Here is a 57,260-nt window from a genome sequence, read left to right as displayed (position 1 = left end):
TCCGCCTCCCGCGTGCGCTCCGGGTGCGCGAACCGCGCGCCGAGCACCCGGCCGTCGATGACGGTGGCGCCGTTGGCCGCGAAGACCATGTCGGGCAGGTCGGGTCGGGGTTCGAGCAGGGAGACGGTGTGACCGAGAGCGCGGTAGCGGTCGCGGAGCACCTCCCACTGCGCGAGAGCCAGCGGCAGATCGACGGGTTTCGACGGATCCATCCACGGGTTGATCGAGTACGTCACTCTGAAATGCGCCGGTGGGCACATCAGATAGCGGCGGGGCGAGGCGTCACGAGGCAACGAGGGCTCCTCACGAACGATGGGTCGCACGGGGTGTGTGCGGTGAGTCCATGGTCCGCCCCAGAGGGGCGTTCGCACAGTGATCCGATCGGGTGGTTCACCCGGCGCCGCCGAATGGCCATCGGCCCGTCATCCGCGCCGTACGCGCCAGAACGACTTAGAGCGAGACGATGCGTCTCGCCTCGCTGGTAGGCTGCCGAAATGGCTGAAAGCAAGGCACCGGACTCCACCCGCCGCAGCGAGAAGTCACGCCGCGCGATCTACGCCGCCGCCCTGTCCCTCGTCGGGGAGGCCGGTTACGCGAAGACGACGATCGAGGGCATCGCGGCCCGCGCGGGCGTCGGCAAGCAGACGATCTACCGCTGGTGGCCGTCCAAGGCCGCCGTACTCCTCGAAGCCTTCCTCGACCTCGGCGAACAGGCCGCCCAGGCGGCGGGCGGTGGCGACAGCGCGTACGAGATCCCGGACACCGGCGATCTCGCGGCGGACCTCAAGCTGGTGCTGCGCGCCACGGTCGACGAGCTGAACGACCCGACGTTCGAGGCGCCGACCCGCGCGCTGGCCGCCGAGGGCATCGTGGACGCGAAGATCGGCGCCGAGTACGCGGAGAAGCTGCTGGAGCCGCAGGCCGCGCTCTATGTACGGAGGCTGCGGGCCGCGCAGGAGGCGGGGACCGTACGGGACGACATCGACCCGCGTACCGCGATGGAGCTGCTGACCGGCCCGATCGTGCACCGCTGGCTGCTGCGGACGCTGCCGCTCACGCACGCGTACGCGGACTCGCTGGTCGACTACGCGCTGAACGGGCTGGCTCCACGGCCGCCGGGTTCATGAGGTTCCTCCGGTCCGTCCGGCCGCCGCGTACGGCACTCAGTGCCGTACCCGGATCCGGAACCCGGTCCGGCCCGATTCCCGGCCGGCGAATGTGTCGAACACCACCGGTGCCCATCGCCCGCATCGGTAGCTCATTTCCTGATATAGCCCGTGATGAGGCCCAGTGATCGGCATCCGCCTCCCCACCCCGGTTGAGGAGTGCGGCCCCCCGAAGCGCAGGATGGTGCGAACATGGAAGAGTCCGAGAGGGCCGATGCATGAGGTGAGGGGATAGATGGGCGACGATTTCGGCCGCTACCGCGGCACTGAGGGCAGGGTTTCCCAGTGGCTGCGCCGACTCGCCAGAAAGTCCGACGACGGCCGGGCCGCCGCTCCGGACGCCGACGCGCGCCTGGCACTGCTCCTCGCCGTTGCCGCCGCCGGTATGCCCGTCTCGCCCGCCGCGCATCCCATCGGCTACCGATGTTCGTGCGAACGCATCGGCTGTCCCACCCCCGCCAGACACCCCGTCTCCTTCGCGTGGCAGACGCAGTCCACCACCGACGAGGCACAGATCGAACGCTGGGCCACGAACCAGCCCGAAGCCAACTTCATCACGGCGACCGGCATGGTCCACGACGTCCTCGACGTCCCGCTGGAGGCCGGCAGCAGGGCGCTGGAGCGGCTGCTCGGCGCGGGCATCGACGTCGGTCCGGTGGCCGACTCCGGCGGCGACCGGATGCTCTTCTTCACCGCCACCCGCGGCACGCCCGAGGACGAGGACGAGTGGTGGCCCTGTGAACTGGACTGCCATCCCGAGACGATGGACGAGCACCCGGGCTTCCGCTGGCACTGCCGGGGCAGTTACGTCCTCGTACCGCCGGCGAGACTGCCCGGCGAGCTGTCGATGACCTGGCTGCGCGGCCCCGAGCACCCGCTGCCCGACCCGCTGACGCTGCTGGAGTCGCTGACCGACGCGTGCGCGCGGTACGCGGGCGAGAACCACGAGCTGGACCCGCACCCGGTGGCCTGGCCGCTCGGCCGCTGACCTCCGGCGCGGCTGCCACGTCCGTCCCTGTCTGTCACGTCCGTCCCTGTCTGCGAGGGGTGTTCAGGAGCCTTCGGCCCCGATCACCCCTTGCAGTCTGCTCACCACGTTCACGTGGTCCGCGTCGGCGCCCTTCGGCTTCAGCAGCGCCGCCTGGCTCGACACCCACTCCTTGGTGAGGGTGTCCTCCACCTCACCGGTCATCAGCGCCTTCACGTCGGCGCTCACCTTCGGGGTGTAGCCGGGGGCGGCCGTCTGCCGGTCGAAGTACTTGATCGCGAAGAAGACGAGCGCGCCGCCGTCCTTCGTGGCGAGCCCGAGAGGCGCGAAGTCCCCGTCGTCCAGGGGCTGATCGCTGTACTGGATGGTGAGACCGGGCAGCTTGGCGTTCTTCGCGCGGATGTCCCGCCACTCGTCGGTGTGCGGTCCCCGTGCGAAGTGCTCCGGCTCGCCGTCCTTCAGATACGAGGCGTACTCGGTGCTCACGTCACCGGGGGCCACCGCCGTCGACTTGCTGTCCGCCGGGGCCGGTACGGCGTAGCCGTCCTTGTCGGTCTTGAACTCGGGGATCTCGTCCGGCGTGAGGATCGCGAGATAGGCGACCTCCCACAACTGGTCGGCGCCGCCCCGCACGAAGACCAGGACCCAGCGGTTGTCGCCGGGGCCGTCGTCCCGGTCGCGGTTGCTGTCGGTGTCGGCGACGAACCAGCGCGGCCAGCCCGCCTTCTTGGGGATGAGGTACTTCGCGTCGGTCAACTCCAGCGGCTGGTGGCGGTCGTTGCCGTCCGGGTTCGTGATGCTCCTGGCCTTGAGCCCGGCCTGGTTGATCGCACCGAGCGCACCGGTGACCCGGCCGGCGTCCAGCCCGGGGTCGTACGCCTTGTCCGCCTTGTTGTACGCCTCGGTGAAATCCGCCAGGGCCTGGGCCGCTTCGGACTTCTTCGCGCCCGGCAGTACCGCCAGTTCACCGTGGACCGTCATACACCCACTCGCGAGCAGCGACATCACCGTCGCCGCCGCCAGCCCCGCCGCTGCCCGAATCGGCCTTCTCATCGGTCGCCTTCTGCTCCGTGACCCCCACTGACCGTCCGAACCCTACCGGTCCGCCTCGGGATCACGAGCGGGGTCCCGGTGCGCGGGTGCGGGAAGACCTCGACGGGCTGTCGGTAGACACGGCTGAGCAGTTCGCCGTCGAACACGTCGGCGGGCGGGCCGTCCGCCACGACCCGTCCCTCGTGCAGGACGGCGGCCCGGTCGGCGTGCGCGGCGGCCAGTCCGAGATCGTGCAGGACGACGACGACGGCGTCACCGGCCGCCGCGCGGGCCCGGCAGACGCGCAGCACCAACTCCTGGTGGCGCAGGTCGAGTGCGGCGGTCGGCTCGTCGAGGAGGAGCAGCGGGGCGCGTTGGGCGAGTACCCGGGCGAGCGCGACGCGGGCGCGTTCGCCGCCGGAGAGGGCGGAGAAGGGGCGGCGGGCGAATTCGGTGACCTCGGTCGCCGCCATCGCGTCGGCCACGGCCGCCTCGTCGTCGTCCGCCGCGGCCGTGCCGGCCCAGGGGGCGCGGCCCATCGTCACGACCTCCTCCACCGGGAACGGGAAGGAGAGTGTGGCGGCCTGCGGCAACACGGCCCGGCGCAGGGCGAGTTTGGGCGCCGACCAGTTGTGGGCGGGGCGGCCACCGATCCGTACCCCGCCGCCGGTGTCGGCGGCGTCCAGGTCGGCGGCGAGCGCGGCGAGGAGCGTCGACTTGCCCGCCCCGTTGGGCCCGACGAGCGCCAGGACCTCACCGGCGCGCACGACGAGGTCCACACCGCCGTCGGGGCCGCCGAGGACGTCGCGCCGCCCGAGCCGTACGCGCAGGTTCCGTGCCTCGGCGACGACGTCCCCGGGGGCGAACGGCGCGGGCAACTCCCGGCCCCGGCCCCGTCCGGCGAACATGTCACGGAGCACGGCGTGTGCCGTGGCCTTCACGATCGTGCCGGCCCTCATGCCCAACCCCCTTGCCTGCGCCGCGTCCTGCGCAGCAACCAGAAGAAGAACGGACTGCCGAAGAGTGCCGTCAGGACACCGAGGGGCAGTTCGGCCGGGGCCGCCACCGTGCGCGCCGCGAGGTCGCCCGCGACCAGGACCAGCGCGCCTCCCAGCGCGCTGCCCGGCACCAGGAAGCGGTGGCCGGGACCGTTCGCCATCCGCAGCAGATGCGGGACCAGCAGTCCGACGAAGGTGATGATGCCCGCCACCGCGACGGCGGCGGCCGTCAGCAGCGCGACGACCAGGACGAGGACGACACGGAGTCGTTCGACATCCACGCCCAGATGTCCGGCCGGCCGCTCGCCGAGCGCGAGGAGGTCCAACTTCCTTGCGTAGAAGGGCGCGACGGCCAGCCCGAGGAGCGCGCACGGCAGGACGGCGAGCACCTTGGGCCAGGTCGCCTGGGCGAGCGAGCCGAGCTGCCAGAAGGTGATCTGGCTGATCTGCGCGTTGTCGGCGAAGAAGATGGACAGCCCGATGAGCGCGCCCGCGAAGGCGTTCACCGCGATGCCGGTGAGGATGAGCGTGACCACCTCCGTACGGCCGCCGGAGCGGGACATCGCGTACACCAGCAGCACCGTCAGCAGCCCGGAGACGAACGCGCAGACGGTGACGGTCCAGTTGCCGAGGAAGCTGAGGCCGAGCGCGATCGACGCGACGGCGCCGACCGCCGCGCCCGCCGAGATGCCGATGACCCCGGGCTCGGCGAGCGGATTGCCGAACACGCCCTGCATCAGGGCGCCCGCACAGCCCAGCGAGGCGCCGACGAGCAACGCGAGGACGACGCGCGGCAGTCGGACGTTCCAGAGCACGCTCTCGGGGACGCGTTCGAGCGCGGCGCCGCCGAGGCCGATCCGATGCCGGACGGAGGAGAGGACGTCGCCGAGCGGGATGTCGTACGCGCCGAGCCCGGCGGAGAGCAGACAGAGCAGGAGCAGTACGCCGAGCAGCCCGGCGGTCAACAGCCAGGTGGTGCTTCGTCGTTGAGGTTCCTTGCGCGGGGCGTCCTCGGACGGGGACGTGTCCGGCGGCGAAGCCGGTGCGGTGGGTGCGGTGGGTGTGGTCGGCACGGTGGGTGTGGATGTCATCTCACTCGCCGTCCGGGTAGAGCTGCTCGACCAGGGACGCGAGCACCTGGTCCGTACGGGGCCCGTAGTTGAGCAGCACGCCGTCGTCCACGGAGACGAATCGGCGGTCGAGCCCGGCGGGTGTCTCGGCGACGCCGGGGATCTTCACCAGTCCGTCGGGACCGCCCACGGAGTCAAGTCCCTTGGTCATCAGGAGAATTGCGTCGGGAGCCGCCTTCGCCAGCGCCTCGCTGGTGATCGCGGTGAAGTCCTTGTCGAGGCCCGACTCCTTGCCCGCGTCGACGGCGCCGGCGGCCTCCAGCAGCGAACTCGCCCCGGAGTCACGGCCGCCGAGCAGATAGACCGACGCCGAGCCGCGCAGATAGAGGAAGGCGACGCGCGGCTTCTCGCCGTCGGCGGGGGCCGGGATCCGCTTCTGTACGGCGGCGATCCGTTCGGCCGTACGCGTACTCAGCTCGTCGCCCGCCGCGTCGACGCCCAGGGCGTGCGCGACGGTCGTGATGCGCTTGCCGACGTCGTCCAGGCTCTTGGCCGGTTCGACCACGAGGAGGGGGATCCCGGCGTCGCGTATCTGGTCGACGGCCTCCGCCGGTCCGGTGGTGGTCTCGGCGATGACGAGTGTCGGCCGGAGGGACAGGACGCTCTCGGCCGAGACGTCGTGCGCGCGGGTCACCACGGGCAGTTTCGCCGCCTGTTCGAAGGTGGCGGTGATGTCGCGGGCCACGACGTTCTTGCCGAGGCCGAGGGTGAAGACGATCTCGTTGAGCGATCCGGTGAGGGGGACGAGCCGGTCGGTGGAGGTGACGGTGACCTTCGTGCCGTCGGCGGAGTCCACGGTGACCGGCAGTTCCGGCTCGGGGACGGTGGCCAGCGGCTCGACCCGGTCGGCGGTGGCCGTCGAACCGGAGCCCTTCGCCCTGCTGCTGCCGGTGTCGTTGCCGCCGCAGCCGGTGGCGAGCAGGGCGAGGGTCAGCACCGAGATGACCGCGCCCGCCAGTCGTTGAGTGCGCACGGAGTGCACCGTCCCGTCGTTGTGTGGAGCCCCGCCGGAGTTCGGTCGGAGGTCCGTCGAGGTGCCCCGGACGGAAGGGTTCCGAACCGGGCTGGAGATAGCTTAGGTTAGCCTTACCTTTCTTACCAGGTCCGGGTGTGACTCAACCGGGCTCTCTTCGGCGTGCCCGTGGCCGCCGACTTCTCCGACGTGGGAGTGATCTTCTGATGCTGTCGTCCAGACCGGTGCGCGCCCTCGCCGTCGCGCTGCTCGCCGCACTCCTCGGGGCGCTGCTCCCGACGGCCACGGCCCACGCGGCGAACCGCACCGTGCAGGGCGGCCGGCTCGACTGGGGGATCAAGTCCTCCTTCCAGAGCTATGTCACCGGCCCCATAGCGGGCGGCAGTTGGAGCCTCAACGGGGGCGCGGCCACCGTGGGCGGCAGCCAGTTCCGGTTCCACTCCGCCTCGGGGACGTACGACCCCGACAGCGGCGCGCTGCGCGCCGGATTCAGCGGCGGCGTCCGGTTCGTCGGCCACACCAGGTCCGACGGATCGCACGAGTTGGATCTCACCATCAGCCGTCCCACGGTCCGTATCTCCGGCGGCGGGGGCACCCTGTACGCCGACATGGCCAGCAAGGCCAAGGGGAGCGGCAAGGTCACCACGTCGTCCCAGGTCCCGCTCGCCACGCTCGATCTCGGCGGGATCGACATGAGGGGCGGCGGCAGCCCGGTCGCCCTCAGCAACGTCCCCTCGACGCTCACCGCCCAGGGCGCCACCGCCTTCGCCGGGTACTACACCGCCGGGACACCGCTCGACCCGATCAGCCTGTCCGTGGACGTGGCCGCCGCGAAGAACCCGGCGACGAAGCCCGAGCGGAAACCGGCCGACAAGGACACGGACGCGGGCGCGGGCGCCGACAAGGCCGAGAGCGAGCAGGCCGAGGGCGCTCTGCGGGACGCGGCCGTCGACTGGGGCGTACGCCGTACCTTCCGTGAGTACGTCACCGGCTCCATCGCCGAGGGCCGCTGGACGCTCGCCGACGGGGCACAGGGCGGCGGCGCACTCTTCCGCTTCCCCGAAGGGAAGGGCACGTACGACGCGAAGAAGCAGACACTCGACGCCGAATTCGCGGGCAGCGTCCACTTCACCGGAACCCAACTGGACCTGACACTCAGCGAGATCAGCGTTCAGGTGAAGGGCGGAAAGGGCACCCTGGCCGCCGATGTCGCGAGCGAGGGCCAGGCGCCGCGCAAGGCCGTCGCCCTGGTCACCTTCGCCGCCGGGGACTTCGCACCGAAGAACGGCCTCGCCGCGCTCACCGAGGCGCCCGCGACGCTCACCGAGGGCGGTGCCAAGGCCTTCGGCTCCCTGTACAAGGCGGGCACGCTGATGGACCCCGTCTCGCTCGCCGTCGCCGTCGACAAGAAGGCGAAGCTGCCCGCGCTGCCCGATCTGGGCAGCGACGCGGCGGCGTCCGCCGAGCCGAAGTCCGGTGCGGCGGCCGGCGAACCCACCAAGCCGGCGGGGGTGGACGATGCCGCGTCCGCCTCCGCCTCCTCTTCCTCCGACGCCCTTACGTACGCGGGCATCGGCGCGGGCGTGCTGCTCGCCGCCGCCCTCGCGGTGTACGTCGGCGTCCGACGCCGTAGCTCGACGGCGACAGCGACCGCTGCCCCGGCGGCGACGACCGACACCCGCACCGACGGGACCTGACTTTCCTTCCCCCTCCCCACCCCCCCGCTCCTTCCGCGCTTTCCATCCACCGAGGAGACCCCCGAACATGCCAGCCACCCGACGTCCCATAGCCCTTGCCGCAGCAGTCGCCACCGTCGTGGCCATCGGCGCGACCGCGCTCGCCGTCCCGGCGTTCGCCTCCGGCGGCGCCCTCGCCGCTCCCGGAGCACCGGCCGCCCCGCAGCTCGAACTGAAGGACGGCACCCTGGAGTGGGGCTTCAAGGAGTCCTTCCGTAAGTACCTGCTCTCACCTGTCGCCGGTGGGAAGATCACGGCCGCCGACGGTGCCACCCAGGCCACCGGCAACGGCGTGTTCACCTTCACCGACGGCAAGGGCACCTACGACACGGGCACGCACGCCACCGCCACCACCTTCAAAGGAAGCGTGCATTTCGAGGGCCACCACGGCGTCCTCGACATCAAGTTGAGCGATGTGAAGGTCAACACCGGCCGTACGGCGGGGGAGATCACCGCCGACGTCACCAGCGTGACCGAGGGCAGGACCGAGACCAGCGACGACGTCTCGATCGCGGATCTCGACCTGACGGCGGTCACGCCGGGGCAGGGCGAGAACGGCGCGATGGTCTTCAAGGACATACCCGCCAAGCTGACGGCGGCGGGCTCCGAGGCGTTCGCTGGCTTCTACGCCGCGGGCGCGGCGCTGGACCCGGCGACGCTCTCCGTGACGGCGGGCAAGGCCCCCACGGACGAGCCGACCGATGAGCCGACCGATGAGCCGACCGATGAGCCGACGGACGAACCCACGGATGAGCCCACCGACGAACCGACGGACGAGCCCACCGACGAGCCCAGCACCCCGGCCGTCGTGGACGGGCCGATCATCGACGGCAATCTCGACTGGGGCGTGAAGAAGAGCTTCCGTACGTATGTGACCGGCCCCATCGCCAAGGGCAAGGTCGAACTCGCGGCGGGCGCCGCCCAGTCGGGCGAGGCGTACCGCTTCCCGAAGGCCACCGGCTCCTTCGACGCCGACGCGCAGACCCTCACCGCCGAGTTCGAGGGATCGGTCCGCTTCCTGGGACATGAGGAGGCCGGCTCGTACGTACTCGACCTCAAGCTCAGCGGTCTGGAGGCCGAGGTCGAGAACGGCGAGGGCACCCTCGTCGCAGATGTCAGCACCAAGGACCGGACGACCCACGAGGTCTCCACCTTCGAGGACCTGACCATCGCCACGCTCGACCTGCCCGCCGGTGAGCTGAAGGCCAAGGACGGCGTCGTCGCGCTGAACGCCGTGCCCGCCACGCTCACCGCGGACGGCACGAAGGCGTTCGGCGGCATGTACGAGGCGGGCGAGGCGCTCGACGCCGTCACCGCCGCCGTCTCCCTCACGGAGGACGGCCAACTTCCGGGAGGCTCGGGCGGTACGGGTGGTACGGGCGACAGCGCCGGTGGTACGGGCGGCTCGGCCGGCGGCAGCGCCGGCGGTTCGACGGGCGGCGCCGGCACCACGGGCGGTACCGGCGGTACGGCCGGCGGCGGTTCCGTCGGCGGCTCCGCGGGTGGCTCCGCCGGTACGGCCGGCGGTTCCGCGGGCGGCACGGGAAACCTCGCGAGCACCGGCGCCGAGCTGCCGACCGGCGCGCTGATGGGCGCGGCGGGCGCGCTCGCCGTCGCGGGCGGGGCCGCCGTCCACCTCGCCCGGCGCCGTGACCCGGCCACCGGCGAGGTCTGACGGGCGAGGTCCGACAGGTGAGTTGAGCCCGCCGGACGCCGACAACGGGGCAGGGCCGTACCGCAGGGGAATCGCGGTACGGCCCTGCCCCGTCCGGCACACCTCGTACGTGATGTTTCAATGCCTCCGTGACTGACATGGGTAGCGGCGGCATCGAGATACTGCGCGTCTTCTGCGGGGGCGACGGGCGGCACGGCAACGCGCTCGGAGTCGTACGGGAGGGCCGCGACTACCCCGACGAGGCGTCACGGCAGGCGCTCGCCGCCGAACTCGGCTTCAGCGAGACCGTGTTCGTGGACGACCCCGAGCGCGGCTACGTGGACATCTACACCCCGGGCCTGCGGCTGCCGTTTGCCGGACACCCGCTCGTCGGGGCCGCGTGGCTGCTCGACCTGGAGGTGGTCAACCCACCCGTCGGCGAGGTGTGGGTACGCCAGGACGGCGAGTTCACCTGGATCACGGCGCGCCCCGAATGGGCTCCGCCGCGCACCCTGTGCCGCTACGGGACTGTCGCGGAGGTCGACGCGCTCCCCGCCCCGCCGCCGGGCGAGGGCTGGCTCTACGCGTGGGCGTGGCAGGACGAGTCGGCCGGCCGGATCAGGGCGCGGGCCTTCCCGCGCCGTGACGACGGCATCGTGGAGGACGAGGCGACGGGCGCGGCGGCCCTGCTGCTCACCGCCGAGCTGGGGCGGGCGCTGAACATCACGCAGGGCCGGGGGTCGCAGATCCTCACTGCCCCCGGCCCTGACGGCTCGATCGAGATCGGCGGGCGCGTCCGCCTGCTCCCGCCCCGCTGAACGCGGTCCACCCACCCCGCTCCCTGATCCGGCCTGATCGACAAGACACCCCCTACGCGCTGAGGGGGAACTCGCCTTCCAGCTCGTGGAACACGGCCCCGTTGAAGTCGAACGCCCGGTGGCACTCCTCGATGATGCGCTGCTTCTCCAGGTCGTCCGCCGGCACCGCGTCCAGCAGCTCGCGGTAGGCGCGCTTGAACGCCGCCGGGTTGGCGATCTCCTCGAAGACGTAGAAGCGGACGCCGTCGCCCTTGCGCGCGAAGCCCCAGGTCTTCTCGGCCATGTCGCGGACGACCTGGCCGCCGGAGAGGTCCCCGAGATAGCGCGTGTAGTGGTGGGCCACATAGCCGCCGGGCCAGGTGCGGGCGCACTCGGTGATCCGCGCGGCGTACGCGGCGGTGGCGGGCAGCGGCTCAAGGCCCTCGCGCCAGTCGGCACCGCGCAGATGCGTCAGGTCGCGCTCCAGGGCGTCGATGCGCATCAGCTCGGGCCGGACGAAGGGGCCGGCGACCGGATCACCTTCGACCGTCCCGGCGGCGTCCTCCAGCGCCCGGTACACGAACCAGAGCTGTTCGGTGTAGCGCGTGTACGCCTCCACTCCGAACCGCTGCCCCAGCAGGTCGCTCATGAAGGTCGAGGTGTTCACCTCGGTGTGCTTCTCGTGCGAGGCGACACGGATCAGCGTGGAGAAGGGGGTGGCGGTGGCGGTTGCGTCCAAGGCGGGCCTCCGGGGGCCGAGGGGGACGGAAAACCAGACCGAGATCCGGCGCGGCAGCACAGGCGCTTGCCTTCGCCGATCCTCCTACTTAGGGGACCCTAAGTCAACTGGTTCCCGACGTCCTGTCGGTAAAAGAGGTACCCGTTGATCGCGCGGGCGACACCCGGCGATCGGGTCAGGTCAGGGCAGGGTCAGGATCTCCGCACCGGCGTCCGTCACCACGAGCGTGTGCTCGAACTGGGCGCTCCGCCTGCGATCCTTCGTCACGACGGTCCAGCCGTCGTCCCACATGTCGTGCTCGTGGGTGCCGAGCGTGAGCATCGGCTCGATCGTGAAGGTCATGCCGGGCCGCATGACGGTCGTCGCGTGCGGGCTGTCGTAGTGCGGGATGATCAGCCCGGAGTGGAAGGACGAGTTGATGCCGTGCCCGGTGAAGTCACGGACCACGCCGTAACCGAAGCGCTTGGCGTACGACTCGATGACGCGGCCGATGACATTGATCTGCCGGCCGGGCCGGACGGCCTTGATGGCCCGGTTCAGGGACTCACGGGTCCGCTCGACCAGGAGCCGCGACTCCTCGTCGACGTCACCGCAGTAGTAGGTGGCGTTGTTGTCGCCGTGCACGCCGTTGATGTAGGCGGTGACGTCGAGATTCACGATGTCGCCGTCGCGCAGCACGGTGGAGTCCGGGATGCCGTGGCAGATGACCTCGTTGACCGAGGTGCAGAGCGACTTCGGGAACTCGCGGTAGCCGAGGGTGGAGGGGTACGCCCCGTGGTCGACCATGAACTCGTGCGCGACCCGGTCGAGTTCGTCGGTCGTGACGCCGGGCGCGATGTGCTTCGCGGCCTCCTCCATCGCCTGCGCGGCGATCCGGCCGGCGATCCGCATCAGCTCGACGGTCTCGTCGGTCTGCACCTCCGGCCCGGTGTACGGGGTCGGCAGAGGCTTCCCGACGTACTCGGGGCGCCGGATCTTTCCGGGAACGGAACGGACGGGAGAGAGCTCCCCGGGTACGAGCAGTGACTGGCCAGACATAGCAGCGAGTCTAACCAGCGTTGAGAAGCCGCCGGTGGGGCAGCATGGCGTTCAGAGGAAGGAGCCGACGATGGCCCTGTTCAAGAAGCGCACGGTGGGCAAGCCGGGCGAGTGGTACTACTGCCTCCAGCACAAGCGGGTCGAGGAGGGCCCCGACTGTCCGGCCAAGGACCGCTTCGGCCCGTACGCCTCCAGGCAGGAGGCGGAGAACGCGATGGAGACGGCGGCGGAACGCAACCAGGAGTGGGAGACGGACCCTCGCTGGCACGACAAACCGACCGACCCACCCGCGAGCTGACCTTCCCGAGCCGGCCCGTCCGGCGTTTGAGGACGGCCCCCGGCCCCGAGGGCGGGTCCCTGCCAAGCGCCTGGGCCGCGAGGCCGGGCCCGCGCCCGCAGCCGTCAGGCCACCGCCCCGGGCGCGGGGGCCTCGGCGGCAGGCGCTTCGGCATCGGCAGCGGCCTCGGCCGCCAGCTCCGCCTCCTGCTGCGCCTTCCGCCGCAACGCGTCCTCGTCCGTGTCCGAGTCGTACGTCATCAGCTTCGGCAGCACCGCGGCCAGGAGCCCCACCGCCACCACGCACGCCACCCCGCCGCTCCAGACAGCCGGGCGGGTGCCCGTCCAGCCGGCCACCGTGCCCGCGCGGACCTGGCCGAGCTGCGGGCCCACGCTGTACGACAGCACCTCCAGGCCCGCCAGCCTGCCCCGCAGCTCCTCGGGGATCGTCTGGTTCCAGATGGTCGAGCGGCCCAGCCCGCTGAGCATGTCGCCGGCGCCCGCCAGCATCAGGCAGAACAGCACCAGCCAGATGTTCGGCATCCATCCGGCCAGGGTCATCGCCAGGCCCCAGCCGCCCGCGCCCAGCACCACCATCAAGCCGTGCCGCCGGACCTTCGACGCCCAGCCGCTGGTCAGGCTGATCAGTACGGAGCCGAGCGGAATCGCCCCGTACATCAGGCCGAGCGCCCACTCCGCGTCCAGGTCCTCCGCCAGGAACGGGAAGATCGCGAGCGGGAAGGCGAAGAACATCGCGCTCAGGTCGATCGCGTACGTGCCCAGCAGCACCGGCTTGCTCCACGCGTACCGCGCGCCCTCGGCGATCCCGCGCAGCGACGGCTTCGCCGCCTCCTTGGAAGGCGGTGCCGGCCGCAGCCGCAGACACATCAGTACGGAGGCGACGAACCCGGTCACGGTCAGCGCGTACGCCGTCGCCGTTCCCGAGAACGCGACCACGACACCGGCCGTCGCGGGGCCGGCGACCGCCGCGGTCTGCCAGCGCAGCGCGTTGAGCGCGGCAGCCGCCGTCAGCTGGGCGTGCGGCACGATCCGGGCTATCAGGGAGTCCAGCGCGGGCCGTTGGATGCCCGCGAGCGCGGAGACGCCCGCGGCCACGACGTACAGCGGCCAGAGCGCCGGGCTCGGCAGCAGCGCGTTGATCAGCAGGACGACCGCGAGCAGCCCGAGGCCCGCCTCGGAGAGCAGGATCAGTTTGCGGCGGTCGACCGCGTCGGCGAGCGCCCCGCCGTACAGCCCGAAGACGATCAGCGGGACCAGCTCGACGGCGCCCATCGCGCCGACCGCGAGCGGCGAGTTCGTGAGGTCCTTGATCTGCAACGGCAGCGCGATCATGGCCATGGAGCTGCCGAAATACGTCACCAGGCCCTGGATCCACAGGAGTCGGAACTCACGCAGTGTGCGCAGCGGGGTGAGGTCCGGCAGGATCGCGGAAAGCTTTTTGGTCACGAGAGGCCATGCTGCGTCGTGACGGTCACGACGGGCAAGTCCATTACCAGCGGGCGGGCGGCGGCGAGGTCAACTGGTCGGCGAGCCGCGACAGCCGGTCCCGGAGGCGCAGCCTGCCGCGCGTCGACGGCAGGCTGTTCTCGCCGGCCGCCGCGCTGACCAGGTGCTGGACCATGTCTAGGTCGATTCCCGACGCCCCGTCCGAGGCGATCTCCGGCGCCGGCGGGGCGACCGTGAGCGCGTCGTGCGCCAGACCGACCACCTCCGGGTCCCCGCTGCCCAGCGACAGCACCGTCGCCCCGGCCCGCCGCGCGTCGTGCACCCGCTCCAACAGCCCGCCGTCCGGCCGCTCCGGGGCCACCAGCAGCAAAGTCTCACCCCGTCCCGCGCCCGCCAGCCTGCCGAGCCCGACGGCCAGATGCGCGGGGTCGCCGGGCCGTACCCGGTGCCGTACGAGCAGCGGGGCCAGCTCCGGGCGGCCGGACCACGCCGCCTCGTCCACGAGATGCGCGGCCAGGTGCCACGGCTCGTACGCCCGCGTCCCGACCAGCAGCAGGCCGCCGCCGTGCGGCACGACGGAGGACCGCAGGGACGCGGCGAACCGGCGGGTCGCCGCCGGCCATCGCGTACCGGCCAGGACTTCACGGAGCAGGGCGACGCGTACGGCATCCATGGGCCGGGATCCTGCCGCAGCGCCGCGCCCCGCGCCGGGGGTCCGCGCGGCGTCACCCGAACGGGCCACTCCGGCCGTGCGGAGGCCGTGCGGACCCCCGGCGCGGGGGGCCGGGCGGAGGCCGTGAGGGCCGTGCCGGGTGGCTCCCGCACCGACAAGTACTGTCGAGGCCATGACCTCTACTGACAGTGGCAGCACGCCGAAGCCTCCCGCCAAGGACCCCTGGGAGCTTCCCGACGTCTCGGACCTGACCGTCGGAGTTCTCGGCGGCACCGGCGACCAGGGACGCGGGCTCGCCTACCGGCTGGCGCGCGCCGGGCAGAAAATGATCATCGGCTCCCGCGCCCCCGAGCGCGCCGAGGCGGCGGCGGCCGAACTCGGCTTCGGTATCGAGGGCGCCGACAACGCCGAGTGCGCGCGCCGCAGCGACATCGTCATCGTCGCCGTGCCGTGGGACGGCCACGCCAAGACGCTGGAATCGCTCAAGGACGAACTCGCGGGCAAGCTCGTCGTCGACTGCGTCATTCCGCTCGGTTTCGACAAGAAGGGCGCCTACGCGCTGAAGCCGGCGGAGGGCAGTGCCACCGAGCAGGCCGCCGCCCTGCTGCCCGACTCCCGTGTCACCGCCGCCTTCCACCATCTGTCCGCCGTGCTGCTCCAGGACCCGGCGGTCGAGCGGATCGACACCGATGTGATGGTGCTGGGCGAGGTACGGGCCGACACCGACATCGTGCAGGCGCTCGCGGCCCGTATCCCCGGTATGCGCGGGGTGTTCGCGGGCCGGCTGCGCAACGCGTACCAGGTGGAGGCGCTGGTGGCGAACCTGATCTCGGTCAACCGCCGTTACAAGGCGCACGCGGGCCTGCGCGTCACCGACATCTGACGGGGCCGGGGCATGGGGGACACTGGACGGGTCTTCGCAGGGCGCCGTACGCGCGTCCCTCCCACCCCCGGACCAGGAGCCGACCCCATGCCCCGCCTCGCTCTCTACGCCCTCGTCGTCTGCCTGCTGTCCGTCGTGGCGGCCGTGCTGTCCTTCACGCGGGGGAGCGGCTGGCTCGGCGTCGTCTGGGTGCTGCTGGCCGGGCTGTCGTCGAACATGGCGTGGTACTACCGGCGCCGGGCCAAGGCGGCGCAGGGCGCTAGCTGACGAACGACTGGCACAGCTCGTCGCGGGTCGTCCAGAAGCGGTAGAAGCTCTGACCGCAGTACGTTTCGAGATCGCTGATGCCGAGCCCACCGAGGATCGCGTCGATCCCGTCGAAGAAGGCGCGGTTCACCTCGGGGATGAACAGGATGCCGAAGACGGCGATCAGTCCGAACGGCGCGAACGGCTCCACCTGCGCGCGGAACTTGTGCGACAGCCACGGCTCGATCACGCCGTAGCCGTCAAGTCCCGGCACCGGAAGGAAGTTGAGGATCGCGGCCGTCACCTGGAGCAGCGCGAGGAACGCCAGCGCGAAGCGGAAGACCAACGGCACGCCGTCGAGCAGACCCAGCCAGAACGGCGCCGTGCAGACGACGGCGAACAGCAGGTTCGTCAGCGGGCCGGCCGCCGAGATCAGGCTGTGCCGCCACCGGCCCCGGATCCGGGCGCGCTCGATGAAGACCGCGCCACCGGGCAGACCGATGCCGCCCATGATGACGAAGAGCACGGGGAGCACGATGCTCAGCAACGCGTGCGTGTACTTGAGGGGGTTGAGCGTCAGGTAGCCCTTGGCGCCGATGGAGATGTCGCCGCTGTGCAGGGCGGTGCGGGCGTGCGCGTACTCGTGCAGACAGAGCGAGACGATCCACGCGGACGTGACGAAGAGGAAGACGGCGATACGGGCGTCCGCCGCGAAGTCGGTCCACACGGCCCACCCGGTGGCCGCCATGACGGCGGCGATCCCGAGGAAGACGGGACTGATCCGCCGGTCGCGACGGGAGGGTGCGGTGGTCATTCGCGGCTCCTGAAGGCCTGGAGGGGTACGGGCGGGTACGGGCGGCGGGGCGTGCCCGACCGTACAGGCGACACGCCGGGAACGTCTCGCGCGGGGGGATGGGTTCCGTGGAGGCTGGGAGTACGGAAGGGGGGAACCGGCACATGTGGTCCACGGGCTTGGGGGAGCGGGCGGCCGACCGGATGGTCGTACCGGACAATGGTGGGGTGCGCTACCGGCTTCTCGGCCCCACACGGGCACTGCGCGCCGACGGCACCCCGTACGCCGTCGGCGGGTCAAGGCTGCGCGCGCTGCTGACCGTGCTGGCGATGCGGCCCGGCCGGACCGTCCAGGCGGCGACGCTCGTCGACGCGGTCTGGGACGGCGACGTACCCGCGGACGCGGCGGGCGCGCTGCAGGCCCTGGTGAGCCGGCTCCGCCGGGTGCTCGGGGCCGGGACCGTCGTCTCGGACAGTGGCGGGTACCGGCTGTGCGCCGACCCGGACGACGTGGACCTGTACCGCTTCGAGCGGCTCACGGCGGAGGGGACCAAGGCCCTGGACGCCGGCAGCCCCGGGCGGGCCGCCGACCTGCTGGACGAGGCCCTGGGGCTGTGGCACGGCCCCGCGCTGTCCGACCTGCCCGACCACCGGGCCGAGTCGGCGCGCTGGGAGTCCCGCCGGCTGGGCGCCCGCCGCGCCCGCCTCACGGCGGCGCTGGCACTCGGCCACGCCGAGGCGGCACTGCCCGAACTGACGGCGCTCTGCGACGAGCACCCGATCGACGAACTGCTCCAGGCGCTGCGCATCCGCGCCCTGCGCGCGGCGGGCCGCACGGCGGAGGCACTGTCGGCGTACGAGGAGGTCCGCCGCGACCTCGCGACCCGTCTGGGCATGGACCCGGGGCCGGAACTGCGCGCGCTGCACAAGGAGTTGCTGAACCCGGAGGCGTACGAGACGACGGACGCGCACGCCCACCGGCGGGGCGTGCCCCGGCCGGGCCCCGCCCCCTCGGCCAACGGGTCCGCGCCCCGGACCGCCGGTCCCGGCGGAGCCTCCCCGTCGAACGGCGTCCCGGACGCGGCCCCGGCCCCCGCGCCGTACGCCGTCCCCGGCAACCTCCGCGCCCGTATCACCAGCTTCGTCGGCCGGGACACCGACCTGGTCGACCTCCGGGGGGATCTCCGGGACGCGCGGCTCGTCACGCTGCTCGGGCCCGGCGGGGCCGGGAAGACGCGGCTGTCGCAGGAGGTCGCCGCCGGGGTGGACCACGAGGGGTGGCCGGACGGGGTGTGGCTCGCCGAGCTCGCGCCCGTGGATGATCCCGAGACCGTGCCCGAGGCCGTCCTCGTCGCGCTCGGGGCGCGGGAGACCGTGCTGCGCGGCGCCGGGGCCGAGGGCCTGCGGGCCGTCGACCCGGGCGCCAACGACCCCCTCGTACGGCTCGTGGAGCACTGCTCACGCCGTCGCATGCTGCTCCTGCTCGACAACTGCGAGCACGTCGTGGACGCCGCCGCCCGGCTGGCCGAGGAACTGCTGGTCCGGTGCCCCGGTGTGACCGTCCTCGCCACCAGCCGGGAACCGCTCGGCGTGCCCGGCGAGGTCGTACGCCCCGTCGGCCCGCTGCCGGAGCCGATGGCGCTGCGGCTGCTCGCCGACCGCGGCGCCGCCGCCCGGCCCGGCTTCCGTACGGAGGACGACCCGGCCGCCGCCGAGGAGATCTGCCGCCGGCTCGACGGGCTGCCGCTCGCGATCGAACTGGCCGCCGCCCGGCTGCGGATGCTCACACTCCGGCAGATCGCCGACCGCCTGGACGACCGCTTCCGGCTGCTGACCGGCGGCAGCCGCACCGTACTGCCCCGGCAGCAGACGCTGCGCGCCGTCGTCGACTGGTCGTGGGACCTGCTCGACTCCGCCGAGCGGACCGCGCTGGGCTGTCTGTCCGTCTTCGCGGGCGGCTGCGACCTGGCCGCCGCCGAGGCCGTGTGCGGGCCCGACGCGCTCGGACTGCTCGGCTCGCTCGTCGACAAGTCGCTCGTGGTCGCCGCCCCCGCCCCGGACGGCGCGATGCGCTACCGGCTGCTGGAGACCGTCCTGGAGTACGCCGGGGAGCGGCTGGACGAGTCCGGTGACCGCGCCGCCGCCGAGCGCCGCCATCTCACGCACTTCCGGGAGCTGGTCCGGCTCGCCGACCCGAAGCTGCGCGGCCCCGAGCAGGTCCACTGGATCGAGCGGATCACGCTCGACTACGAGAACCTGCGCACCGCCCTGCGGCACGCCGTCGCCGACCGGGACGAGCACGAGGCGCTGTGCCTGGTCCACTCGCTCGCCTGGTACTGGCAGATCCGCGATCTGCGGGCCGACGCGCGGCACTGGGCGCACGCCACCGCCGAACTGGGCCCCGATCCCTTCGACGTGCCCGTCGCCCCCGCCCCGCCGCTCTACGAACGGTGCACGGACGCGCCGCCGCCGATGGCGCCCGAGCAACTGCTGGAGGCACGGCGCGGGGTCCGCATGATCCATCTGGCGAGCATGAACCACGAGTTCGACACCTGGACCACGCCCGAGGCCCTGGAGTGGCTGGACCGCGTCGGCGAGGCCTACTCGCCCGGTCTGCCGCAGACCTGCCGTACGCCCGGCTCGCTCTGGTTCTTCGCGATCATGCTGACGGGACAGGCCGACCGGCTCCGTGAGTTCACCGACGCGAGGGTCCAGGCGTGCCGGGACCTCGGCTACGAGTGGGAGCTGGCGTCGGCCCTCCAGGTGCGGGCCAACATCCTCGCCAACCGCAGCGAGTGGGTCGGCGACGCGGGCCGGGACGCCGAGGAGAGTCTGGAGATCTTCACCCGGCTCGGCGACGCGTGGGGCGCCGCCGAGGCACTGTCGGCCCGCGCCGAGGCCTTCGAGCGCAACGGTGAGTTCGAGCGGTCCGCCGCGGACTACCACGCCGCCATCGAGAACACCCGGCTGCTCGGCGCCGAGGCGCAGGTCTCGCTCCTGCGCACCCGCCTGGCGGGCGTGATGATGGAGACGGGCGACGGGGACAAGGGCGAGGCGATCCTCCGCGAGATCCTCGCGCAGACCGCCCGGCGCGACTACGAGGCCGAACCGGCCGCCCGCCTCTATCTGTCGATCTGGCTCGGCCGCAGCGGACGCGCCGCCGAGGGCCGCGAGGAACTGGGCCGGCTGCTGGGGACCTTCCAGCATTCCAACCTGGCCATCTTCGAGGGATTCGTCTTCGGGATGCTCGCCTGGCTGGACAACATCGACGGCCGGTACGCCGAAGGGCTCGACCAGGCACGGCTGGCACTCGCCCGGACGCTCGACCCGATGTCGCGGATGGTCGCCCCGCAGATGCCCGCCGTCCATCTGCTGACCGCGGGCTGGTCGCTGGCCGGACTCGGCGGCCCGGAGCGGGTACGGGACGGGGCGCGCCTGGTGGGCGCGTACGAGCGGCACCTGCCCCGGGGCCACCACCGGGCCGCGCAGGAGCGCGAGAGCCGGGACGCGGCGGAGGCGGCGGTCCATGCCGGGGGGCTGACGGGCGCCGCGTACGAGAAGGCCCTCGCCGAGGGTCGCGCGCTCACCCTCGACGAGGCTTTCGCCCTGGCCGGCGTCTGACCGCGCCCCCGGGCCGGAGCCCGGGGCCGCGGGTCAGGTCCCTTCTCGCGGGACTCAGGTCTTCTTGCGGAACTTGGACACCGCCAGCGGCGCCGTCACCAGCGTGATCACCGCCGACCAGGCCAGCGTCATCCACAGGTCGTGGGCGACCGGCCCGCCGATGAACAGCCCGCGCGCCGCGTCGGCCAGATTCGACAGCGGGTTGTAGTCCGTGAAGTTCTGCAGCCAGCCCGGCATCGTCGACGGCGGTGTGAAGATCGAGGAGCCGAACTGCAGCGGCATCAGCACCAGGAATCCCACCCCCTGCACCGCCTGCGCCGTCTTCACGGTCAGACCGATCAGGATGAAGATCCACATCAACGACGCGCCGAACAGCAGCGACAGACCGATCGCGCCCAGCACTTCGAGCGGCGAGGTCTCGATCGACATGCCGAGTACGAAGCCCACGATCAGCAGGATCGCGAAGGCGACCATCATCCGGCCGACCTCGACCACGATCTTCGCGATGAGGACCGAGGACCGGGCGATCGGCATCGTACGGAACCGGTCCATGACTCCCTTCTGGAAGTCCTCGTTGATCCCGCTGCCCACGGCCATCGAGACGTTGAGCCCCATCATCGCCATCAGGCCGGGGACCAGATAGCTGACGTACTCGGACTGGTTGCCCTTGCCCGCGACGGCCCCGCCGAACACGAAGACGAACAGCAGCGTGAAGACGATCGGCATCAGCAGGACGTCGAACATCGACTCCGGATCCTGCTTGATCTGGAGGGCGTTACGGCGCGCGAGGGCGCCGATGTGCCGCAGATTGGCCCGCAGACCGATCCGGCCCTCGTCGGTCGCGGCCCGGACGGGCTTGTCGGTCCGGACGGACGGTGTGGGCTCCGTCACTTTCGTCGTTGTCGCCGTACTCATGCCGCGACCCCCTTCAGCTGCGCGTCGTTCCGCGCGTCGTCGTTCGTGTCGTCGCCCTGTTCGCCGGCCTTCTCGCCCGTGATCGCCAGGAACACCTCGTCCAGGCTGGGCAGATGGGTGCCGATGTGCGCGATCTCGAATCCGCGCCCGGCCAACAGGCCGATGACGGCGGTCAGTTGTACGTCGGCGAGGATCGGCACGAACAGCATGCCGTCCTGGACCTGCGACCCCGCGACGCCGTCCAGGCCCGTCTCGTTCAACGCCCGTGCCATCTCCGGCAGTTGGCCGGGGTCGCTCGGGCGGATCTCCAGGGTCCGGCCGCCGACCCTCGCCTTCAGCTCGTCGACCTTGCCGCCCGCGACGACCCGGCCGCGGTCGATGACCGTCAGCTCGCTCGCGAGCTGCTCGGCCTCCTCCATGTACTGCGTGGTGAGCAGGACGGTCACGCCCTCGGCGACCATCCGCTGGACCTCGGCCCACACCTCGTTGCGGGTGCGGGGGTCGAGGCCCGTCGTCGGCTCGTCCAGGTAGAGCACCGAGGGCTGCCCGATCATCGACGCCGCGAGGTCCAGGCGCCTGCGCATACCCCCCGAGTACTGGAGCACGGGCTTCTTCGCCGCCTCGGTGAGCGAGAACCGCTCCAGCAACTCGTCCGCGCGCCTGCGGGCGGCCGTACGGGGCAGATCGAGCAGCCGCCCGATCATGTACAGGTTCTCCCAGCCGGAGAGCTTCTCGTCGACCGAGGCGTACTGACCGGTGAGGCCTATGGTGCGGCGGAGCTGCCGGGGCTGCTTCACCACGTCGTAGCCGGCGACGACGGCCGTGCCGGCGTCGGGCAGGATCAGGGTGGACAGGCAGCGTACGAGGGTGGTCTTGCCGGCGCCGTTGGGGCCGAGGACACCGAGAACCGTGCCCTCACGCACGTCCAGGTCCACGCCGTCGAGCGCCTTGGTCGCACCGTAGTGCTTGACCAGGCCCCGTACCGTGACGGCCGTGGTGCCGTCGGCAGGGATTGTGTCGATTCGCGTCATGCCGTTGATCCTGGCAGCCGCCGCTGACAACGGACCGACAGCCGACCGACAGCCTGCCGACACGCGCCTGGACAACGCGGGGGAACGCGGGGGGAACGCCGACAGCCCGCCGATGGGGGATGTCGGCGGGCTGTCTTCTCTTGCGGCAGTGGCTGCTGGGGTGGGGCTAGTGGAAGGTGTGCTCTTCCTGCGGGAACGTTCCTCCTACGACCTCGTCCGCGAACTCCTTCGCGGCGTCGCCGAGCGTCTGCCGGAGGTTCGCGTACTGCTTGGTGAAGCGCGGCACCTTGCCGCTCGTCAGACCCACCATGTCGGTGTAGACGAGCACCTGCGCGTCGGTGTCCGGACCGGCGCCGATGCCGATGGTCGGGATGTCCAGCGACCGGGTGATCTCGGTGGCGACCTCGGCGGGCACCAGCTCCAGGACCACCGCGAACGCGCCGGCCGCCTGCGCCGACTTGGCGTCGTGCAGCAGCCGGTGCGCGGCCTCGTCGCCGCGGCCCTGCACCCGGTAGCCCAGGGTGTTCACGGACTGCGGCGTCAGGCCCAGGTGCGACATGACCGGGATGCCGGACTGGACGATCAGCTCCGTCTGCGCCAGCGAGCGCGCCCCGCCCTCCAGCTTGACCGCGCCGACCCCGGCGTCCTTGACCAGCCGTGTGGCGCTGCGCAGGGCCTGGACGGGGCCTTCCTGGTACGAGCCGAACGGCAGGTCGCCGACGACGAGGGCGCGCTTGGTGCCCCGTACGACGGCCGCGGACAGCATGGTCATCTCGTCGAGCGTGACCGGCACGGTCGTCTCGTAGCCGAGGTGGACATTGCCCATCGAGTCACCGACGAGCATGACCGGGATGCCGGCCTCGTCGAAGACGGACGCGGTCATCGCGTCGTACGCGGTGAGCATGGGCCACTTCTCGCCGCGTGTCTTGGCGGCGGCGATGTCGTGGACGGTGACGCGGCGGGTACCCGTACCGCCGTACAGCGACTTGGGATCACGTGAGGGATTGCGCGCAGCCTCGAACGTCATGGCTTACGACTCCTTCGTCATCTCGAGGCGCCCTGACGGCGTCCCCGGACCGTCTCCATGGTGGCATCTCCGGGCCACCGACGGGAAGTGGGGCTGCGCCGCTCGCGTCGGCCCGGCGGGTAAAGAATTTACAATACGAGACGGTGCCGTATTGAAATTGGCCTAGGCTCCTCGCCATGTCCACATCGTCACCCTCGCCGTCCGGCGTCCACGACTCCGCACCCCGGGTCCCCGAAGCCATTCACAAGCGCCGCTGGGCCATCCTCGGCGTCCTCATGTTCAGCCTGCTCATCGTGGTCCTCGACAACTCGATACTGAACGTCGCGGTCAAGACCATCGCGAGCCCGGAGCCCGTCGGGATCGGCGCCACCCAGAGCGAGCTGGAATGGGCGATCAACTCCTACACCCTCGTCTTCGCCGGCCTCCTCTTCACCTCCGGCCTGCTCGGCGACCGCGTCGGCCGCAAGAAGGTGCTGCTCTTCGGCATAGCCGTCTTCGGCATCGGCTCCGCCCTCGCCGCGATGTCCGGATCGCCCGGTGAACTCGTCGCGTACCGCGCCCTGATGGGCTTCGGCGCCGCCTTTGTGATGCCGGCCACCCTCGCCGTCCTGATGAACGTCTTCGAGCGCGACGAGCAGCCCAAGGCCATCGGCATCTGGGCCGGCAGCGTCGGACTCGGCATCGCCATCGGGCCCATCACCGGCGGCGTCCTGCTCGAACACTTCTGGTGGGGCTCGATCTTCCTGATCAACGTCCCCGTGGTGATCGTCGCGCTGATTGCGATGTGGTTCCTGGTGCCGGACTCCAGGGACCCGAACCCGGGCCGGGTCGACCCGGTGGGTGTGCTGCTCTCGATCGTCGGCCTCGTCCTGCTCGTGTACGGGATCATCCGCGCGGGCGAGCTGGCCGACTTCACCGACGCCACGGTGCTGGCCTCGATCCTCGGCGGTGTGGCCGTCCTGGCCGCGTTCGTCGTGCACGAGAAGCGCAGCGACCATCCGTCGATCGACATGTCCTACTTCAAGAAGCCGGCGTTCTCGGCCGCCGTCGCCGCCATCGCGCTGGTCTTCTTCGCCCTGATGGGCGTGACCTTCTTCTCGGCCTTCTACCTCCAGAGCGTGCGCGGATACAGCGCGCTCGACTCGGGCCTGCTGATCGTGCCGCTCGCCGTCGCCCAGATGGTCTTCGCGCCGCGTGCCCGGCTGGTCGTCGACCGGTTCGGCGCCCGCGCGGTCTGCACCGCCGGCATGCTGCTCGTCGCCGCGGGTCTCGCCGCGTTCGCCCTGTTCGACGCCACCACACCCGTATGGGTGCTGTGCGTCGTCTTCTTCGTCCAGGGCGCCGGAATGGCCCACATCATGCCGCCGGTGACCGTCGCCGTCATGCAGGCCCTGCCGCGCGAGAAGGCCGGCTCGGGATCGGCCATCAACAACACCTTCCGCCAGGTCGGCGGGGCGCTCGGCGTCGCCGTACTCGGCTCGCTGCTCTCCTCGACCTACCGCGGCGAGATCGAGGGACACCTCGGCGCCGTCCCGGCCGCCGCGCGCGACACGGCGGGGGAGTCCATCGAGGCGACCATGGCCGTCGCCGAGAAGCTCGGCCCCGCCGGCGCCCCGCTGATCTCCTCCGCGCACGACGCCTTCCTGAGCGCGATGCATGTCACCGCCCTCGGCTCCGCCGGTGTCGCGCTGATCGGCACCGTCGTGGTGGCGCTCTTCATGCCGGGCCGTACGGCTCCGGAGGCGCCCGTACCGAAGCGGGACGCCGAGCGGCCGGCCGAGGGACCCGTACCCGTCGCACCCGCCGTACGCGACTGAGACGGTCGACCGCACCCGCCGCCGTCGGCGAGAATCGGCGCGCGGGTGCGGGCCGCACGAGGTGGTCGGGGCAGGGCGAAGGGTGAGGCATTGCACGGGCAGGCGCAGGAGCAGGACCGGGGCCGGGAGCCCAAGCGGGGCCGGCCACGCAGCGAGGCGGCCGAACGCGCGATCCTCCAGGCCGTGGTGAGGCTTCTTGAGGAGGGCGAGCCGCTGTCCGGGCTCTCCATCGAGCGCATCGCACGGACGGCGGGCGTCGGCAAGGCCACCATCTACCGGCGCTGGAGCGGCAAGGAGGAGCTCTTCGTGGACGTCCTGCGCCACATCGAGCCGCCCGAGCCCGACCTGTCGGGCACCTCGGGCCTCTCCGACATCCTGGTCTCGCTGGAGTCCATGCGCCGCCGCGGACTCGCCCAGCGCAACTCGGCCCTGCTCTACAACGTCTTCGCGCAGATGAAGAGCCACCCGAAGCTGTGGGGCGCCTATCAGAGCACGGTGATCGAGCCACGGCGCGTCGCGGTCACGGCCGCCGTCCGCCGCGCCGTCGCCGCGGGTGAACTCCGCCCGGACATCGACGCGGAGCTGATCGAGGAACTCTTCGTCGGCCCCATGCTCCTGCGCACCATCCACCGCAAGGACTCGCCGCTGGACGACGACCTCTCCGAGCGCATCGTCCGCGCGGTGCTCGAAGGTCTGCTCCCCAGGGACGCGGCCGCGCCCACAGCCGCCGGCACGGACGTGCAGCCGACCGTGGATCCGGCCGGGGACACGGAGAGCTGACCGGCCGCCGCGCGTCCGCGCCGATCATGCGTGTTGCGTCACAGCGGCCCGGTAGCCGCCGCTTGTCCGGAACCCGCCGCCCCTCGTTGCTCGTCCTTGAGCCCGTACGGCCGTCGGGGGACGGCAGAGAAAGCGCCCGTCATCGCCTAGGGTCGATGGCGGGCGTGCACGGCAAGGCAGTGAGGGCAGCGGAATGACGCAGGAGTACACGGCTGAGTCCCAGGTGGACGGCGCCGAGGACAACACCCCTCCCACCGGCCGGTTCCGGACCTTCGTCGACCGCTGGCGCGGCGACCGCGGCATCTGGCGGCGCGGTGTCGTCCTCGCGGCGCTCGCCGTCCTGACGGCGCTGGTGATGATCCTGCACGCCCAGATCCCCAACCGCATCGGCAACTTGGGCAGTCTCATGGAGACCTTCCTGCCGTGGCTGGGGCTGCTCGTCCCCGTGATTCTCGTGGCCGCGCTGGTACGGCGCTCCGCCACGGCGCTGATCGCGCTGCTCCTCCCGGCCGTTGTCTGGGTCAATCTCTTCGGCGGGCTCATCCTCGAGAAGTCGGGCGGCGGCGGCGATCTGATGGTCGCCACGCACAACGTCAACGCGGAGAATCCCGATCCGGAGGGAACCGCGCGCGAGATCGTGGAGTCCGGCGCGGACGTCGTGGCCCTGGAGGAGCTGAAGGCGTCGGCGGTTCCCACGTACGAGAAGGCACTCGCCGCGACGTACAAGTACCACTCGGTGCAGGGCACGGTGGGGCTGTGGAGCAAGTACCCGATGACCGGCAGCCGCCCCGTCGACATCCGGATGGGCTGGACCCGCGCGATGCGCGCCACGGTGACGACGCCGCAGGGCGAGCTCGCCGTGTACGTGGCGCACCTGCCGTCCGTACGCGTGAAACTGCACGCCGGCTTCACCGCCAACCAGCGTGACAACAGCGCCGACGCGCTCGGCGAGGCGATCGCCGACGAGGAGATCCGGCGGGTCGTGCTGCTCGGCGACCTCAACGGCACGATGAACGACCGCTCCCTGAACGCCGTGACGTCGCAGATGCGCTCCACCCAGGGCGCCGCCGGCGACGGCTACGGCTTCAGCTGGCCGGCCGCGTTCCCGATGGCGCGGATCGACCAGATCATGGTCAAGGGCGTCGAGCCGACGTCGTCGTGGACGCTGCCGCGCACGGGCAGCGACCATCTGCCGATCGCCGCCCGTATCGAACTCGCGGAGTGACCAACGCGGTTCGGGCGGTCGGCTCAACGCGGTTCAGGCGGTCGGCGATTCCCGCCAGCGGTTCGTGATCGGCAGCCGCCGGTCCTTGCCGAAGCCCTTCGCGGAGATCTTGGTGCCCGGCGGATACTGCCGCCGCTTGTACTCAGCCGTGTCCACCATGCGCAGCGTCCTCGCCACCGTCCCGGGGTCGAAGCCCGCCGCCACGATCGCGTCCTTGCCCTGGTCGCGGTCGACGTACATCGCCAGCAGCCGGTCCAGCACGTCGTAGTCCGGCAGCGAGTCCGTGTCGACCTGGCCGGGGCGCAGTTCGGCGCTCGGCGGCTTGGAGATCGAGTTCGCGGGGATCGGCGGGGTCTGGCCGCGCTCCTCGGCGGCGCGGTTGCGCCAGCGGGCGAGCCGGAAGACCGTCGTCTTGTAGACGTCCTTGATCGGGCCGTACGCGCCGACGGAGTCGCCGTACAGCGTCGAATACCCCACCGCCAGCTCGGACTTGTTGCCCGGGGCGAGCACGATCTGGCCCTCCTGGTTGGAGAGCGCCATCAGCATCGTGCCGCGCAGCCGCGACTGCAGGTTCTCCTCCGCGAGTCCGGTCAGGGCGAGCGAGTCCATGTACGCGTCGAACATCGGCTCGATGGGGACGGTGCGGAAGTTCAGCCCCGTACGGCGGGCCAGGTCGGCCGCGTCGCCGCGCGAGTGGTCCGACGAGTACTTGGACGGCATCGAGACGCCGTAGACGTTCCCGGCGCCGAGCGCGTCGCAGGCGATGGCGGCGACGAGGGCGGAGTCGATGCCGCCGGAGAGGCCGATCAGGACGGATCTGAAGCCGTTCTTGGCGGCGTACGCCCGCAGGCCCACCACCAGGGCGGAGTAGACCTCCTCGTCGTCGTCCAGCCGCTCCGCGTAGCCGCCGGCCAGCTCCGGCTCGTAGGCGGGGACGGGCTCCTCGGAGAGGACGACGTGGTCGATCCGCAGACCGTCGTCCACGGTGCCGCCGGGCGGTTCGGCGGCGGCCGCGGGCAGTTCGAGGTCGATGACCACACTGCCCTCGGCGAACTGCGGTGCGCGCGCGACGACTTCGCCGTCCTTGCCGACGACGATCGAGTCGCCGTCGAAGACCAGCTCGTCCTGGCCGCCGATCATCGCGAGATACGCGGTGACGCAGCCGGCCTCCTGGGCGCGCTTGCGTACGAGTTCGAGCCGGGTGTCGTCCTTGGCCTGCTCGTACGGCGAGGCGTTGATGGAGAGCAGCAGGCCCGCCCCGGCGGAACGGGTGGCCGGGACCCGGCCGCCGTCCTGCCAGAGGTCCTCGCAGATCGCGAGCGCGACGTCGATGCCGCGCACCCGGACGACAGGCATCGTGTCGCCGGGCACGAAGTAGCGGAACTCGTCGAAGACGCCGTAGTTGGGCAGGTGGTGCTTGGCGAAGGTCAGCGCCACACCGCCCCGGTGCAGCACGGCGGCGGCGTTCTGCGGGGAGCCGGCCGGCCGGCCGATCCGCGGCCGGTCCCGCTCGGACCGGTCGAGATAGCCCACGACGACGGGCAGTTCGCCGAAGCCCTCGGCGGCGAGCCGCGCGGCGAGCGCGCGCAGGGCGTCGCGGGACGCCTCGACGAAGGACGACCGCAGGGCCAGGTCCTCGACGGGGTAGCCGGTCAGCACCATCTCGGGGAACGCGACGAGATGCGCGCCCTGTTCGGCGGAGTGCCGGGTCCAGTGCACGATCGCCTCGGCGTTTCCGGCGAGATCGCCGACGGTCGAGTCGATCTGATTCAGAGCGAGACGTAGTTGAGGCACGGCCCCACTGTAATCGTCTTTCTGACGCGATGGGGTGGGTGAGGCTGGGCAAGGGCGTGTGGGCCGCGCCACGGGGCGGCGGCCCACCCACCCCTGCCCGGGTCTGTCCGCGCCTGTGCGGTGGCTCAGCCGCTCGCGTAGACCCGTTCCACCCACGCGGCGATCTGCGCGTCGGTCAGGTGCTGCGCCAGGTCCGCCTCGCTGATCATGCCGACCAGGCGCTTGTTCTCGATGACCGGCAGCCGGCGGATCTGGTGCTCCTGCATCTCGTGGAGCACGTCGTCCACGTCCGCGCCCGCGTCGATCCAGCGCGGCGTGCCGTGGGCCATCTCGGCGGCGGTGACCTTCGCCGGGTCGTGGCCCATCGCCACGCAGCCGATGACGATGTCGCGGTCGGTCAGGATGCCGGTCAGCCGCTCCTCGGTGTCGGCGATGGGCAGGGCGCCCACGTCCAGGTCCCGCATGAGCTGCGCGGCCCGGTCCAGGGTCTCGTGCGAGGGGATCCAGTCGGCGCCGGGATGCATGATGTCTTTGGCGGTGGTCATGGGGTTCGTTCCTCCTGAATGCCGTCCGCCCCGAGCGCCCCCATCGTCATGGGGCCGTACGGGTGTACGCGACCGCTGTCACCCGTACGGGTGAAAGGAGAGGTGAGGGGCATGCCGCTGCTGACCCTGCGGATTCTGGGCCACGACCTGCCGGGGGCGGACTGCGGCGAATTCCGCCACGTTCACGTCGGCACCCAGCGGGGCAGGGAGCCGGACCAGCTGGTGTCCGCCGGCGCGGCCGGCGCGGTCTTCGAGATCCCGGTCGAGACGGTCACGGCGGTCGGCTCCGGGGTCGGCTCTGCGGACGGCGGGGCGGCCGACGAGGCGGCCGGCGCGGCGCCGGACTTCCGGGGGCCGTACGTCCAGGGGCGGCGCGGTGCGCGTTTCGTCTATCTGACGTGGGGCGAGCTGCCGCCGGGCGGCGACTTCGAGATGTTCCGGCGGGCGAAGATCTTCCTCGCGGATGTGCCGTCGGAGCTGCTGGACGCGGGCACCGTCGAGACCCCGCTGGGGCTGACCGACGCGGCGGGCCTGCCGTTGTGCGCGGCCGTACGCCCGCCGATGATCACCTGGGCGGTGGCCGCGCGTACCGGGGCCTGAACGGCGCCGCCCCCGCCCGCGGTGGTGATTGACGCGGACGGGGGCGGCGGTGTGTCTCACCGTCGGCCGGTCAGGTGCGCGGCTTCGCGCCCCTGGCCTTCAGGAGGTCGGCCATCAGGTCCAGTTCGGACTGCTGAGCCGTCACCATGCCCTCGGCCAGGGCCTGTTCGGTGTCGACCTCGCACAACTCGGCGCAGCCCTGGGCCATCGTGACGCCGCCCTTGTGATGGTCGGTCATCAGCTGGAGGTACAGGATCTCCGCCTTCTTGCCCTTGGCGGACCTGAGCGTGTCCAGCTCCGTCTTCGTCGCCATGCCCGGCATCAGCGAGCCGTCACGGACCTCGTGGCCGCCGTGATCCATGCCCTCCATGCCGTCCATGCCCGCGTGTTCGTCCTGCTCCATCCAGGCCATCGGCTTCTGGCCCGTGGCGACCTTCGGCAGCTGCCACATGTCCAGCCAGCCCAGCAGCATGCCGCGCTGGTTCGCCTGGGTGTTGGCGATGTCGTACGCGAGGCGGCGCACCTCCTCGTCGTCCGTGCTGTCCCGTACGAGGAACGACATCTCCACCGCCTGCTGGTGATGGACCGCCATGTCACGCGCGAAGCCCGCATCGGCCGAGTTCGCCGTGGGTGTGGCCGCCGCGCGGGGCGAGTCGTCGGGCCCGGCGGAGGCGACGGTGGCCGCCCCGGCGAACAGCAGGGCCAGGACGACCGCGGTGATGGCGGCCCAGTTCGTGCGGGTCACTGGGCGCCCATTCCACCGGTGCAGGCCGCACCCGGCTCAGGCGTCTGCGAGCCCTGTACGTACTTCGCGAAGAACTGGTCGACCCGGGGGTCCTTCGCGCTGTCGACGGTGACCTGCTTGCCCCACGCGGTCAGCATGATCGCCCCGGCCTGCTCCTTCACGGGGCTCATGAACGAGTACTGCGTCTTGCCCACGAGGTCGCCGAGCGCCTTCACGTCGCCCTCGGGCGCCTTGTCGTTGTACGACACCCAGACCGCGCCGTGCTCCAGCGAGTGCACCGCGTTCACGTCCGGGATCGCGTCCTTGTAGACGTCGCCGGCGCAGTTCATCCAGGCCTGGTTGTGGTTGCCGCCGACCGGCGGGGTCTGCGGGTACTTGACCGCCTCGGCGACATGGTCACGGCCCAGCTTCTTCGCGTCCCAGGACTTCTCGCCCTTGACGGGCTCGGCGGCGGCCTGGTCCTCCTTCTTCTGGTCCTCGGACTCTTTGTTCAGCACGAACGCGCCGAAAGCGACGAGCGCCACGACCACGACCGTGCTCGCCGTGATCGTGATGATGCGGTTGCGGCGCTCACGCGCGCGCTCGGCCTTGCGCATCTGCTCTATTCGGGCCTTGCGCTCGCTGCTCTGGGTCTTGGAAGCCATGGTGTCTGTTTCGTCCTTCTCGAAAACCTGCGGAACGGGGGTGGGGGAGTTACGGGAACCCGGTGGGGGCGCGGGCCCGGCTACGTCCGCAGTACTTGAAGGACGTGGAGGTCCGGCGCGCGGGGAAACGCGCCGGAGCGGGACACCTGGCCGGTGCTGGGCGGGAGTGCGAGGCGCGCGGGACCCACGTCGTCGGTGCCGAGCGGATCGGCGGGCAGCGGCGCGGTGAGCACGGCCGGACTGAGGTGCGGGATGAAGCGGCAGCCGCTCCGGTCGTACGGGCACGTGTACTCGGGGGCCGAGGCGGACCGGGCGGCCGTGCCCTTCACATCCGTACGGAGGGTGATGCCGGCGGCCTCGGTGTGCGCCACCGCTGTCACCGTCGGCGACGGCGCCGGGTGGTGCGTGTCGACGGGGCCCAGACAGACGTAGAGCGCGGCGAGCAGCGTCGCCACGGCGCTGAGCACGGCCGTGGGACGCGCGTCGCGTATGTGGCGTCGTCCCCCCATGGGCGCAGATCGTAGTCCGTACAGGTGGTCGAGCAGGAGTACGCAGGGGGTACCGAGTCCGGAACGTGGCTGTGGGGCGGTGTGCGTGACGGACGGACAGCGGTACGGACGGCGGTACGGAGCGGGTCCGCGGCGGCTCAGGCGCGGTACAAAGAGGCATGGCCGAGCCTCCGGAACCCCAGCCGCGCGAACCCGACGTCGACGCCGTGACCCGGGCGGTGCTGATCGCCTCACGGCTGCTCGTCACCTTGTCCGTCCGTTCCCTGGCCACGGTCGAGGACCGGGTCACCCTGCCCCAGTTCCGGCTGCTGAAGGTGCTCTCGGCCCACGGCGGCGCGAACCTCGTGTCGCTCGCCGAACGGCTCGGGGTGAACCCTTCCACCGCGATGCGCATGGTCGACCGGCTCATCACCGCCGGGCTGGCCGAGCGCGGGATCAACCCCGGCAACCGCCGCGAGACCGTGCTGCGGCTCACGGACGAGGGCCGGACGCTCGTCGCGGACGTCTCGGCGGCGCGCAGACGCGAGATCACGGCGATCGTGGAGCGGCTGGCTCCCGAGCAGCGTACGGCGCTCGTGGAGGCCCTCACGGCGTTCACCGAGGCGGGCGGGGAGCGGCCGATGCCGGGGGACGACGGGGAGCCGTACCCGCTGGGCTGGTCGGACACGGCGGCACCGCTTCATTGAGAGGCGGCCGACCGGCGAGGCCGGGGACGCGGGTTGATTGGACGCGGTTGATAGGCAAGGAATGACTTGCCTATAGTGGCGCCGTGTCCGATGATGTGTTCAAGGCCCTGGCCGACCACACCCGCCGCACGATCCTCGACGAGCTGGCCGAACGCGACGGCCAGACACTGTTCGAGATCTGCGGACGGCTGCTGACGAAACACGGGCTCAACACGTCCCGGCAGGGCGTCTCGCAGCATCTCGCCCTCCTTGAGGCCGCCGGCCTCGTGGAGACCCGGCGGGACGGCCGCTACAAGTTCCACCACCTCGACACGGGGCCGCTGGAACATCTCACCGACCGCTGGCTCGTACCAGAACAATCAGGAGAATCCCCATGAAGATCAATCTGTCCGGTGTCTTCGTCAACGACCAGGCCCAGGCGCTGCGCTTCTATACGGAGGTGCTCGGCTTCCAGACGAAGAACGATGTTCCGGTGGGCGACGACCGCTGGCTCACCGTCGTGTCCCCGGCCGATCCCGACGGCACCGAGCTGCTGCTCGAACCGTCCGGGCACCCCGCCGTGAAGCCCTTCAAGGACGCTCTGGTCGCGGACGGCATCCCGTACACCTCCTTCGCCGTGGACGACGTCCACGCCGAGTTCGCGCGCCTCCAGGGGCTCGGTGTGCGCTTCACGCAGGAGCCGGCCGACATGGGCCCGGTGACCGTCGCGGTCTTCGACGACACCTGCGGCAATCTCATCCAGATCACCCACACCGCCTGAGCCCCGGGCCGTCTGCGTACCCCCGTCCGCCGCGGAGGCACCCGGACGCGCGCCGCACGCGTCGCATGTCCGACAATGCTTTAGTACGCCGGTGTGCAACCTTCCGGAAATCCTGTGGTGTCATGCTCGGGTGCCCCGGTGTACTCGGCAGCGTGGGAGCAGGCGGCCTGACCGGCAAGGATGGGTAGGACAGCAGACATGGACAAGCAGCAGGAATTCGTGCTCCGGACCCTTGAGGAACGCGACATCCGCTTCGTACGCCTGTGGTTCACCGATGTGCTCGGCTTCCTCAAGTCGGTCGCCGTCGCCCCCGCCGAGCTTGAACAGGCGTTCGACGAGGGGATCGGCTTCGACGGCTCGGCCATCGAGGGCTTCGCCCGGGTGTACGAGTCCGACATGATCGCCAAGCCCGATCCGGGGACCTTCCAGATCCTGCCGTGGCGCGCGGAGGCCCCGGGCACCGCGCGGATGTTCTGCGACATCCTGATGCCCGACGGCTCACCGTCCTTCGCGGACCCGCGCTACGTCCTGAAGAGGATGCTCGCCAAGACCTCGGACCTCGGCTTCACCTTCTACACCCACCCCGAGATCGAGTTCTTCCTCCTGAAGGACAAGCCGGTCGACGGCACCCGGCCCACCCCCGCCGACAGCTCCGGCTACTTCGACCACACCCCGCAGAACGTCGGCATGGACTTCCGCCGCCAGGCGATCACCATGCTCGAATCCATGGGCATCTCCGTGGAGTTCAGCCACCACGAGGGCGCCCCCGGCCAGCAGGAGATCGACCTGCGGTACGCCGACGCGCTCTCCACCGCCGACAACGTCATGACCTTCCGCCTGGTCATGAAGCAGGTCGCGCTGGAGCAGGGTGTCCACGCGTCCTTCATGCCGAAACCGTTCAGCGAGTACCCGGGCTCCGGCATGCACACCCATCTCTCCCTCTTCGAGGGAGACCGCAACGCGTTCTACGAGTCGGGCGCCGAGTACCAACTCTCCAAGGTCGGCCGGTCCTTCATCGCCGGCCTGCTCACGCACGCCGCGGAGATCTCGGCCGTCACCAACCAGTGGGTCAACTCCTACAAGCGCATCTGGGGCGGCTCCACCCGCACGGCGGGCTCGGGCGGCGAGGCCCCCTCGTACATCTGCTGGGGCCACAACAACCGCTCCGCCCTGATCCGCGTCCCGATGTACAAGCCCGGCAAGACGGGCTCCGCGCGCGTGGAGGTCCGCTCCATCGACTCCGGCGCGAACCCCTACCTGACCTACGCGGTGCTCCTCGCGGCCGGCCTCAAGGGCATCGAGGAGGGCTACGAACTCCCGGCGGGCGCCGACGACGACGTATGGGCCCTGTCCGACGCCGAGCGCCGCGCGATGGGCATCGAGCCGCTGCCGCAGAACCTCGGCGAGGCGATCTCGCTGATGGAGCGCAGCGAACTGGTCGCGGAGACGCTGGGCGAGCACGTCTTCGACTTCTTCCTGCGCAACAAGAAGCGCGAGTGGGAGGAGTACCGCTCCGAGGTGACGGCCTTCGAGCTGAAGAACCTGCTGCCGGTGCTGTAACGGCAGACCCCTGTGCGTGGATTCGGGCCGACGGTGTCGCACCGTCGGCCCGAGCGTCGCTCCGGCGGGTCAGCGCAGCAGTAGTTGGAGGCCGCCCAGCACCGTCGCGCCGATCACCAGCCGTTCGAAGACCCGTTGGTCGATCCGGTCCACGCACAGCTTCCCGATGAGGGCGCCGGGCAGGACGAAGAGCACGAGCATCGCGTCCAGCAGCAGCGACTCGCGGTCGATCAGGCCGAGGCCCACGCTGAAGGGCACCTTCGTGGTGTTGACGATCAGGAAGAACCACGCGGACGTGCCCAGGAAGCCGAGCTTCCGGAAGCCCGCCGACAGCAGGTAGAGCGACATGACCGGGCCGCCCGCGTTGGCGACCATCGTGGTGAAGCCGCCGAGCACCCCGTACGAGCGCGCCTTGACGCGGCCCTTGAGCGACGCCGTCTCCTCCGGGGTGTCCTCCTCCGGTGCGTGACGCCGCCGCCAGATCGTGACGCCCGCCATCAGGAGGAGGATCGAGCCGATGGAGACGCGTACGGCTCCGTCGTCCGCCCACACCATGAAGACGGTGCCGATCACCACACCCCCGGCGACCGCCGGGAACAGCCGCCACAGGGTCGGCCAGTGCGCGTGACGGCGGTAGGTGAGGACGGCGATCGTGTCGCCCACGATGAGGATCGGCAGCAGTACGCCGGTCGACTCACGGGCCGGCAGCACGGCCGCGAACACCGCGAGGCTGACCGTGTTGGCGCCGCTGACCGCCGTCTTGGAGAAGCCGACGAGCGCCGCCGCCGCGGCGAGCGCGACGAATTCCCACATGCTGATCGTGTCCATGGCGATGACCCATGCTACGGCCACGTGTCCGGACGGCCTCAGGCGAGCCAGAGAGCGCAGCGCCGGTGCCGGGCCGGCGTCACGTCCACGGCGTCCGCCGCGTCGAGCGCCACGACGCCGCCGGGGGCGTCGACGAGTCCGCGCAGAGCCGTCAACTGGGCGCGCAGCCGCTGTCTGTCCCGGCGTTCGTCGAGCGCGGCCTGGATGGACACGGAGCGGTCGTGGGTGTCCGCGCGCGCCCAGGAACGGACGTCCACGCGCCGTCGTACGGCCTCCGGCACCGGCCGCCGCGACGCGCGGGCGGCGTCCGCCAGCGCGCGGGCGCTGTACCGGAGGCCGTACAGGCGCACGGAACGCCAAGGGCGGTGGTCGTACTCACCCGCCGAACCGGCGCGGGACAAGGGAAGGTGATGTGCGGTGCGTGCCACGGGGAACTCCGTCGGTCACACCGCCAGGTATCTCCTGGCGGAGCTACCGGAATCCCACGGCTCCCCGCGAACGGCGCTGGCTCATACGCGAGATGGTACGGCCGCCGTCAGGCGAACTGCCAGCGCGTCTGGCCGTACGGGGCCTTCGCGAAACCGAAGGCCGTACGGGGCGCGACCCCGAACACCGGGGCGGCGCCCCACTTCGCCGCGAACGCGCCGTCCTTCACGTCGAAGTGCCAGTCGGGCCCGTACTTCCGCTCCCACAGGGCGGCCACCTCGCGCAGCCGCGCGTCATCCGTCTCCCGGACCGCCTCGCCCTCGATCACCAGGTCCTGGCCCTCGTTCAGCGCGTTCGTGCCGGTGGTGAGGACGACCTCGCGGTTCTCGTTGAGGTTCAGGACCTTCCGCTCCTGGTCGCCCGAGGAGAAGTACAGCGCGTCCCGCCACCAGACCGTCAGCAGCGGGGTGACATGCGGCCGGCCGTCGGGCCGTACGGTCGACAGCCAGAAGATCTCCGCCGCGGCCAGCCGCGGCACCGCGTCGGCCCAGCTCTCGGCCACGGCCCTCGGGTCGCTGTAACGGTCGTCCAGGCGGGTGCTGGCCGGTTCTCTGTGCGCCATGGCGCGGTCCTTCCGGGAGAGGTCCTGTACGGCCGCGAGCGGGAGTACGCTCACGACCCTTCCGTAAGTGGTGACCGGCCGCGACACCAGGACTCATCGGCCGAGGTCACAATCGGGCCCCGGAGGAGTGGCCCGGCCCCGGGCGACCTGCGGAGTATTAGGCTCGTCCCCGGACCTTGATCGGACAGACGAAAGGCCGAATGACGGTGCAGGGACGCAGGAGCAGTACCTTCACCCGCCTGCTCCGGCACGGCTTCACCGACCCGTCGGCGGCGGAGCGCCTGCTCGATCAGCCCGAGATGGCGTCCGTGCGGACCGACTCCGTCCTCCTCGACGCGCTCGGCGCCACCGCCGACCCCGATCTGGCCCTGCGCGCCCTCGTCCGGCTGGCCGAGGCGCACGAGAGCGACGACCGCCGGCTCCTGCTGGACACGCTGCTCGCGGCCAAGCCGCTGCGGGACAGGCTGCTGGGCGTGCTCGGGGCGTCCGAGGCCCTCGGCGACCATCTGGCCAGACACCCCGCCGACTGGCAGGTGCTTGTCACGTACGAGTCGGCCGATCTGCACCCCGGCGTCGCCGAGTTCGAGGCCGGTCTCGCCGAGGCGCACGACGTCGACTCGCTGCGCGTCGCCTACCGCCGCTGTCTGCTGTCCCTCGCCGCGCGCGACGTGTGCGGCACCACCGACGTCGCCCAGACCGCCGCCGAACTCGCCGACCTGGCGACCGCCACGCTGCGCGCCGCCCTCGCCATCGCCCGCGCCGCCGCGCCCGAGGACGCCGCGCTGTGCCGGCTCGCGGTCGTGGCGCTCGGCAAGTGCGGCGGCCAGGAACTGAACTACGTCTCCGACGTCGACGTCATCTTCGTCGGCGAGCCCGCCCACAACCCGGCGCACGACCACGCGTCCCCCGACGACGAGGCCGACGCCGACGCGTCGAAGACCGAGGGCAAGGCCGTCCAGGCGGCCACCCGGCTGGCCGCCCACATGATGCGGATCTGCTCCGAGACGACCGTCGAGGGCACCATCTGGCCCGTGGACGCGAACCTGCGCCCCGAGGGCCGCAACGGCCCGCTCGTACGGACCCTCTCCAGCCATCTCGCCTACTACCAGCGGTGGGCCAAGACCTGGGAGTTCCAGGCCCTGCTCAAGGCCCGCGCAGTGGCGGGGGACATCGCGCTCGGCAAGGAGTACGTGGCCGCCGTCTCGCCCATGGTCTGGCAGGCCGCCGACCGCGAGAACTTCGTGCCGGACGTACAGAAGATGCGCCGCCGGGTCGTCGACAACATCCCCGTCGGCCAGATCGACCGTGAGCTGAAGCTCGGCCCCGGCGGGCTGCGGGACGTCGAATTCGCCGTACAGCTCCTCCAGTTGGTGCACGGCCGCAGCGACGCGTCGATCCGCAGCGGCACCACGCTCGTCGCCCTGCGGGCCCTCGCGGCCGGCGGCTACGTCGGCAGGACCGACGCGGCGCAGCTCGACGAGGCGTACCGCTTCCTGCGGTCCATGGAGCACCACATCCAGCTGTTCCGGCTGCGGCGTACGCATCTGGTGCCCGACGACGACGCCGATCTGCGCCGCCTCGGACGCTCCCTCGGGCTGCGCACCGAACCGGTCAGTGAACTCAACAGGGCCTGGAAACGGCACGCTTCGATGGTCCGGCGGCTGCACGAGAAGATCTTCTACCGGCCGCTGCTCGACGCCGTCGCCCAGCTCGCCCCCGGCGAGATCAGGCTCAGTACGAAGGCGGCCGGCCAGCGTCTGGAAGCCCTCGGCTACGCGGACCCGGTGGCGGCGCTGCGGCATCTGGAGGCGCTGTCGTCCGGTGTGAGCCGCAAGGCCGCCATCCAACGGACGCTGCTGCCCGTGCTGTTGGGCTGGTTCGCGGACTCCGCCGACCCGGACGCCGGTCTGCTGGGCTTCCGCAAGGTGTCCGACGCGCTCGGCAAGACCCCCTGGTATCTGCGGCTCCTGCGGGACGAGGGGGCGGCGGCCGAGAATCTGGCCCGCGTGCTGTCCGCCGGGCGCCTCGCCCCCGATCTGCTGTTGCGCGCCCCGGAGGCGGTCGCCATCCTCGGCGACCCGAACGGACTGAAACCGCGCGACCGCGAACATCTGGAGCTGGAGGTACTGGCCGCCGTCGGACGCGCGGAGACCGCCGAGATCGCGGTCGCCGTCACCCGAGGGGTGCGCCGCCGCGAGCTGTTCCGGACCGCCGCGGCCGACATCATCGGCAGTTACGGCACCGAGGAGAACCCCGCCGAGGAGGACCCCGGCGAGCTGGTCGACCGGGTCGGCAACGCCGTCACCGACCTCAACTCCGCCACCCTGTCGGGCGCGTTGCGCGCCGCCGTGCGCCAGACGTGGGGCGACACCCTGCCCGCCAGGTTCGCGGTCATCGGCATGGGCCGCTTCGGCGGCCACGAGCAGGGGTACGGCTCCGACGCGGACGTGCTGTTCGTGTACGAGCCGCGCGAGGGAGTCGCCGACCAGGAGGCGTCACGGGCCGCGAGCACCGTCGTGTCCGAGATGCGCAGACTCCTCCAACTGCCCACGGCCGACCCGCCGTTGATGATCGACGCCGATCTGCGCCCGGAGGGCAAGACCGGTCCGCTGGTACGCACGCTCGCCTCCTACGCCGCCTACTACCGCCGCTGGTCGCTGGGTTGGGAGAGCCAGGCACTGCTGCGCGCCGAACCGATGGCGGGCGACGCGGAGCTGGGACGCGACTTCATCGAGCTGATCGACCCGCTGCGCTATCCCGCCGACGGGCTGAGCGACGCCGCCGTACGGGAGATCCGCCGGCTCAAGGCGCGCATGGAGACCGAACGGCTGCCACGCGGCGCCGACCCCACCCTGCACACCAAACTGGGCCGGGGCGGGCTCTCGGACGTCGAGTGGACGGTGCAGCTGATCCAGATGCAGCACGCCTGGGAGGTGCCCGGCCTGCGGACGACGCGTACGCGCGAGGCGCTGGCCGCCGCGCACGCCGCGGGCCTGATCTCCACGGAGCACACCCATATCCTCGACGAGGCCTGGGTGCTGGCGACCCGGGTCCGCAACGGCGTGATGCTCGTACGCGGCAGGGCGGGCGACACGTTCCCGTCGGACGGCCGTGAACTGGCCGCCATGGGGCGCTACTTGGGCTACGGCCCCGGATCGGTGGCGCCCGGCCCGAGCCCGTACAACGGACACAGCGGCGACATGATCGACGACTACCGACGGACCACCCGACGGGCTCGCGCGGTGATGGAGGAGCTGTTCTACGGAGCCGTATGAGCCGGTCAGCCGGCTGATCCGCTCAGCCGTCCGACCTGCTCGGCCGGCTGATCCGCGCGGCCGGCCGAGCTACGGAGCCGACTGGGAGGACGGCGTGCTCCGGGGGGACGGTCTGTGCCGCGAGGTGGACCGCGGACTCCGCCGCACAGCCGTCGCACTCCGCGTGAACGGCGCGCTGCGGTTCCCCGCCGGCTGTCCGGTCGACGCCGCCTGTTCGGCGGGTCCGGTACGGGCGGCCTGGCCGGCCGGCTCGGGCGACGCCGCCCCCCTGCCCCACGTACCGGGGCGGCGGAGCCACCGCGGCCGCTTCGGGCGGCGGTCGTCCTCGACGTACCGCGGCAGCTGGTGCGGCAGCGCGCGGTACCAGGCGTACGAGACGGCGAACCCGAACGCGAGGCAGACCATGCCGCCCACCGCGTCCAGCCAGAAGTGGTTCGCGGTGGCGACGATCACGATCAGCGTGGCCGTCGGGTAGAGAAGCCCCAGGATCCTCACCCACGGCGCCTTGGCCAGCGCGAAGATGGTCAGCCCGCACCAGAGCGACCAGCCGATGTGCATCGAGGGCATCGCCGCGTACTGGTTCGACACCGCCTTGAAGTTGCCCGAGGCCATCGACCCCCAGGTCTGGTGGACCTGCACCGTGTCGATGAAATTCCCCCCGTTCATCAACCGGGGCGGCGCGAGCGGATACAGATAGTAACCGAGCAGTGCCACAGCGGTGGTCGCGAAGAGAATGAGCCGACTCGCCGCGTAACGGCCCGGATGACTGCGGTAGAGCCAGACCAGCACGGCGATCGTGACGATGAAGTGCAGCGTCGCGTAGTAGTAGTTCATGCCGACCACCAGCCATGTCACCGAATTCACGGCATGGTTGACGGCCTCCTCGAAGTTGAGGCCCAGTGAACGCTCCGCGTGCCAGATCCAGTCCGCGTTCTTCAGGGCCTCTGTCTTCTGCTCGGGTACCGCGTTACGGACCAGTGAATACGTCCAGTAACTCACCGCGATCAGCAGGATTTCGAACCAGATACGAGGGCGTCGTGGCGATCGCATCCGGCGCAGCCGACCGGTGCGGGACACCGGGCCGGACTCGTCGGCCGTCGCACCCGCGGGGGGTGTCGGCGTGGCCGTCGTGCCTTCCGGAATCTTCACGGTCGTATCACCCATGGAGAGAGAGTCTGCCAGATTTCCGCCTCCGACCGATCATCCCTCGGGTGGGTCCTGACCGCATGCGCTACGCCCTACGGACGAGCGTGCGACCCTGACTTCCGCCCGTTTTCTCCCAGGGATCGCCCCAGGGGCCCGGGCGCCGGTCCGGAGGCCGTGGAACCGCGGACGACCAGCTCGGGCATGAAGACGAACTCGCTGTGCGGAGCGGGCGTACCACCGATTTCCTCGAGCAGCGTGCGGACCGCGGCCTGGCCCATCGACGGCACCGGCTTGCGGATCGTGGTGAGTGGTGGATCGGTGAACGCTATGAGCGGCGAATCGTCGAAACCGACGACGGACACGTCGCGCGGCACGTCCTTGCCGAGCTGCCTGGCGGCGCGGATCGCGCCCAGCGCCATCATGTCGCTCGCGCACACCACCGCAGTGCAGCCGCGCCCGATGAGCGCCGTCGTCGCCGCCTGGCCGCCCTCCAGGGTGTAGAGGGAGTGCTGGATCAGCTCCTCCGTCTCCTCGGAGGTCAGCTCCAGCTGCTCGCGCATGGTGGCCCGGAAGCCCTCGATCTTGCGCAGGACGGGCACGAACCGCTTGGGCCCCACGGCGAGACCGATCCTGCGGTGGCCGAGCGAGACGAGATGTGTCACGGCCAGCCGCATCGCCGCCCGGTCGTCCGGCGAGATGAACGGCGCCCGCACCTTCGGCGAGAAACCGTCCACGAGGACGAACGGCACGCCCTGGGCGCGCAGTTGCTCGTAACGCTGCATGTCCGCCGAGGTGTCCGCGTGCAGTCCGGAGACGAAGATGATGCCGGAGACGCCGCGGTCGACCAGCATCTCCGTCAGCTCGTCCTCGGTGGAGCCGCCGGGGGTCTGGGTGGCGAGCACGGGCGTGTAGCCCTGGCGCGTCAGCGCCTGGCCGATGACCTGGGCGAGCGCCGGGAAGATGGGGTTCTCCAGCTCGGGCGTGATCAGTCCGACGAGGCCGGCGCTGCGTCTGCGGAGCCGTACGGGGCGCTCGTAGCCGAGGACGTCGAGTGCGGCGAGTACGGATTCGCGGGTGGCCGTGGCAACACCCGGCTTGCCGTTCAGTACGCGGCTGACCGTCGCTTCGCTGACCCCCGCCTGGACTGCGATATCGGCTAGCCGTGCGGTCATGGAAGTGGACTGTACCGGGCGTGTGCCGGATTGCCCACCATGTTCCGGATTCAGCCACGGGCGCCGACGGGGCCGTCCGGGCGGGAGGCCTTGCAGCGCCTTGCAACCACTCCGGTAGCAAAATCTTGCAAGACCTTGCGAGAGGGCGCCGCCGGAGCGCTCCGGCCGCTCACGGAGTCGGTATCGGCCGACACGTACCGTACTTGCCAGCTCGCGCGCTCCCCGTCAAGAGCCCTTGCGGCAACTGTGCGGACACGTGAATGTAACGATCAGGGTGGCTTGCAGAAATCTTCCGCAAGCTCTTTCGGCCTTCTTTCATCCTTGTTACCTTCACGTCGACCCGGCGCCGCGACGGAGCGGTACGGCAGTTGAAGGAGTTCAGATGCGACGTGGCATAACGGCCACCGCCCTGGTCGCGACCCTGGCGCTCGCGGCGACCGCCTGCGGCGGCGACGAGGAGACCGGCGGCAAGTCCAGCTCGGGAGAGCTCTCGGGCACGGTCACGTGGTGGGACACCTCCACCGTGGGCAGCGAGGACAAGGTCTTCAAGAAGCTCGCCGAGGACTTCGAGGCCCAGCACAAGGGCGTCGACGTCAAGTACGTCAACGTGCCGTTCGGCGAGGCGCAGAACAAGTTCAAGAACGCCGCGGGATCCGGCTCCGGCGCGCCCGACGTGATCCGCTCCGAGGTCGCCTGGACGCCCGAGTTCGCCGATCTCGGCTACCTCGCGCCGCTGGACGGCACGGCCGCGCTGAAGGACGAGAAGGACTTCGTCCCGCAGGCCGCCGCCTCCACCAAGTACGACGGCAAGACGTACGCGGTCCCGCAGGTCATCGACTCCCTCGGCATCTTCTACAACAAGAAGCTGTTCAAGGACGCCGGGGTCGAAGTCCCGGGGACCATCGACGAGTTGAAGACCGTCTCGAAGGCCATCAAGGACAAGACCGGCAAGACCGGCATGTACTTGCGCGGCGACGACGCCTACTGGTTCCTGTCGTTCCTCTACGGCGAGGGCGGCGACCTGGTCGACGCCAAGGGCAAGACCGTCACCGTCGACAGCCCGGCCGGCGTCAAGGCCATGGAGGTCGTGAAGGACCTGGTCGACTCCGGCGCCGCCAAGACCGACGCCACCGACGGCTGGGAGAACATGCAGGCCGCCTTCAAGGGCGGCGACGTGGCCATGATGATCAACGGCCCGTGGGCGATCGCCGACACCTACGCCGGACCGCAGTTCAAGGACAAGACCAACCTGGGCGTCGCCCCGGTGCCCGCCGGCTCGGCCGGCCAGGGCGCCCCGCAGGGCGGCCACAACCTCGGTGTCTACGCGGGCTCGAAGAACCTTGACGCCTCCTACGCGTTCGTCGAGTACATGTCCTCCGCCGAGTCCCAGGCGAAGATCACCACCGAACTGAACCTGCTGCCGACCCGTACGTCGGTCTACTCCCGGCCGGAGGTCGCGAAGAACGAGATCGTCGGCTTCTTCAAGCCCGTCGTCGACAAGGCCATCGAGCGCCCCTGGATCCCGGAGACCGGCAGCCTGTTCGCCCCGCTGGTGACCGAGTACACCAAGGTCCTCACCGGCCAGACCACCCCGCAGAAGGGTGTCGAGGCGACCGGCGACTCCTACCGCAAGCTGCTCAAGGGCTGGAAGTAACACTTCGCTGCGAGGAAGGAAGGCAGGCCGGCTGATGGCTGTCCACACCGGCCAGTCGGCGGTGAAGGCCGCGGGTGACTCGGAAGTCGCCCGCGGCCGGAGCCGCGGCACTGGCAAACCCCCCGGCGGGCTGCGCCGTTCGGTCTCGACGCACTGGTACGCCTGGGCCATGGTCGCCCCCGTGGTGGCCGTGATCGGCGTGATCGTCGGGTACCCGCTGCTCCGCGGCATCTATCTGTCGCTGACCGACGCCAACGAACGCAACGTCGAGCGGAACATCGGCGTCAACCACCTGCCCGCCACCTACGAGTTCGTCGGACTGGACAACTACGCCGACGCCCTGACGGGCGGTCAGTTCCTGTCCACGCTCGGCTGGACACTGGTGTGGACGGTCTCCTGCGTCGGTATCACCTTCGCCCTCGGCCTCGGTCTGGCGAACATCCTCAACCGCCGGATCGCGGGCCGCTCCGCCTACCGGATGATGCTCATCCTGCCGTGGGCCGTACCCGGCTTCGTCTCCGTCTTCGCCTGGCGCTTCCTCTACAACGAGGACCGCGGCTTCCTCAACAAGCTGCTCGCCGGCGGCGGCATCGACGCCGTGCCGTGGCTGAACGACCCGACCTGGGCCAAGTTCTCGGTCATCGCCGTGAACATCTGGCTCGGCGTGCCCTTCATGCTCGTGGCCCTGCTCGGCGGACTCCAGTCCATCCCGGGGGAGATGTACGAGGCCGCCGAGATGGACGGCGCGGGACCCTGGCAGCGCTTCCGCCACATCACCATGCCGGGCCTGCGGTCCGTCAGCACGACCGTGATCCTGCTCAGCACCATCTGGACGTTCAACATGTTCCCGGTGATCTTCCTGCTGACCAGAGGCGGGCCCGGCGAGGCCACCCAGATCCTGGTGACCCAGGCGTACAAGTTCTCCTTCGAGATCAGCCCACGCGACTACGCCCTGTCGTCCACCTGGGGCGTGCTGATCCTCGTACTCCTGATGATCTTCGCCGTGGTCTACCAACGAGTCCTCCGCAAGCAGGGAGATACCTGGTGACCGCCGTGACCGGTACGCAGACGAACCCGCCGACCGCGAAGGTACGGCGCCGCGGCGAACGCTCCAGGGCCGCGTCCGTCGGCCTGCACGCCACCCTGATCGTGGCGTCCGTCATCGCCGTCTTCCCCGTGCTGTGGGTCCTGCTGACGTCGCTGAAGCCCGCCGCGTACGCCACGACGACGGACTTCTTCAAAGAGACGACGTTCGAGAACTACACCAAGCTCCTCGACGACACCCCGTTCCTCACCTGGTTCGGCAACTCGCTGCTGATCGCCGGACTCACCACCGTGCTCGGTGTGTTCACCGCCGCCACCACCGGCTACGCCGTCAGCCGCTTCCGCTTCCCGGGCAAGCGCGGCCTGATGTGGACCCTGCTCATCACGCAGATGTTCCCGATGGCGGTGCTCATCGTGCCGCTGTACAACATCATGTCGAGCCTGGGCCTGCTCAACCAGGCCGCCGGACTGGTGATCACGTACCTCACGATCGCCGTGCCGTTCTGCGCCTGGATGATGAAGGGCTTCTTCGACACCATCCCGCGCGAGATCGACGAGTCGGGCATGGTCGACGGGCTGACCCCGTTCGGCACCTTCTGGCGGCTCATCCTGCCGCTCGCCAAGCCGGGGCTCGCGGTGACCGCGTTCTACTCCTTCGTCACCGCGTGGGGCGAGGTGGCGTACGCGTCCGCCTTCATGGTCGGCGACGAGAACCTCACCCTCGCGGGCGGTTTGCAGAAGTTCGTCAACCAGTACGGCGCCCAGTGGGGTCCGATGACAGCGGCGTCCGTGCTCATCGCGATACCCGCGGCGATCGTCTTCCTCTTCGCGCAGCGCCATCTGGTGACCGGCGTCTCCGCCGGGGCCGTGAAGGGCTGACGGAGCGTCATTCCAACCCGCACCACCCGTTACGACAGCGACAGTGACAGCGGCGCCGCGCGGCCCCACCGGGCCCCCGGCGCCGCTCCCACCCAGACCCCCCAGGGACGACATGACCCAGCACCTCGCTGCCCCTTCCACCGGCACGTCCGACGACGCCCCGGGCCACCGCTCCGGCTGGTGGCAGGACGCGGTGATCTACCAGGTCTATCCGCGCAGCTTCGCCGACTCCAACGGTGACGGCATGGGCGATCTCGAAGGCGTACGGAGCCGGCTGCCGTACTTGCGCGCGCTGGGTGTCGACGCCGTGTGGCTCAGCCCCTTCTACGCCTCGCCGCAGGCCGACGCGGGCTACGACGTGGCCGACTACCGCGCCATCGACCCCATGTTCGGCTCGCTCCTCGACGCCGACGCGCTGATCCGCGACGCGCACGAGCTGGACCTGCGCGTCATCGTGGACGTGGTGCCCAACCACTCGTCCGACCAGTACGACTGGTTCCGCCGCGCCCTGAAGGACGGCCCCGGATCCGCGCTGCGCGACCGCTACCACTTCCGCGCCGGCAAGGGCCCGGACGGCGAACTCCCGCCCAACGACTGGGAGTCCATCTTCGGCGGCCCCGCCTGGACCAGGACCACCGACCCGGACGGCACCCCCGGCGAGTGGTATCTGCACCTCTTCGCGCCCGAGCAGCCCGACTTCAACTGGGACCACCCGGCCGTCGCCGACGAGTTCCGCTCCATCCTGCGCTTCTGGCTCGACATGGGCGTCGACGGCTTCCGCGTCGACGTCGCCCACGGCCTCGTCAAGGCCGCCGGGCTGCCCGACATCGGCAGCGACGGCCAGGTCAAGCTGCTGGGCAACGACATCATGCCGTTCTTCGACCAGGACGGCGTGCACGAGATCTACCGCAGCTGGCGCACCATCCTCGACGAGTACCCCGGCGACCGGATCGCCGTCGCCGAGGCCTGGACACCCACCGTCGAGCGCACCGCGAACTACGTGCGCCCCGACGAGATGCACCAGGCCTTCAACTTCCAGTATCTGAGCACCTTCTGGGACGCCGCCGCGCTCCGCGACGTCATCGACACCTCGCTCGCCGCGATGCGCCCCGTCGGCGCCCCGACCACCTGGGTGCTCTCCAACCACGACGTCACCCGGCACACCACGCGCTTCGCCCACCCCGTCTCGCTCGGCACCCAGCTCCGGGAGGCGGGCGACCGTGAACTCGGTCTGCGCCGGGCCCGCGCGGCGACGCTGCTGATGCTCGCCCTGCCCGGCTCCGCCTACCTCTACCAGGGCGAGGAGCTGGGACTGCCCGACGTCACCGACCTCCCCGACGAGGCCAGGCAGGACCCCTCGTACTTCCGCGCGGCCGGCCAGGACGGCTTCCGCGACGGCTGCCGGGTGCCGATCCCGTGGAGCCGCGAGGGCTCGTCGTACGGCTTCGGCAGCGGCGGCAGCTGGCTGCCGCAGCCGGCCGGCTGGGGCGCGCTGAGCGTCGAGGCGCAGACCGGTGTGGCGGGCTCCAGCCTGGAGCTGTACCGCGCGGCCATCGCCGCCCGGCGCGTGCACCCGGGGCTCGGCGCCGGGGCGTCGGTCGACTGGCAGGACGCGCCGGAAGGCGTGCTCGTCTTCGCGCGCCCCGGCTTCCTCTGCACGGTCAACACGACCGGCGCGCCGGTGCGGATCCCGGTGCGCGGCAGCCTGCTGCTGGCCAGCGGACCCGTCACCGCGGACGGAACCGAGGCCGAGCTGCCCGCCGACACCACGGCGTGGTGGACGGTGTGACACTGCCCCTCCCCAGGGCGACCGGGGCCGGTACGCCACGGCTCTCGGACATCGCGGGACAGGCATCGGTCAGCGAGGCGACGGTCAGCCGGGTGCTCAACGGCAAGCCCGGTGTCGCGGACAGCACACGCCAGCGGGTGCTCGCCGCGCTCGACATCCTCGGGTACGAGCGTCCCGTACGGCTGCGGCAGCGCAGCGCCGGGCTGATCGGTCTGGTGACCCCGGAGCTGATCAACCCGATCTTCCCGGCGTTCGCCCAGGCCGTCGAACAGGTCCTGGCCGGGCACGGCTACACACCGGTCCTGTGCACCCAACTGCCGGGCGGGGCCACGGAGGACGAGCTGGTCGAGCAGCTCGTGGAGCGCGGCGTCGGCGGCATCGTCTTCCTGTCGGGGCTGCACGCGGACAGCTCGGCGGACCCGTCGCGCTACGCCGCGCTCATCGACCGCGGGGTGCCGTTCGTCATGATCAACGGCTGCAACGAGCGCGTCAGCGCGCCGTTCGTGTCCCTGGACGACCGGGCGGCCATGCGGATGGCCGTCGGGCACCTGGCCGATCTGGGGCACCGGCGGATCGGCCTGGCGACCGGCCCCCTGCGGTACGTGCCGTCGGCGCGCAAGCGCGAGGGCTTCATCGACGCGCTGGGCGGCTCGCTGGGGCTCTCGCGCGAGGAGGCCGAACAGCGGGTGTGCTGCACGCTGTTCAGCGTGGAGGGCGGCCAGGTGGCGGCCGGCGCGCTGCTCGACCAGGGCTGTACGGGCATCGTCTGCGGCAGCGACATGATGGCGCTGGGCGTGGTGCGGGCGGCCCGCGAGCGGGGGCTGCGGGTTCCGTACGACGTGTCGGTGGTGGGCTTCGACGACTCGCAGCTGATCGCCTTCACCGACCCGCCGCTCACGACGGTACGGCAGCCCGTGCAGGCGATGGCGGGGGCGGCGGTGGGCGCGCTGCTGGAGGAGATCGCGGGAAGTCCCGTGCAGCGCACGGAGTATGTGTTCCAGCCGGAGCTGGTCGTACGGGGGTCGACGGCGAGCTGCGTCGGCGGCACGTCCGACGGGTGAGGACAGACCGGCCGCCTGGCGGCGCAATCTCTTGCGGCAGCACTTGCAGGTCATCGTGCCGATATTTCCCGGGTGTTACCCCGTGGTGTCCAGGGGGTTGACCGGGACCGACGGGGCTCGTACGGTCTGCTCCGCGACAAGCTTTTGCTTTCTTGCAGCAAGAAAATTCAAGAGCCTTGAGGGCAGGGCGTGTTGCCTTGCGAGGTCTCTCCCGTCATCCCGCACCTCCCCTTACACAGGAGGAAACATGGCCCGCAGAGCTCCCGCCCTCGCGCTCGCCCTCGTGGCAGGCGCGGCGGCCCTCGTGGCGCCCGGAAGCCCCGCCCAGGCGGCGCCTCCCGGCGAGAAGGACGTCACCGCCGTCCTGTTCGAGTGGCGGTTCGACTCGGTGGCCAAGGCCTGTACCGACAGCCTCGGCCCCGACGGATACGGCTACGTCCAGGTGTCCCCGCCCCAGGAGCACATCCAGGGCGGCCAGTGGTGGACCTCGTACCAGCCCGTCAGCTACAAGATCGCCGGCCGGCTCGGCGACCGCGCCGCCTTCCAGTCCATGGTCAACACCTGTCACGCCGCCGGGGTGAAGGTCGTCGCCGACTCCGTCATCAACCACATGTCGGCCGGCTCCGGCACCGGCACCGGCGGCACGTCGTACGCCAAGTACGAGTACCCCGGCATCTATTCGGGCGCCGACATGGACGACTGCCGCTCGCAGATCAGCAACTACGGCGACCGCGGCAACGTCCAGAACTGCGAACTCGTCGGCCTCGCCGACCTCGACACCGGCGAGGACTACGTACGCGGCCGAATAGCCACGTACCTGGGCGACCTGCTCTCGCTCGGGGTGGACGGCTTCCGGATCGACGCGGCGAAGCACATGCCGGCCGCCGATCTCGCCAACATCAAGTCCCGGCTGAGCAATCCGGGCGTGTACTGGAAGCAGGAGGCCATCTACGGCGGCGGCGAGGCCGTGTCGCCGAGTGAGTACCTCGGCACCGGAGACGTACAGGAATTCCGGTACGGGCGAAGCCTCAAGCAGGTCTTCAACAACGAGAACCTGGCCAACCTGAAGAACTTCGGCGAGGGCTGGGGCTTCATGGAGAGCGGCAGGTCCGCCGTCTTCGTGGACAACCACGACACCGAGCGCGGCGGCGACACCCTCAACTACAAGAACGGCGCCGCCTACACGCTGGCCAACGTGTTCATGCTGGCCTACCCGTACGGCTCGCCCGACGTGCACTCCGGCTACGAGTTCAGCGACCACGACGCCGGACCGCCCAACGGCGGCACCGTGAACGCCTGTTACGCCGACGGCTGGAAGTGCCAGCACGACTGGCGCGAGATCTCCTCCATGGTCGGCTTCCGCAACGCGGCGCGCGGCCAGGCGGTCACCGACTGGTGGGACAACGGCGGCGACCAGATCGCGTTCGGGCGTGGCTCCAAGGCGTACGTCGCCATCAACTACACCGGCTCCGCGCTCGGCCGCACCTTCCAGACGTCGCTGCCCGCCGGTGACTACTGCGACGTCCAGAGCGGCAACGGTGTGACCGTGAACGGCTCGGGCCAGTTCACGGCGACACTCGGCGCCAACACGGCGGTCGCCCTGCACGCCGGGGCCCGCACCTGCGGTGGGGGCGGCAGCAACCCGCCGACCGGTCAGTCCGGGGTGACGTTCGGCGTCAACGCGACGACGCAGCTCGGCCAGAACATCTACGTCACCGGTGACCGCGCCGAACTCGGCAACTGGAACACCGGGGCCGCGCTCAAGCTCGACCCGGCCGCCTACCCGGTGTGGAAGCTCGACGTGCGGCTGCCCGCCGGTACGTCCTTCGCCTACAAGTACATCCGCAAGGACGCGGCCGGCGCGGTGACGTGGGAGAGCGGCGCCAACCGCACGGCCACCGTGCCCAACTCCACCTCCGGCGGACTGACGCTGAACGACACCTGGCGCAACTGACCCGCCCCTGAAGCCTCTTGACCAAGCACCCCTGCACCCCCCCCGCACCATCCGGCCGCCCCGGCGACGCGCACCCGGCACCACGCCCCACGCGCCGTCGCCGGGCCGGCCCTCCCGTACCCCGAGGAGATCCCGCGTGAAACGCCCGCCCCTGCCCGCGCTCCCGCGCAGAACGGCCGTCGCCGTCGTGGCCGCGGCCCTGTGCGCGGCCCTGGTGCCCGCGCTGCCCGCCGTCGCCGCCCGTGCCCCGGCCCCGCCGTCGGACGCCCGGCTCGCCGACGAGCCCGCCCGCCACGATCTGACGCGCGATCAGTTCTACTTCGTGCTGCCCGACCGCTTCGCCAACGGCGACCGGTCCAACGACCGCGGCGGGCTGACCGGTTCGCGTACGCAGACCGGTCACGACCCCGCCGACAAGGGCTTCTACCAGGGCGGCGACCTCAAGGGGATCACCGATCGGCTCGACTACATCAAGGGCCTCGGCACCACCGCCATCTGGATGGCGCCGATCTTCAAGAACAAGCCGGTGCAGGGCACCGGCGACGACATGTCGGCCGGCTACCACGGCTACTGGATCACCGACTTCACCCAGGTCGACCCGCACTTCGGCACCAACGCCGAGCTGGAGAAGCTGATCGACAAGGCCCATGACAAGGGCATGAAGGTCTTCTTCGACGTCATCACCAACCACACCGCCGACACCGTCGACTACGCGGAGAAGACGTACAACTACCGCCCCAAGGGCGCCTATCCGTACCTCGACAAGGACGGCCGCCCCTTCGACGACCGCGAGGGCGTCGGCCGGGTCGACGCGGACGCGTTCCCGTACACACCCGCCCCGAAGGCGGGCGAGAAGAAGGTCCCGTCCTGGCTCAACGACCCGACGATGTACCACAATCGCGGTGATTCGACGTTCGCCGGGGAGAGCTCCGAGTACGGCGACTTCTCCGGACTCGACGACCTGTGGACCGAACGGCCCGAGGTCGTGAGAGGGATGGCGGAGATCTACCAGAAGTGGGTCCGCGACTTCGACATCGACGGCTTCCGCATCGACACCGTCAAACACGTCGACCTGGACTTCTGGACCCGGTGGGCCACCGCGCTCGACGCCTACGCGGCCAAGCAGGGCCGGGACGACTTCTTCATGTTCGGCGAGGTCTACTCCGCCGACCCCGCCGTCACCTCGCCCTATGTGACGCGCGGGCGGCTCGACTCCACACTGGACTTCCCCTTCCAGGACGCGGCGCGCGCGTACGCCTCGCAGGGCGCGTCCGCCGAACGGCTCGGAGACGTCTTCGGCGAGGACTACCGCTACACCACCGACAAGGCCAACGCCTACGAGCAGGTGTCCTTCCTCGGCAACCACGACATGGGCCGCATCGGCACCTTCCTCAAGCAGGACAACCCCGGGGCCGGTGACGCCGAGCTGGTGAAGCGCGCCCGCCTCGCCAACGAGCTGATGTTCTTCTCGCGCGGCAATCCGGTGATCTACTACGGCGACGAGCAGGGCTTCACCGGCCCCGGCGGCGACAAGGACGCCCGCCAGAGCCTCTTCGCCTCCGCGACCCCCGACTATCTGGACGACGACCAGCTCGGCACCGACCGGACGCACGCCTCCGACGCGTACGACCCCACGCACCCGATCTACCGGTCCATCGCCGAGCTGTCGAAGCTCACCAAGAGCCACCCGGCCCTGCGGGACGGCGTACAGACCGAGCGGTACGCGGCGGACTCGGTGTACGCGTTCTCCCGCACCGACGCGCGGAAGAAGAACGAGTACGTCGTCGCCGTGAACAACGCCGCGACGCCGGAGACCGTGGAGGTGCCGACCGGGTCGGCGCGCGCCGACTTCCGTACGCTGTACGGCGGTTCGGGCACGGGCAACACCGTACGCAGCGGGGCCGACGCGAAGATCAAGGTCACCGTCCCGGCGCTGTCGTCGCTCGTCCTGAAGGCCGCCGAACCGCTCGCGCCGCCCGCCGCCGAGCCGTCGATCACCCTCACCGCCCCGCAGGCGGGTGCCACCGGCACCGTGGAGATCGGCGCGGACGTCGACGGCGGACAGCTCAACCGCGTCGTCTTCGCCGCCCAGATCGGCAACGGCAAGTGGCGCACCCTCGGCAGCGCCGACCACGCCCCGTACAAGGTCACCCAGCAGCTGGACACCGACGTGGCCGCCGGAACACCCCTGCGCTACAAGGCGGTTGTGATCGACAGCCGGGGCCGTACCGCCTCGGACCTCGCCTCGTCCACCGCCGGGCAGGCGCCCGCGCCCGAACCGCCCACAGCGGTCGAGCGCGACCACGCGATCGTGCACTACAAGCGCCCCGACGGGAAGTACGACGGCTGGCAGCTCAAGTCCGGTGACAAGACGGCCGAGTTCACCGGGCGCGACGCGTACGGCGCGTTCGCGTGGGTCGATGTCGCCGAGGGCGCGGCGGCCGTCCCGTACACCGTCGTCAAGGACGGGACGCCGGACGGCCCCGAGCGCACCGTCGACCTCGCCAGGACCGGCGAGGTCTGGATCGAGGAGGGCGCCGACGGTCAGAGCGAGCAGGCGCCCGACGGCGCCTATCCGCCGCAGGACAAGACCAAGGCCGTCCTGCACTACCAGCGGGCCGACGGTGATTACGACGGCTGGGGCCTGCACACCTGGACCGGCGCCAAGGACCCGACCGACTGGGCGAAGCCGCTGCTGCCGGTGAAGGAGGACGCGTACGGCGTGACGTACGAGGTGCCGCTCGCCGAGGGCGCCACGTCGCTCAGCTACATCCTGCACAAGGGCGACGAGAAGGACCTGCCGTCCGACCAGTCGCTCGACCTGGCGACGTACGGCAACGAGGTCTGGATGCTCGGCGGCCGGCCGAAGTATCTGCTGCCGACCGCCGGCGCCGTACCCACGCCGGATCTCGGCAAGGCCGAGGCGCAGTGGATCGACCGCGACACCGTCGTGTGGAAGGTGAAGGCCACCGAGGCCACCAGCCAGCAGCTCGTCCATGCGCCCGACGGCGGCATCACCGTCGAGAACGGCGCGCTGTCCAAGGAGGGGCAGTGGCTGCGGCTCGCCCCGGGGACGCTGACCGACGCGCAGAAGGCCACGTACCCCCATCTGAAGGACTTTCCGGCCTTCACCGTCGACCCGCGCGACCGGGACAGGGTGAAGGAGTCGCTGCGGGGCCAGCTCATCGCGACGCAGCGGGCGGCCAACGGGGCGCTGCTCGACGCGACGGGCGTACAGATTCCGGGGGTTCTGGACGACCTGTACGCCGCCGACGCGACCCGCGCCTCGCTCGGGCCCGTCTTCCGGGACGGCCGTCCCACCCTGTCGGTGTGGGCGCCCACCGCCGAGCGGGTCGCGCTCGAACTCGACGGCAGGAGCGTGCCGATGCGGCGCGACGACCGCAGCGGTGTGTGGTCCGTGCAGGGTGGCCGCGACTGGACGGGCAAGCCGTACCGGTACGTGGTCGACGTCTGGGCACCCAGCGTCGGCAAGATGGTCACCAACAAGGTCACCGACCCGTACTCGACAGCCCTGACCACCGACTCGGCGCGCAGCCTCGCCGTCGACCTGACCGACCCGAAGCTCGCCCCCAAGGGCTGGTCGACGCTGAAGAAGCCTGCGGCCGTCCCGATGCGCGACGCGCAGATCCAGGAGCTGCACGTCCGCGACTTCTCGATCGCGGACCGCACCTCGGACCACCCCGGCCGCTATCTGGCCTTCACCGACACCGGGTCCCAGGGCATGAAGCACCTCGCCCAACTGGCCGACGCGGGAACGTCCTACGTCCATCTGCTGCCGGCCTTCGACATCGGCACCATCCCGGAGAAGCCCTCCGACCAGCAGCAGCCGGCCTGTGACCTGTCCGTGTACGCCCCCGACTCCGACGAGCAGCAGGCGTGCGTCGCGAAGGCGGCGGCGAAGGACGGCTTCAACTGGGGCTACGACCCGCTGCACTACACGGTGCCCGAGGGTTCCTACGCCAGTGACCCCGAAGGCACCAAGCGCACCGTGGAGTTCCGGCGGATGGTGCAGGGCATCAACGGCAGCGGCCTGCGCACCGTGATGGACGTCGTCTACAACCACACCGTGGCGAGCGGCCAGGACCCCAAGTCCGTACTCGACCGGATCGTGCCCGGCTACTACCAGCGGCTCCTCGACGACGGCACCGTGGCGACATCCACCTGCTGCGCCAACACCGCGCCCGAGAACGCCATGATGGGCAAGATCGTGGTGGACTCGCTCGTCACCTGGGCGAAGGAGTACAAGGTCGACGGCTTCCGCTTCGACCTGATGGGCCATCACCCCAAGGCCAACATCCTCGCCGTACGAAAGGCGTTGGACGCGCTGACCGTGGCCAAGGACGGCGTCGACGGGAAAGCGATCGTCCTCTACGGCGAGGGCTGGGACTTCGGCGAGATCGCGGGTGACGCCCGCTTCGTCCAGGCCACACAGCGGAACATGGCCGGCACCGGGATCGCGACCTTCTCCGACCGGGCCCGCGACGCGGTACGCGGCGGCGGCCCCTTCGACGAGGACCCCGGGGTCCAGGGCTTCGCGACGGGGCTCTACACCGACCCCAACTCCTCGGCGGCGAACGGCACTCCGGCCGAACAGCGGGCGAGGCTGCTGCACTACCAGGACCTGATCAAGGTCGGACTCACCGGCAATCTCGCCGACTACTCCTTCACCGACACCGCGGGCCGCACCGTCAAGGGCTCCGAGGTCGACTACAACGGAGCCCCGGCCGGCTACGCCGCCGCGCCCGGCGACGCGCTCGCCTACGCGGACGCGCACGACAACGAAAGCCTCTACGACACCCTGGCGTTCAAGCTCCCGCGCACCACACCGGCCGCCGACCGGGCCAGGGCGCAGGTGCTCGCCATGGCGACGGCGGCGCTCACCCAGGGTCCCTCGCTCTCCCAGGCCGGCACGGACCTGCTCCGCTCCAAGTCGCTGGACCGCAACTCGTACGACAGCGGCGACTGGTTCAACGCCATCAACTGGGACTGCCGGGACGGCAACGGCTTCGGGCGCGGTCTGCCGCCCGCCGCCGACAACGAGGACAAGTGGCCGTACGCCAAACCCCTGTTGGGGACGCCCGGCATCACCCCCGGCTGCCCGGAGATCACCGGCGCCTCCGCCGCGTACCAGGATCTGCTGAAGATCCGTACCACGGAGGCGGCTTTCCGTCTCTCCTCCACCGGCGCCGTCCAGTCCGCGCTCTCCTTCCCGCTGTCCGGCCCCGACGAGACTCCGGGCGTCATCACGATGCGCCTCGGGGAGCTGGTGGTGGTCTTCAACGCGACCCCGGACACGTCGCGGCAGCGGATCGCGGCGCTCGCCGACCGGCCGTACGAGCTGCATCCGGTGCAGGCCGGCGGCTCGGACGCGACGGTCAAGAAGGCGTCGTACGAGGCGAGTTCGGGCACCTTCGCGGTGCCGGGCCGGACGGTGGCGGTGTTCCGGGCCGACGGGTGACAGGCTCCGGCACGGGCCCGCCGCGACAGCGATCAAACAGGTCCCTTTCTGACTGATTCTCACCATGGGTGGCAGTCCTGGTCCCCAACTGGGCCAGACTGTCCCCGTGGTGGGACATCTTCCCGACGAGACGACCAGCTTCGTAGGACGCACGAGCGAGCTGGCGGAAGTCGAACGCGCCTTACAGACACACCGGTTGACCACGCTCACCGGCCCCGGTGGCGTGGGCAAGAGCAGACTGGCGCTGCGCGCCGCCGGCCGGGCCGTCGAGCGGTACCCCGACGGCGTGTGGTGGGTCGACCTCTCGCCGCTCGCCGACGACCGACTGCTCCTCATCACCGTCTCCGACGCGGTCGGACTCGCCGACCACACCCTGCGGATGCCCGTCGAAGCACTCAGCGAATGGCTCGCCGACAAGCGGCTGCTGCTCGTACTCGACTGCTGCGAACGGCTGGTGAACGCCTGCGCCCGGCTCACCGGCGAACTCCTCACCGGCGCACCCGGCCTCACCGTCCTCGCCACCAGCCGACAGCCGCTCGGCACCCCCGCCGAGGAACGTGTCGAGGTGGCACCCCTGCCGCTCGACGGCGACGACGAGAAGGGCCTGGCGCTCGCCCTCTTCCGCGACCGCGCCGCGACGGCCGCGCCCGGCGTCTCCCTCGACGAACCGGCCGTCGCGGCCGCCGCCGACGAGATCTGCCGCCGCCTCGAAGGCATCCCGCTCGCCCTCGAACTCGCCTGCGCGCGCCTCGGCGAGAACAGCGTCCAGGAGATCGCCGAACGGCTCACCTCCCGCCTCGACGTCCTCACCGACCAGACCGCCTGGCCCCGGCGCCACCGCGCGCTGCGCACCGCCATCGGCTGGAGCCACGAACTGTGCGCGCCGCTGGAACGGCTGCTGTGGGCCAGACTCTCCGTCTTCAGCGGCGACATCGAGGAGGCTGACGCGCGGGCCGTCTGCGCCGGCGGACCGCTCGACCCCGACGATGTCACGCGCGCCCTCACGGGCCTCGCCGACCGCTCCGTGCTCCGGCGCGACGGCACCCGCTACCGGATGCTCGACACCCTCCGCGAGTACGGCGCC

49 protein-coding genes (2 of these 49 running past the window's edge) are annotated in these 57,260 nt (G+C 71.0%); 26 read left to right on the top strand and 23 right to left on the bottom strand.

The window, feature by feature from the left end:
- On the bottom strand, nt 1-293 hold the start of the coding sequence (gene ddaH, locus ACFT9I_RS03320; RefSeq protein WP_382559987.1) for a dimethylargininase. Its footprint begins 565 nt before the window's first position; only the first 293 of its 858 coding nucleotides appear in the window; it begins with the start codon at nt 291-293; its stop codon lies off the left edge, out of view.
- A 201-nt stretch (nt 294-494) separates the two neighbouring features.
- Between ddaH and ACFT9I_RS03315 the strand changes: the two genes are divergently transcribed.
- On the top strand, nt 495-1,127 hold the full coding sequence (locus ACFT9I_RS03315; protein WP_382559984.1) for a TetR/AcrR family transcriptional regulator: 633 nt from the start codon (nt 495-497) through the stop codon (nt 1,125-1,127).
- A gap of 274 nt (nt 1,128-1,401) precedes the next feature.
- Nucleotides 1,402-2,154, top strand: coding sequence for a bifunctional DNA primase/polymerase (locus ACFT9I_RS03310; RefSeq protein WP_382559981.1), 753 nt, complete (start codon nt 1,402-1,404; stop codon nt 2,152-2,154).
- A gap of 63 nt (nt 2,155-2,217) precedes the next feature.
- Here ACFT9I_RS03310 and ACFT9I_RS03305 read toward each other — a convergent pair whose 3' ends face one another.
- From ACFT9I_RS03305 to ACFT9I_RS03290, 4 genes are read right to left on the bottom strand one after another with little or no spacing between them, the layout of a single operon-like run.
- Nucleotides 2,218-3,207 carry a hypothetical protein gene (locus tag ACFT9I_RS03305; RefSeq protein ID WP_382559979.1) on the bottom strand — a complete coding sequence of 330 codons (990 nt, stop codon included), beginning with the start codon at nt 3,205-3,207 and terminating at the stop codon, nt 2,218-2,220.
- Complete coding sequence (locus ACFT9I_RS03300) at nt 3,204-4,094, bottom strand: heme ABC transporter ATP-binding protein (protein WP_382560250.1); 891 nt, start codon at nt 4,092-4,094, stop codon at nt 3,204-3,206. The genes ACFT9I_RS03305 and ACFT9I_RS03300 overlap by 4 nt, the downstream gene beginning before the upstream one ends.
- A 47-nt stretch (nt 4,095-4,141) precedes the next feature.
- Nucleotides 4,142-5,275: a FecCD family ABC transporter permease gene (locus ACFT9I_RS03295; protein ID WP_382559977.1), complete on the bottom strand. Its 1,134-nt coding sequence runs from the start codon at nt 5,273-5,275 to the stop codon at nt 4,142-4,144.
- Nucleotide 5,276: 1 nt separating this feature from the next.
- A complete protein-coding gene (locus tag ACFT9I_RS03290) occupies nt 5,277-6,296 on the bottom strand; it encodes a hemin ABC transporter substrate-binding protein (protein ID WP_382559975.1) in 1,020 nt (339 codons plus the stop codon).
- Nucleotides 6,297-6,493: 197 nt separating this feature from the next.
- On the opposite strand from ACFT9I_RS03290, the gene ACFT9I_RS03285 reads away from it, so the two are divergent.
- The 3 genes from ACFT9I_RS03285 (at nt 6,494) to ACFT9I_RS03275 (ending at nt 10,495) form a co-directional block, all read left to right on the top strand.
- Nucleotides 6,494-7,984 carry an HtaA domain-containing protein gene (locus ACFT9I_RS03285; protein WP_382559972.1) on the top strand — a complete coding sequence of 497 codons (1,491 nt, stop codon included), beginning with the start codon at nt 6,494-6,496 and terminating at the stop codon, nt 7,982-7,984.
- Between the two features lie 67 nt (nt 7,985-8,051).
- Entirely contained in the window at nt 8,052-9,698 is a 1,647-nt protein-coding gene (locus ACFT9I_RS03280) for an HtaA domain-containing protein (RefSeq protein WP_382559970.1), read from the top strand.
- A gap of 137 nt (nt 9,699-9,835) precedes the next feature.
- A complete protein-coding gene (locus ACFT9I_RS03275; protein ID WP_382560247.1) occupies nt 9,836-10,495 on the top strand; it encodes a PhzF family phenazine biosynthesis protein in 660 nt (219 codons plus the stop codon).
- A gap of 52 nt (nt 10,496-10,547) precedes the next feature.
- Here the strand turns inward: ACFT9I_RS03275 and ACFT9I_RS03270 are convergent, their stop codons facing one another.
- Together ACFT9I_RS03270 and map are read right to left on the bottom strand one after the other, a co-directional pair.
- Entirely contained in the window at nt 10,548-11,213 is a 666-nt protein-coding gene (locus tag ACFT9I_RS03270) for a biliverdin-producing heme oxygenase (protein WP_354607819.1), read from the bottom strand.
- Nucleotides 11,214-11,393: 180 nt separating this feature from the next.
- Complete coding sequence (gene map / locus ACFT9I_RS03265) at nt 11,394-12,251, bottom strand: type I methionyl aminopeptidase (protein WP_382559967.1); 858 nt, start codon at nt 12,249-12,251, stop codon at nt 11,394-11,396.
- Nucleotides 12,252-12,321: 70 nt separating this feature from the next.
- On the opposite strand from map, the gene ACFT9I_RS03260 reads away from it, so the two are divergent.
- The gene (locus tag ACFT9I_RS03260) at nt 12,322-12,549 is read left to right on the top strand and encodes a hypothetical protein (protein WP_382559964.1); all 228 of its coding nucleotides are present in this window, start codon (nt 12,322-12,324) and stop codon (nt 12,547-12,549) included.
- A gap of 104 nt (nt 12,550-12,653) precedes the next feature.
- On the opposite strand, the gene ACFT9I_RS03255 is transcribed toward ACFT9I_RS03260, so the two are convergent.
- Nucleotides 12,654-13,994 carry an MFS transporter gene (locus ACFT9I_RS03255; protein WP_382559962.1) on the bottom strand — a complete coding sequence of 447 codons (1,341 nt, stop codon included), beginning with the start codon at nt 13,992-13,994 and terminating at the stop codon, nt 12,654-12,656.
- A gap of 43 nt (nt 13,995-14,037) precedes the next feature.
- Nucleotides 14,038-14,667 carry a hypothetical protein gene (locus ACFT9I_RS03250; protein ID WP_382559959.1) on the bottom strand — a complete coding sequence of 210 codons (630 nt, stop codon included), beginning with the start codon at nt 14,665-14,667 and terminating at the stop codon, nt 14,038-14,040.
- A gap of 172 nt (nt 14,668-14,839) precedes the next feature.
- Here ACFT9I_RS03250 and npdG point away from each other — a divergent pair, with 172 nt between their 5' ends.
- A complete protein-coding gene (gene npdG / locus ACFT9I_RS03245; RefSeq protein ID WP_382559957.1) occupies nt 14,840-15,550 on the top strand; it encodes an NADPH-dependent F420 reductase in 711 nt (236 codons plus the stop codon).
- A gap of 12 nt (nt 15,551-15,562) precedes the next feature.
- On the top strand, nt 15,563-15,817 hold the full coding sequence (locus tag ACFT9I_RS03240; protein WP_382559954.1) for a hypothetical protein: 255 nt from the start codon (nt 15,563-15,565) through the stop codon (nt 15,815-15,817).
- On the opposite strand, the gene ACFT9I_RS03235 is transcribed toward ACFT9I_RS03240, so the two are convergent.
- A complete protein-coding gene (locus ACFT9I_RS03235; RefSeq protein WP_382559952.1) occupies nt 15,810-16,610 on the bottom strand; it encodes a site-2 protease family protein in 801 nt (266 codons plus the stop codon). The genes ACFT9I_RS03240 and ACFT9I_RS03235 overlap by 8 nt on opposite strands.
- 182 nt (nt 16,611-16,792) lie before the next feature.
- Here ACFT9I_RS03235 and ACFT9I_RS03230 point away from each other — a divergent pair, with 182 nt between their 5' ends.
- Complete coding sequence (locus ACFT9I_RS03230) at nt 16,793-20,209, top strand: BTAD domain-containing putative transcriptional regulator (protein WP_382560244.1); 3,417 nt, start codon at nt 16,793-16,795, stop codon at nt 20,207-20,209.
- A gap of 54 nt (nt 20,210-20,263) precedes the next feature.
- Here the strand turns inward: ACFT9I_RS03230 and ACFT9I_RS03225 are convergent, their stop codons facing one another.
- From ACFT9I_RS03225 to panB, 3 genes are all read right to left on the bottom strand, one after another.
- Nucleotides 20,264-21,124, bottom strand: a complete 861-nt coding sequence (locus ACFT9I_RS03225; protein ID WP_382559949.1) for an ABC transporter permease — start codon at nt 21,122-21,124, stop codon at nt 20,264-20,266.
- Nucleotides 21,121-22,155 carry an ATP-binding cassette domain-containing protein gene (locus ACFT9I_RS03220; protein WP_382559947.1) on the bottom strand — a complete coding sequence of 345 codons (1,035 nt, stop codon included), beginning with the start codon at nt 22,153-22,155 and terminating at the stop codon, nt 21,121-21,123. Before ACFT9I_RS03220 ends, ACFT9I_RS03225 begins: the two co-directional genes overlap by 4 nt.
- A gap of 166 nt (nt 22,156-22,321) precedes the next feature.
- Nucleotides 22,322-23,182, bottom strand: coding sequence for a 3-methyl-2-oxobutanoate hydroxymethyltransferase (gene panB / locus ACFT9I_RS03215; RefSeq protein WP_382559944.1), 861 nt, complete (start codon nt 23,180-23,182; stop codon nt 22,322-22,324).
- A 176-nt stretch (nt 23,183-23,358) separates the two neighbouring features.
- Here panB and ACFT9I_RS03210 point away from each other — a divergent pair, with 176 nt between their 5' ends.
- From ACFT9I_RS03210 to ACFT9I_RS03200, 3 genes are all read left to right on the top strand, one after another.
- Nucleotides 23,359-24,999 (top strand): DHA2 family efflux MFS transporter permease subunit, encoded by a 1,641-nt coding sequence (locus ACFT9I_RS03210; RefSeq protein WP_382559942.1) that lies wholly within the window; start codon nt 23,359-23,361, stop codon nt 24,997-24,999.
- 90 nt (nt 25,000-25,089) lie between these two features.
- Nucleotides 25,090-25,779 carry a TetR/AcrR family transcriptional regulator gene (locus tag ACFT9I_RS03205; protein WP_382559939.1) on the top strand — a complete coding sequence of 230 codons (690 nt, stop codon included), beginning with the start codon at nt 25,090-25,092 and terminating at the stop codon, nt 25,777-25,779.
- Nucleotides 25,780-25,972: 193 nt separating this feature from the next.
- Nucleotides 25,973-27,004 carry an endonuclease/exonuclease/phosphatase family protein gene (locus ACFT9I_RS03200; RefSeq protein WP_382559937.1) on the top strand — a complete coding sequence of 344 codons (1,032 nt, stop codon included), beginning with the start codon at nt 25,973-25,975 and terminating at the stop codon, nt 27,002-27,004.
- A 33-nt stretch (nt 27,005-27,037) separates the two neighbouring features.
- On the opposite strand, the gene ACFT9I_RS03195 is transcribed toward ACFT9I_RS03200, so the two are convergent.
- Together ACFT9I_RS03195 and ACFT9I_RS03190 are read right to left on the bottom strand one after the other, a co-directional pair.
- Nucleotides 27,038-28,798, bottom strand: coding sequence for an NAD+ synthase (locus ACFT9I_RS03195; RefSeq protein WP_382559934.1), 1,761 nt, complete (start codon nt 28,796-28,798; stop codon nt 27,038-27,040).
- Between the two features lie 125 nt (nt 28,799-28,923).
- A complete protein-coding gene (locus ACFT9I_RS03190) occupies nt 28,924-29,343 on the bottom strand; it encodes a CBS domain-containing protein (RefSeq protein WP_382559931.1) in 420 nt (139 codons plus the stop codon).
- Nucleotides 29,344-29,454: 111 nt separating this feature from the next.
- Between ACFT9I_RS03190 and ACFT9I_RS03185 the strand changes: the two genes are divergently transcribed.
- On the top strand, nt 29,455-29,943 hold the full coding sequence (locus tag ACFT9I_RS03185; RefSeq protein WP_382559928.1) for a DUF5990 family protein: 489 nt from the start codon (nt 29,455-29,457) through the stop codon (nt 29,941-29,943).
- A gap of 70 nt (nt 29,944-30,013) precedes the next feature.
- Here the strand turns inward: ACFT9I_RS03185 and ACFT9I_RS03180 are convergent, their stop codons facing one another.
- From ACFT9I_RS03180 to ACFT9I_RS03170, 3 genes are all read right to left on the bottom strand, one after another.
- Nucleotides 30,014-30,688 carry a DUF305 domain-containing protein gene (locus tag ACFT9I_RS03180; protein ID WP_382559926.1) on the bottom strand — a complete coding sequence of 225 codons (675 nt, stop codon included), beginning with the start codon at nt 30,686-30,688 and terminating at the stop codon, nt 30,014-30,016.
- The gene (locus ACFT9I_RS03175; protein WP_382559923.1) at nt 30,685-31,332 is read right to left on the bottom strand and encodes a DUF3105 domain-containing protein; all 648 of its coding nucleotides are present in this window, start codon (nt 31,330-31,332) and stop codon (nt 30,685-30,687) included. Before ACFT9I_RS03175 ends, ACFT9I_RS03180 begins: the two co-directional genes overlap by 4 nt.
- Before the next feature lie 80 nt (nt 31,333-31,412).
- Nucleotides 31,413-31,841 carry a hypothetical protein gene (locus ACFT9I_RS03170; RefSeq protein WP_382559920.1) on the bottom strand — a complete coding sequence of 143 codons (429 nt, stop codon included), beginning with the start codon at nt 31,839-31,841 and terminating at the stop codon, nt 31,413-31,415.
- Nucleotides 31,842-31,999: 158 nt separating this feature from the next.
- Here ACFT9I_RS03170 and ACFT9I_RS03165 point away from each other — a divergent pair, with 158 nt between their 5' ends.
- The 4 genes from ACFT9I_RS03165 to glnA all read left to right on the top strand — a co-directional run bounded on the left by ACFT9I_RS03165 (nt 32,000) and on the right by glnA (nt 34,847).
- Nucleotides 32,000-32,527 (top strand): MarR family winged helix-turn-helix transcriptional regulator, encoded by a 528-nt coding sequence (locus tag ACFT9I_RS03165; protein ID WP_382559917.1) that lies wholly within the window; start codon nt 32,000-32,002, stop codon nt 32,525-32,527.
- Nucleotides 32,528-32,610: 83 nt separating this feature from the next.
- The gene (locus tag ACFT9I_RS03160) at nt 32,611-32,904 is read left to right on the top strand and encodes an ArsR/SmtB family transcription factor (protein WP_382559915.1); all 294 of its coding nucleotides are present in this window, start codon (nt 32,611-32,613) and stop codon (nt 32,902-32,904) included.
- Nucleotides 32,901-33,287, top strand: coding sequence for a VOC family protein (locus tag ACFT9I_RS03155; protein ID WP_382559913.1), 387 nt, complete (start codon nt 32,901-32,903; stop codon nt 33,285-33,287). The genes ACFT9I_RS03160 and ACFT9I_RS03155 overlap by 4 nt, the downstream gene beginning before the upstream one ends.
- Nucleotides 33,288-33,485: 198 nt before the next feature.
- Nucleotides 33,486-34,847, top strand: a complete 1,362-nt coding sequence (glnA, locus tag ACFT9I_RS03150) for a type I glutamate--ammonia ligase (protein WP_354607893.1) — start codon at nt 33,486-33,488, stop codon at nt 34,845-34,847.
- A 69-nt stretch (nt 34,848-34,916) separates the two neighbouring features.
- On the opposite strand, the gene ACFT9I_RS03145 is transcribed toward glnA, so the two are convergent.
- The 3 genes from ACFT9I_RS03145 to ACFT9I_RS03135 all read right to left on the bottom strand — a co-directional run bounded on the left by ACFT9I_RS03145 (nt 34,917) and on the right by ACFT9I_RS03135 (nt 36,723).
- Nucleotides 34,917-35,675: a sulfite exporter TauE/SafE family protein gene (locus tag ACFT9I_RS03145; RefSeq protein ID WP_382559911.1), complete on the bottom strand. Its 759-nt coding sequence runs from the start codon at nt 35,673-35,675 to the stop codon at nt 34,917-34,919.
- A gap of 38 nt (nt 35,676-35,713) precedes the next feature.
- A complete protein-coding gene (locus ACFT9I_RS03140) occupies nt 35,714-36,103 on the bottom strand; it encodes a hypothetical protein (RefSeq protein WP_382559909.1) in 390 nt (129 codons plus the stop codon).
- Nucleotides 36,104-36,210: 107 nt separating this feature from the next.
- Nucleotides 36,211-36,723 carry a pyridoxamine 5'-phosphate oxidase family protein gene (locus ACFT9I_RS03135; RefSeq protein ID WP_382560241.1) on the bottom strand — a complete coding sequence of 171 codons (513 nt, stop codon included), beginning with the start codon at nt 36,721-36,723 and terminating at the stop codon, nt 36,211-36,213.
- Between the two features lie 200 nt (nt 36,724-36,923).
- Between ACFT9I_RS03135 and ACFT9I_RS03130 the strand changes: the two genes are divergently transcribed.
- Nucleotides 36,924-39,998, top strand: a complete 3,075-nt coding sequence (locus tag ACFT9I_RS03130) for a bifunctional [glutamine synthetase] adenylyltransferase/[glutamine synthetase]-adenylyl-L-tyrosine phosphorylase (protein ID WP_382559906.1) — start codon at nt 36,924-36,926, stop codon at nt 39,996-39,998.
- Between the two features lie 69 nt (nt 39,999-40,067).
- Here the strand turns inward: ACFT9I_RS03130 and ACFT9I_RS03125 are convergent, their stop codons facing one another.
- Nucleotides 40,068-41,162, bottom strand: coding sequence for a phosphatase PAP2 family protein (locus ACFT9I_RS03125; RefSeq protein WP_382559904.1), 1,095 nt, complete (start codon nt 41,160-41,162; stop codon nt 40,068-40,070).
- Between the two features lie 74 nt (nt 41,163-41,236).
- Nucleotides 41,237-42,316: a LacI family DNA-binding transcriptional regulator gene (locus ACFT9I_RS03120; RefSeq protein WP_382559901.1), complete on the bottom strand. Its 1,080-nt coding sequence runs from the start codon at nt 42,314-42,316 to the stop codon at nt 41,237-41,239.
- Nucleotides 42,317-42,698: 382 nt separating this feature from the next.
- On the opposite strand from ACFT9I_RS03120, the gene ACFT9I_RS03115 reads away from it, so the two are divergent.
- From ACFT9I_RS03115 to ACFT9I_RS03080, 8 genes are all read left to right on the top strand, one after another.
- Entirely contained in the window at nt 42,699-43,970 is a 1,272-nt protein-coding gene (locus ACFT9I_RS03115) for an extracellular solute-binding protein (protein ID WP_382559898.1), read from the top strand.
- A gap of 34 nt (nt 43,971-44,004) precedes the next feature.
- Nucleotides 44,005-45,018, top strand: coding sequence for a carbohydrate ABC transporter permease (locus ACFT9I_RS03110; protein ID WP_382559895.1), 1,014 nt, complete (start codon nt 44,005-44,007; stop codon nt 45,016-45,018).
- Complete coding sequence (locus ACFT9I_RS03105; protein ID WP_382559892.1) at nt 45,015-45,893, top strand: sugar ABC transporter permease; 879 nt, start codon at nt 45,015-45,017, stop codon at nt 45,891-45,893. The genes ACFT9I_RS03110 and ACFT9I_RS03105 overlap by 4 nt, the downstream gene beginning before the upstream one ends.
- A 112-nt stretch (nt 45,894-46,005) precedes the next feature.
- Nucleotides 46,006-47,682: a glycoside hydrolase family 13 protein gene (locus ACFT9I_RS03100; protein ID WP_382559889.1), complete on the top strand. Its 1,677-nt coding sequence runs from the start codon at nt 46,006-46,008 to the stop codon at nt 47,680-47,682.
- A complete protein-coding gene (locus tag ACFT9I_RS03095) occupies nt 47,667-48,743 on the top strand; it encodes a LacI family DNA-binding transcriptional regulator (RefSeq protein WP_382559887.1) in 1,077 nt (358 codons plus the stop codon). Before ACFT9I_RS03100 ends, ACFT9I_RS03095 begins: the two co-directional genes overlap by 16 nt.
- Nucleotides 48,744-48,990: 247 nt before the next feature.
- Nucleotides 48,991-50,697, top strand: coding sequence for a carbohydrate-binding module family 20 domain-containing protein (locus ACFT9I_RS03090; RefSeq protein ID WP_382559885.1), 1,707 nt, complete (start codon nt 48,991-48,993; stop codon nt 50,695-50,697).
- A gap of 136 nt (nt 50,698-50,833) precedes the next feature.
- The gene (gene pulA, locus ACFT9I_RS03085) at nt 50,834-56,176 is read left to right on the top strand and encodes a pullulanase-type alpha-1,6-glucosidase (protein WP_382559883.1); all 5,343 of its coding nucleotides are present in this window, start codon (nt 50,834-50,836) and stop codon (nt 56,174-56,176) included.
- A 109-nt stretch (nt 56,177-56,285) separates the two neighbouring features.
- Nucleotides 56,286-57,260, top strand: partial view of an ATP-binding protein gene (locus ACFT9I_RS03080; RefSeq protein ID WP_382560239.1) — the 5' end (the start) only. 1,062 nt of this gene lie beyond the right edge of the window; the window shows 975 of its 2,037 coding nt (coding positions 1-975); it begins with the start codon at nt 56,286-56,288; its stop codon lies beyond the right edge, outside the window.

This window comes from Streptomyces sp. NPDC057137 (assembly GCF_042670825.1).
Classification (GTDB): Bacteria; Actinomycetota; Actinomycetes; order Streptomycetales; family Streptomycetaceae; genus Streptomyces.
Note: the sequence above shows the minus strand (reverse complement) of the source record. Positions and strands in the feature narration are given on the sequence as shown.

Bases quoted from the DNA above. Each gene is read 5' to 3' on its own strand.
- ACFT9I_RS03225 (WP_382559949.1), bottom strand. From the start codon at position 21,124: ATGAGTACGGCGACAACGACGAAAGTGACGGAGCCCACACCGTCCGTC.
- map (WP_382559967.1), bottom strand. From the start codon at position 12,251: ATGTCTGGCCAGTCACTGCTCGTACCCGGGGAGCTCTCTCCCGTCCGT.
- ACFT9I_RS03280 (WP_382559970.1), top strand. From the start codon at position 8,052: ATGCCAGCCACCCGACGTCCCATAGCCCTTGCCGCAGCAGTCGCCACC.
- ACFT9I_RS03305 (WP_382559979.1), bottom strand. From the start codon at position 3,207: ATGAGAAGGCCGATTCGGGCAGCGGCGGGGCTGGCGGCGGCGACGGTG.
- ACFT9I_RS03090 (WP_382559885.1), top strand. From the start codon at position 48,991: ATGGCCCGCAGAGCTCCCGCCCTCGCGCTCGCCCTCGTGGCAGGCGCG.
- ACFT9I_RS03230 (WP_382560244.1), top strand. From the start codon at position 16,793: ATGGTCGTACCGGACAATGGTGGGGTGCGCTACCGGCTTCTCGGCCCC.
- ACFT9I_RS03125 (WP_382559904.1), bottom strand. From the start codon at position 41,162: ATGGGTGATACGACCGTGAAGATTCCGGAAGGCACGACGGCCACGCCG.
- ACFT9I_RS03135 (WP_382560241.1), bottom strand. From the start codon at position 36,723: ATGGCGCACAGAGAACCGGCCAGCACCCGCCTGGACGACCGTTACAGC.
- ACFT9I_RS03220 (WP_382559947.1), bottom strand. From the start codon at position 22,155: ATGACGCGAATCGACACAATCCCTGCCGACGGCACCACGGCCGTCACG.
- ACFT9I_RS03145 (WP_382559911.1), bottom strand. From the start codon at position 35,675: ATGGACACGATCAGCATGTGGGAATTCGTCGCGCTCGCCGCGGCGGCG.
- ACFT9I_RS03190 (WP_382559931.1), bottom strand. From the start codon at position 29,343: ATGACCACCGCCAAAGACATCATGCATCCCGGCGCCGACTGGATCCCC.
- ACFT9I_RS03250 (WP_382559959.1), bottom strand. From the start codon at position 14,667: ATGGATGCCGTACGCGTCGCCCTGCTCCGTGAAGTCCTGGCCGGTACG.
- ACFT9I_RS03115 (WP_382559898.1), top strand. From the start codon at position 42,699: ATGCGACGTGGCATAACGGCCACCGCCCTGGTCGCGACCCTGGCGCTC.
- ACFT9I_RS03295 (WP_382559977.1), bottom strand. From the start codon at position 5,275: ATGACATCCACACCCACCGTGCCGACCACACCCACCGCACCCACCGCA.
- ACFT9I_RS03275 (WP_382560247.1), top strand. From the start codon at position 9,836: ATGGGTAGCGGCGGCATCGAGATACTGCGCGTCTTCTGCGGGGGCGAC.
- glnA (WP_354607893.1), top strand. From the start codon at position 33,486: ATGGACAAGCAGCAGGAATTCGTGCTCCGGACCCTTGAGGAACGCGAC.
- ACFT9I_RS03110 (WP_382559895.1), top strand. From the start codon at position 44,005: ATGGCTGTCCACACCGGCCAGTCGGCGGTGAAGGCCGCGGGTGACTCG.
- ACFT9I_RS03285 (WP_382559972.1), top strand. From the start codon at position 6,494: ATGCTGTCGTCCAGACCGGTGCGCGCCCTCGCCGTCGCGCTGCTCGCC.
- ACFT9I_RS03185 (WP_382559928.1), top strand. From the start codon at position 29,455: ATGCCGCTGCTGACCCTGCGGATTCTGGGCCACGACCTGCCGGGGGCG.
- ACFT9I_RS03100 (WP_382559889.1), top strand. From the start codon at position 46,006: ATGACCCAGCACCTCGCTGCCCCTTCCACCGGCACGTCCGACGACGCC.
- ACFT9I_RS03240 (WP_382559954.1), top strand. From the start codon at position 15,563: ATGGGGGACACTGGACGGGTCTTCGCAGGGCGCCGTACGCGCGTCCCT.
- ACFT9I_RS03200 (WP_382559937.1), top strand. From the start codon at position 25,973: ATGACGCAGGAGTACACGGCTGAGTCCCAGGTGGACGGCGCCGAGGAC.
- ACFT9I_RS03210 (WP_382559942.1), top strand. From the start codon at position 23,359: ATGTCCACATCGTCACCCTCGCCGTCCGGCGTCCACGACTCCGCACCC.
- ACFT9I_RS03300 (WP_382560250.1), bottom strand. From the start codon at position 4,094: ATGTTCGCCGGACGGGGCCGGGGCCGGGAGTTGCCCGCGCCGTTCGCC.
- ACFT9I_RS03130 (WP_382559906.1), top strand. From the start codon at position 36,924: ATGACGGTGCAGGGACGCAGGAGCAGTACCTTCACCCGCCTGCTCCGG.
- npdG (WP_382559957.1), top strand. From the start codon at position 14,840: ATGACCTCTACTGACAGTGGCAGCACGCCGAAGCCTCCCGCCAAGGAC.
- ACFT9I_RS03260 (WP_382559964.1), top strand. From the start codon at position 12,322: ATGGCCCTGTTCAAGAAGCGCACGGTGGGCAAGCCGGGCGAGTGGTAC.
- ACFT9I_RS03315 (WP_382559984.1), top strand. From the start codon at position 495: ATGGCTGAAAGCAAGGCACCGGACTCCACCCGCCGCAGCGAGAAGTCA.
- ACFT9I_RS03155 (WP_382559913.1), top strand. From the start codon at position 32,901: ATGAAGATCAATCTGTCCGGTGTCTTCGTCAACGACCAGGCCCAGGCG.
- ACFT9I_RS03310 (WP_382559981.1), top strand. From the start codon at position 1,402: ATGGGCGACGATTTCGGCCGCTACCGCGGCACTGAGGGCAGGGTTTCC.
- ACFT9I_RS03175 (WP_382559923.1), bottom strand. From the start codon at position 31,332: ATGGCTTCCAAGACCCAGAGCAGCGAGCGCAAGGCCCGAATAGAGCAG.
- ACFT9I_RS03170 (WP_382559920.1), bottom strand. From the start codon at position 31,841: ATGGGGGGACGACGCCACATACGCGACGCGCGTCCCACGGCCGTGCTC.
- panB (WP_382559944.1), bottom strand. From the start codon at position 23,182: ATGACGTTCGAGGCTGCGCGCAATCCCTCACGTGATCCCAAGTCGCTG.
- ACFT9I_RS03235 (WP_382559952.1), bottom strand. From the start codon at position 16,610: ATGACCACCGCACCCTCCCGTCGCGACCGGCGGATCAGTCCCGTCTTC.
- ACFT9I_RS03165 (WP_382559917.1), top strand. From the start codon at position 32,000: ATGGCCGAGCCTCCGGAACCCCAGCCGCGCGAACCCGACGTCGACGCC.
- ACFT9I_RS03120 (WP_382559901.1), bottom strand. From the start codon at position 42,316: ATGACCGCACGGCTAGCCGATATCGCAGTCCAGGCGGGGGTCAGCGAA.